At 66.2% G+C, this 57,671-nt stretch carries 54 protein-coding genes, 1 tRNA gene and 1 pseudogene (2 of these 56 cut by a window edge); 32 read left to right on the top strand and 24 right to left on the bottom strand.

What is annotated here, in order from left to right; all coding sequences use genetic code 11:
- Positions 1-540 carry the 3' portion of a 7-cyano-7-deazaguanine synthase gene (locus BW982_RS13965; protein ID WP_175611100.1) on the top strand. The gene continues 93 nt to the left of window position 1, outside the view, so 540 of the gene's 633 nt are visible here — the last part of the coding sequence; its start codon lies off the left edge, out of view; it ends in the stop codon at positions 538-540.
- A 690-nt stretch (positions 541-1,230) separates the two neighbouring features.
- The gene (locus BW982_RS17885; RefSeq protein ID WP_139327467.1) at positions 1,231-1,668 is read left to right on the top strand and encodes a hypothetical protein; all 438 of its coding nucleotides are present in this window, start codon (positions 1,231-1,233) and stop codon (positions 1,666-1,668) included.
- A 509-nt stretch (positions 1,669-2,177) separates the two neighbouring features.
- Here the strand turns inward: BW982_RS17885 and BW982_RS18285 are convergent.
- The 5 genes from BW982_RS18285 to BW982_RS17875 form a co-directional block, all read right to left on the bottom strand.
- A complete protein-coding gene (locus BW982_RS18285) occupies positions 2,178-2,684 on the bottom strand; it encodes a DUF3846 domain-containing protein (protein ID WP_076494232.1) in 507 nt (168 codons plus the stop codon).
- 170 nt (positions 2,685-2,854) lie between these two features.
- Positions 2,855-3,202, bottom strand: a complete 348-nt coding sequence (locus tag BW982_RS18280) for a hypothetical protein (protein ID WP_175611110.1) — start codon at positions 3,200-3,202, stop codon at positions 2,855-2,857.
- Positions 3,203-3,431: 229 nt separating this feature from the next.
- Complete coding sequence (locus BW982_RS17880) at positions 3,432-4,037, bottom strand: hypothetical protein (RefSeq protein WP_139327465.1); 606 nt, start codon at positions 4,035-4,037, stop codon at positions 3,432-3,434.
- A 12-nt stretch (positions 4,038-4,049) separates the two neighbouring features.
- Positions 4,050-10,775, bottom strand: coding sequence for an RHS repeat-associated core domain-containing protein (locus BW982_RS13950; RefSeq protein WP_139327464.1), 6,726 nt, complete (start codon positions 10,773-10,775; stop codon positions 4,050-4,052).
- 182 nt (positions 10,776-10,957) lie between these two features.
- Entirely contained in the window at positions 10,958-11,455 is a 498-nt protein-coding gene (locus tag BW982_RS17875) for a hypothetical protein (protein WP_139327463.1), read from the bottom strand.
- Positions 11,456-12,022: 567 nt separating this feature from the next.
- On the opposite strand from BW982_RS17875, the gene BW982_RS13945 reads away from it, so the two are divergent.
- Together BW982_RS13945 and BW982_RS17870 are read left to right on the top strand one after the other, a co-directional pair.
- Entirely contained in the window at positions 12,023-12,379 is a 357-nt protein-coding gene (locus tag BW982_RS13945; RefSeq protein WP_076494229.1) for a hypothetical protein, read from the top strand.
- Between the two features lie 134 nt (positions 12,380-12,513).
- The gene (locus BW982_RS17870; RefSeq protein ID WP_139327462.1) at positions 12,514-13,098 is read left to right on the top strand and encodes a hypothetical protein; all 585 of its coding nucleotides are present in this window, start codon (positions 12,514-12,516) and stop codon (positions 13,096-13,098) included.
- 956 nt (positions 13,099-14,054) lie between these two features.
- On the opposite strand, the gene BW982_RS13940 is transcribed toward BW982_RS17870, so the two are convergent.
- The 4 genes from BW982_RS13940 to BW982_RS13925 all read right to left on the bottom strand — a co-directional run bounded on the left by BW982_RS13940 (position 14,055) and on the right by BW982_RS13925 (position 16,637).
- The gene (locus BW982_RS13940; RefSeq protein WP_076494227.1) at positions 14,055-14,402 is read right to left on the bottom strand and encodes a histone-like nucleoid-structuring protein Lsr2; all 348 of its coding nucleotides are present in this window, start codon (positions 14,400-14,402) and stop codon (positions 14,055-14,057) included.
- A gap of 86 nt (positions 14,403-14,488) precedes the next feature.
- A complete protein-coding gene (locus tag BW982_RS13935; protein ID WP_139327461.1) occupies positions 14,489-14,890 on the bottom strand; it encodes a DUF4190 domain-containing protein in 402 nt (133 codons plus the stop codon).
- Between the two features lie 182 nt (positions 14,891-15,072).
- Positions 15,073-15,426 carry a hypothetical protein gene (locus tag BW982_RS13930; RefSeq protein WP_076494223.1) on the bottom strand — a complete coding sequence of 118 codons (354 nt, stop codon included), beginning with the start codon at positions 15,424-15,426 and terminating at the stop codon, positions 15,073-15,075.
- Positions 15,423-16,637: an LPXTG cell wall anchor domain-containing protein gene (locus BW982_RS13925; protein WP_139327460.1), complete on the bottom strand. Its 1,215-nt coding sequence runs from the start codon at positions 16,635-16,637 to the stop codon at positions 15,423-15,425. The genes BW982_RS13930 and BW982_RS13925 overlap by 4 nt, the downstream gene beginning before the upstream one ends.
- Positions 16,638-16,767: 130 nt before the next feature.
- Between BW982_RS13925 and BW982_RS18690 the strand changes: the two genes are divergently transcribed.
- From BW982_RS18690 to BW982_RS17850, 7 genes are all read left to right on the top strand, one after another.
- Entirely contained in the window at positions 16,768-16,983 is a 216-nt protein-coding gene (locus BW982_RS18690; RefSeq protein WP_076494219.1) for a helix-turn-helix domain-containing protein, read from the top strand.
- A 49-nt stretch (positions 16,984-17,032) separates the two neighbouring features.
- On the top strand, positions 17,033-17,215 hold the full coding sequence (locus tag BW982_RS13915) for a hypothetical protein (protein WP_076494218.1): 183 nt from the start codon (positions 17,033-17,035) through the stop codon (positions 17,213-17,215).
- 301 nt (positions 17,216-17,516) lie between these two features.
- The gene (locus tag BW982_RS13910) at positions 17,517-18,143 is read left to right on the top strand and encodes a hypothetical protein (protein WP_076494216.1); all 627 of its coding nucleotides are present in this window, start codon (positions 17,517-17,519) and stop codon (positions 18,141-18,143) included.
- A gap of 294 nt (positions 18,144-18,437) precedes the next feature.
- Positions 18,438-19,820, top strand: coding sequence for a P-loop ATPase, Sll1717 family (locus BW982_RS17865; RefSeq protein WP_076494215.1), 1,383 nt, complete (start codon positions 18,438-18,440; stop codon positions 19,818-19,820).
- Positions 19,821-19,855: 35 nt separating this feature from the next.
- A complete protein-coding gene (locus tag BW982_RS17860) occupies positions 19,856-21,007 on the top strand; it encodes a hypothetical protein (protein ID WP_175611109.1) in 1,152 nt (383 codons plus the stop codon).
- An 18-nt stretch (positions 21,008-21,025) separates the two neighbouring features.
- Positions 21,026-21,637, top strand: coding sequence for a hypothetical protein (locus tag BW982_RS17855; protein ID WP_139327458.1), 612 nt, complete (start codon positions 21,026-21,028; stop codon positions 21,635-21,637).
- 56 nt (positions 21,638-21,693) lie between these two features.
- Positions 21,694-22,500, top strand: coding sequence for an endonuclease/exonuclease/phosphatase family protein (locus BW982_RS17850; protein ID WP_139327457.1), 807 nt, complete (start codon positions 21,694-21,696; stop codon positions 22,498-22,500).
- Between the two features lie 35 nt (positions 22,501-22,535).
- On the opposite strand, the gene BW982_RS13900 is transcribed toward BW982_RS17850, so the two are convergent.
- Positions 22,536-23,267, bottom strand: coding sequence for a hypothetical protein (locus tag BW982_RS13900; RefSeq protein WP_076494213.1), 732 nt, complete (start codon positions 23,265-23,267; stop codon positions 22,536-22,538).
- A gap of 99 nt (positions 23,268-23,366) precedes the next feature.
- On the opposite strand from BW982_RS13900, the gene BW982_RS13895 reads away from it, so the two are divergent.
- The 9 genes and pseudogenes from BW982_RS13895 to BW982_RS18685 all read left to right on the top strand — a co-directional run.
- Positions 23,367-23,678 carry a hypothetical protein gene (locus BW982_RS13895; protein ID WP_076494212.1) on the top strand — a complete coding sequence of 104 codons (312 nt, stop codon included), beginning with the start codon at positions 23,367-23,369 and terminating at the stop codon, positions 23,676-23,678.
- The gene (locus tag BW982_RS13890; RefSeq protein WP_139327456.1) at positions 23,678-23,962 is read left to right on the top strand and encodes a hypothetical protein; all 285 of its coding nucleotides are present in this window, start codon (positions 23,678-23,680) and stop codon (positions 23,960-23,962) included. The genes BW982_RS13895 and BW982_RS13890 overlap by 1 nt, the downstream gene beginning before the upstream one ends.
- A 195-nt stretch (positions 23,963-24,157) precedes the next feature.
- On the top strand, positions 24,158-24,811 hold the full coding sequence (locus BW982_RS13885) for an MT-A70 family methyltransferase (protein WP_083696704.1): 654 nt from the start codon (positions 24,158-24,160) through the stop codon (positions 24,809-24,811).
- Positions 24,812-24,849: 38 nt separating this feature from the next.
- Positions 24,850-25,050 carry a hypothetical protein gene (locus BW982_RS13880; RefSeq protein ID WP_076494208.1) on the top strand — a complete coding sequence of 67 codons (201 nt, stop codon included), beginning with the start codon at positions 24,850-24,852 and terminating at the stop codon, positions 25,048-25,050.
- A 414-nt stretch (positions 25,051-25,464) separates the two neighbouring features.
- Positions 25,465-27,450: a type IV secretory system conjugative DNA transfer family protein gene (locus BW982_RS13870; protein WP_175611108.1), complete on the top strand. Its 1,986-nt coding sequence runs from the start codon at positions 25,465-25,467 to the stop codon at positions 27,448-27,450.
- A gap of 172 nt (positions 27,451-27,622) precedes the next feature.
- A complete protein-coding gene (locus tag BW982_RS13865) occupies positions 27,623-28,468 on the top strand; it encodes a replication-relaxation family protein (RefSeq protein ID WP_083696703.1) in 846 nt (281 codons plus the stop codon).
- On the top strand, positions 28,465-28,914 hold the full coding sequence (locus BW982_RS13860; protein WP_076494204.1) for a hypothetical protein: 450 nt from the start codon (positions 28,465-28,467) through the stop codon (positions 28,912-28,914). The genes BW982_RS13865 and BW982_RS13860 overlap by 4 nt, the downstream gene beginning before the upstream one ends.
- A gap of 149 nt (positions 28,915-29,063) precedes the next feature.
- Positions 29,064-29,459 (top strand): recombinase family protein, encoded by a 396-nt coding sequence (locus BW982_RS13855; RefSeq protein WP_076494202.1) that lies wholly within the window; start codon positions 29,064-29,066, stop codon positions 29,457-29,459.
- Positions 29,460-29,658: 199 nt separating this feature from the next.
- Positions 29,659-30,555: pseudogene (locus BW982_RS18685) on the top strand (recombinase family protein); the annotation flags it as partial.
- Here the strand turns inward: BW982_RS18685 and BW982_RS18535 are convergent.
- The 4 genes from BW982_RS18535 to BW982_RS13825 form a co-directional block, all read right to left on the bottom strand.
- Positions 30,490-30,945, bottom strand: a complete 456-nt coding sequence (locus BW982_RS18535; RefSeq protein WP_254845602.1) for a hypothetical protein — start codon at positions 30,943-30,945, stop codon at positions 30,490-30,492. The pseudogene BW982_RS18685 and the gene BW982_RS18535 overlap by 66 nt on opposite strands.
- Before the next feature lie 466 nt (positions 30,946-31,411).
- Positions 31,412-31,487, bottom strand: a tRNA-Lys gene (locus tag BW982_RS13835).
- A gap of 134 nt (positions 31,488-31,621) precedes the next feature.
- Positions 31,622-32,629 (bottom strand): FecCD family ABC transporter permease, encoded by a 1,008-nt coding sequence (locus BW982_RS13830; protein ID WP_076494200.1) that lies wholly within the window; start codon positions 32,627-32,629, stop codon positions 31,622-31,624.
- Entirely contained in the window at positions 32,626-33,675 is a 1,050-nt protein-coding gene (locus BW982_RS13825; RefSeq protein ID WP_076494198.1) for a FecCD family ABC transporter permease, read from the bottom strand. The genes BW982_RS13830 and BW982_RS13825 overlap by 4 nt, the downstream gene beginning before the upstream one ends.
- A 23-nt stretch (positions 33,676-33,698) precedes the next feature.
- Here BW982_RS13825 and BW982_RS13820 point away from each other — a divergent pair, with 23 nt between their 5' ends.
- On the top strand, positions 33,699-34,748 hold the full coding sequence (locus BW982_RS13820; protein ID WP_083696701.1) for an ABC transporter substrate-binding protein: 1,050 nt from the start codon (positions 33,699-33,701) through the stop codon (positions 34,746-34,748).
- 92 nt (positions 34,749-34,840) lie between these two features.
- Here the strand turns inward: BW982_RS13820 and BW982_RS13815 are convergent, their stop codons facing one another.
- On the bottom strand, positions 34,841-35,509 hold the full coding sequence (locus BW982_RS13815; RefSeq protein ID WP_076494197.1) for a fasciclin domain-containing protein: 669 nt from the start codon (positions 35,507-35,509) through the stop codon (positions 34,841-34,843).
- Positions 35,510-35,831: 322 nt separating this feature from the next.
- Here BW982_RS13815 and sigK point away from each other — a divergent pair, with 322 nt between their 5' ends.
- The 4 genes from sigK (at position 35,832) to BW982_RS13795 (ending at position 39,111) form a co-directional block, all read left to right on the top strand.
- Entirely contained in the window at positions 35,832-36,434 is a 603-nt protein-coding gene (gene sigK / locus BW982_RS13810; RefSeq protein WP_076494195.1) for an ECF RNA polymerase sigma factor SigK, read from the top strand.
- Entirely contained in the window at positions 36,431-37,234 is an 804-nt protein-coding gene (locus BW982_RS13805) for an anti-sigma factor (protein WP_076494193.1), read from the top strand. The genes sigK and BW982_RS13805 overlap by 4 nt, the downstream gene beginning before the upstream one ends.
- A gap of 52 nt (positions 37,235-37,286) precedes the next feature.
- Positions 37,287-37,925, top strand: a complete 639-nt coding sequence (locus BW982_RS13800) for a DNA-directed RNA polymerase subunit beta (RefSeq protein WP_076494191.1) — start codon at positions 37,287-37,289, stop codon at positions 37,923-37,925.
- Positions 37,926-38,226: 301 nt separating this feature from the next.
- Positions 38,227-39,111, top strand: coding sequence for an aminodeoxychorismate lyase (locus tag BW982_RS13795; protein WP_076494190.1), 885 nt, complete (start codon positions 38,227-38,229; stop codon positions 39,109-39,111).
- Positions 39,112-39,165: 54 nt separating this feature from the next.
- Here the strand turns inward: BW982_RS13795 and pstB are convergent, their stop codons facing one another.
- The 4 genes from pstB to BW982_RS13775 form a co-directional block, all read right to left on the bottom strand.
- Positions 39,166-39,945 (bottom strand): phosphate ABC transporter ATP-binding protein PstB, encoded by a 780-nt coding sequence (pstB, locus tag BW982_RS13790; protein WP_076494188.1) that lies wholly within the window; start codon positions 39,943-39,945, stop codon positions 39,166-39,168.
- Between the two features lie 16 nt (positions 39,946-39,961).
- Positions 39,962-41,065 (bottom strand): phosphate ABC transporter permease PstA, encoded by a 1,104-nt coding sequence (gene pstA / locus BW982_RS13785; protein ID WP_076494187.1) that lies wholly within the window; start codon positions 41,063-41,065, stop codon positions 39,962-39,964.
- A complete protein-coding gene (gene pstC, locus BW982_RS13780) occupies positions 41,062-42,063 on the bottom strand; it encodes a phosphate ABC transporter permease subunit PstC (protein WP_076494185.1) in 1,002 nt (333 codons plus the stop codon). Before pstC ends, pstA begins: the two co-directional genes overlap by 4 nt.
- A gap of 162 nt (positions 42,064-42,225) precedes the next feature.
- On the bottom strand, positions 42,226-43,347 hold the full coding sequence (locus BW982_RS13775) for a phosphate ABC transporter substrate-binding protein PstS (RefSeq protein ID WP_076494183.1): 1,122 nt from the start codon (positions 43,345-43,347) through the stop codon (positions 42,226-42,228).
- Between the two features lie 188 nt (positions 43,348-43,535).
- On the opposite strand from BW982_RS13775, the gene BW982_RS13770 reads away from it, so the two are divergent.
- Together BW982_RS13770 and BW982_RS13765 are read left to right on the top strand one after the other, a co-directional pair.
- The gene (locus BW982_RS13770) at positions 43,536-47,444 is read left to right on the top strand and encodes a Pls/PosA family non-ribosomal peptide synthetase (RefSeq protein ID WP_083696700.1); all 3,909 of its coding nucleotides are present in this window, start codon (positions 43,536-43,538) and stop codon (positions 47,442-47,444) included.
- Positions 47,441-48,739, top strand: a complete 1,299-nt coding sequence (locus BW982_RS13765) for a M1 family metallopeptidase (RefSeq protein ID WP_076494180.1) — start codon at positions 47,441-47,443, stop codon at positions 48,737-48,739. Before BW982_RS13770 ends, BW982_RS13765 begins: the two co-directional genes overlap by 4 nt.
- Before the next feature lie 72 nt (positions 48,740-48,811).
- Here the strand turns inward: BW982_RS13765 and BW982_RS13760 are convergent, their stop codons facing one another.
- Genes BW982_RS13760 through BW982_RS13745 form a run of 4 tightly spaced genes read right to left on the bottom strand, consistent with a single transcriptional unit; the run spans position 48,812 to position 53,178 of the window.
- Entirely contained in the window at positions 48,812-49,330 is a 519-nt protein-coding gene (locus BW982_RS13760) for a 4'-phosphopantetheinyl transferase family protein (protein WP_076494178.1), read from the bottom strand.
- Positions 49,327-50,265: an NUDIX hydrolase gene (locus BW982_RS13755; RefSeq protein ID WP_076494176.1), complete on the bottom strand. Its 939-nt coding sequence runs from the start codon at positions 50,263-50,265 to the stop codon at positions 49,327-49,329. Before BW982_RS13755 ends, BW982_RS13760 begins: the two co-directional genes overlap by 4 nt.
- Entirely contained in the window at positions 50,262-52,430 is a 2,169-nt protein-coding gene (locus tag BW982_RS13750) for an RNA degradosome polyphosphate kinase (protein WP_076494174.1), read from the bottom strand. The genes BW982_RS13755 and BW982_RS13750 overlap by 4 nt, the downstream gene beginning before the upstream one ends.
- A gap of 55 nt (positions 52,431-52,485) precedes the next feature.
- On the bottom strand, positions 52,486-53,178 hold the full coding sequence (locus tag BW982_RS13745) for a response regulator transcription factor (RefSeq protein ID WP_076494173.1): 693 nt from the start codon (positions 53,176-53,178) through the stop codon (positions 52,486-52,488).
- A 147-nt stretch (positions 53,179-53,325) separates the two neighbouring features.
- Between BW982_RS13745 and BW982_RS13740 the strand changes: the two genes are divergently transcribed.
- The 4 genes from BW982_RS13740 (at position 53,326) to BW982_RS13725 (ending at position 56,559) form a co-directional block, all read left to right on the top strand.
- Positions 53,326-53,616, top strand: a complete 291-nt coding sequence (locus BW982_RS13740; RefSeq protein ID WP_076494171.1) for a hypothetical protein — start codon at positions 53,326-53,328, stop codon at positions 53,614-53,616.
- Between the two features lie 134 nt (positions 53,617-53,750).
- Positions 53,751-54,350, top strand: a complete 600-nt coding sequence (locus BW982_RS13735) for a heme-binding beta-barrel domain-containing protein (protein WP_076494169.1) — start codon at positions 53,751-53,753, stop codon at positions 54,348-54,350.
- Positions 54,350-55,453, top strand: coding sequence for a CAF17-like 4Fe-4S cluster assembly/insertion protein YgfZ (locus BW982_RS13730; protein WP_076494168.1), 1,104 nt, complete (start codon positions 54,350-54,352; stop codon positions 55,451-55,453). Before BW982_RS13735 ends, BW982_RS13730 begins: the two co-directional genes overlap by 1 nt.
- Positions 55,450-56,559: an FUSC family protein gene (locus BW982_RS13725; protein WP_175611107.1), complete on the top strand. Its 1,110-nt coding sequence runs from the start codon at positions 55,450-55,452 to the stop codon at positions 56,557-56,559. The genes BW982_RS13730 and BW982_RS13725 overlap by 4 nt, the downstream gene beginning before the upstream one ends.
- Before the next feature lies 1 nt (position 56,560).
- On the opposite strand, the gene BW982_RS13720 is transcribed toward BW982_RS13725, so the two are convergent.
- Positions 56,561-57,349, bottom strand: coding sequence for a class I SAM-dependent methyltransferase (locus BW982_RS13720; RefSeq protein ID WP_076494166.1), 789 nt, complete (start codon positions 57,347-57,349; stop codon positions 56,561-56,563).
- 59 nt (positions 57,350-57,408) lie between these two features.
- Here BW982_RS13720 and BW982_RS13715 point away from each other — a divergent pair, with 59 nt between their 5' ends.
- Positions 57,409-57,671: the beginning of a phosphoglyceromutase gene (locus BW982_RS13715; protein ID WP_076494164.1), read on the top strand. It continues 484 nt past the right edge of the window; only the first 263 of its 747 coding nucleotides appear in the window; its start codon is at positions 57,409-57,411; the stop codon falls past the right edge of the window.

Here is a 57,671-nt window from a genome sequence, read left to right as displayed (position 1 = left end):
ATCAACTATGGTCAGCGGGCGAGTGTGGCGGAGGAGCGTTCGGCCCGTGCCGTTGCGAACGCTTTGGGTCTTGAGTTCCACTCATTGGTGGTTGATCTGTCGGCAACGTCCGGCGGCCTCATGTCGACCGAATCACTGTCTATAGACAACGCCCCAAGCGTGGAATGGTGGCCATTCAGAAATCAGATGCTCATATCCTTGGCCGCCGCGTGGGCCTGCAGAAATACCGGGGCGCTGTCGGGTGCCGAGTCGGTTAGTCTACTGATCGGTTGCGTGCAAGGTGATGGCGATAGGCATATTGACGGATCCGAGCAGTTCGTCGACCAGATCTCGCGTCTGTTGCAACTGCAGGAGGGCGCGATGACCGTAGTCGCTCCCGCGATTCACCGTTCCTCAGAGCAACTCGTGGTCGACAGCACTATACCTGACGCGTTACTGGCGTACTCGCACTCTTGTCACCGGGCCTCCCTGCCTTGTATGGAGTGCCCGGGTTGCTATAAACGCGAACGCGTTCTTGTGTCTCTCGGTCGTTTGCAGTAAGAGGCGGGTGTCGAAATTGTGGGAACAGGTCTTTGAACGTGCCCTGAGATCCTATCCGGCAGAGCCGGCTGACGGCGACCCGGCGACACTCCACTCCGAACATTGGTTAGTCCGCCAGCTTGAGCCGATCTCGCAGATTTCCCACCAGTCGTTCGAGCACAAATTGGGAGGAATATACCTCCAGTCACGTACGAGTCAGATGCCGGCGGAAATGCCGCCGCTCGAAGCGGCGTTCGACCTGCTTTCATCGATGTCGTCTGTGAGGGAAAGGTCAGTCGATCGTTTCGGTCGGCAATGGGAATCTCGCCTGGCGCCGTCGGCCGGCGGAACGCATTCTATTGAGGCGCTCCTTTGGTATGGGGCTCATTGGTTTGTTGTTCGCGGTGGGTTCATTTGTCGGGTGCGTGTACCATCCCAGCTAGCTGATCAGCTGACGGCTTCGGTGCGCCATGCGGCGCGAAATGAGAGGGCGAGTTCTGCACTGTTTGCGGTCGCCGATGTGAGGCTCATAGCTCAGAGGTATCCCGTCGGAGATAGTCTGCTTTGGCGCGACGCAGGCGCATTTCTGACGATCTGCCATCTAGCCGCGCTATCTTTGCTGCTTCCAAGTACCATCCTTGGACTCAGTGGAGCGGTCAGCTCTAGTGGTGACGCTTTCACGGTCGGTGCAGTCCTCTTGGGAGTCCGGTCATGAATGAGCCACCTGAGGCGTATGAACTCGCTAGCATCGATGGACGAACTTATCCCATCACTGTCGACGCCCTGCGGCGCGCGGCGATGTCACTACCTCCGTCGTCGGGAATGATGTTCGAAGTTCTTCTCGATGGCAAGCGGATCGAACTGCTACCAGTTCTGGAGAAGATCTTGTCAGCCGAGCAAGGAACGATTTCAGCGCGAGTTGGGATCGAGGTTGCCAACGTGCTCGGACTTGAAATTTATCGTGACCAGCCTGCGAAGGAGCCTGCTCGCCCGCAGAACCTCCGTTCGGATCTGGCTCGGCTAGCGGGTCACTGGGTGGCCCTGCAAGGAGGACAAATACTTGGTGCCTCGCTCGACTTGGCGGAACTGATGGTGAAGGTGCATTCATCGGAGGCATCAATATTGTTCATTCCGGAGCGCAAACAGTGAGGCATCCATTCGCGCAGGTGTACCCAGACTTGTCCTATCGTCCGATGCTGAGGTTTCGGATCGAGGGAATGCCGGTCGGGCAAACATTTTGGGGACTGGTTGACAGTGGAGCAATGGCCACAACCATCGATGCGCGAATTGCGGATGCGCTGAAAATTCCATTGGACGAGGATCTCGCGGTTCCGGTTGCGATTGGGGGCACGCGGCTAGTTACATATCCGGCGGATGTGGCAATCATCATAGGTCAACACCGTTGGGTGTCCGAGGTGCGTTTCGCGCGGGGTTGGAACTATAGCTATTACGTATTCGGCCTGAACGATCTATTCTCCTTGTTCCGTGTGCACGTAGATGCTGCGAGCCGAGTGACTGATCTTTCCCCTCATCGCCACGAGGCTCGGATCACCCGAGTCAGACGCTAACGCGGCTGTTCGTGGTGCCCGCGTCGTTCTCCGTCTGGAATCGAAGATGAAAATGAATGGCGGTGGTCATCGTTAGTGACCACCGCCCCGTCAAGGCTCGTTGTTCCCTTCGTCATCGCGGTCGACGAGCTCGATCCGCACCTCCAGAGCCGGCGACATCTCCTGCAACAGCGCCGCCCAGATGACCGTTTCGAGGTAGTCGTCACGATCGATCGGCTCCTCGTGCCATCGGCTACCGCCATGCTCGCGGGTCCGGACGCGGTAGACGCCAGGCTCCAGCAGTCGCCGTCCGAGTTCGCTCGGCGGCTCCGTGTTCTCGCCCTCCTCGTCGGTCAGTCCGACGAGTGTGACGTCTCCGACGAGACGGGCGTCGTGGGCCTGCGGGACGTGGAAGCGCCACAGGAACGTGGCGCGGCGGTTGAATGGCAAGTCGCGGATGAGCCCTTCCTCATTGACGTACATTGTGACGCCGAGGTTCGGAATGTCGACCGCTTCGATCCAGCCGCCGACGGCCCGCTGAAAGTCCTCCAGCGAATCCAGCGTGGCGATCCTGAGGGGTGCGGTGTTGTCCGCCGGGATGATGATGCCCTGCACCATGGTGGTGTTCCTCCTTTGTGCGTGCGACCGGGAACCGGGATGGTTCTCGTGGAATCGCAGAGCACAAACGAGGTCGGGCAATCGGCGCGGGCAAGGGTGAGGCAGGGCGGCCGGCGAGCAAGCGTCCGGGTGGACGTAGCTCGAGCCGACCGCCCGTTGAGGTTGAGCCGTCAGGTCGTCTGCGGCTTCGGCGGCGTGCGCGGTGTCTTCGGCGCCGGGGAGGCGTCGAAGATCGCGGCGATGGCGTCGCGTTTGCCCGCTGCCTCGCGTTCGATCTCGTCGCGGACGTCTTGTGCGCGGCGTTGGATGGCTGGGTCGGCTTTGGTCTTGTCGATCCAGGCTTCGATGGCGAGGCGGACTTCGTCGGTGACGGTCCGGTCGCCCAGCTGGGCGATGATGTCCAGCTGGGTGCGGGTGGACTCGTTGAGTCTGACCGCGAGGGGTTTGATCGGGCCGTAGCCGAGTCCGTTGGCGGACGCAGACGAGGCGGGCGGGGTGTTGACGTTGGACTCGCTCATGAGGGCGGGTCACCTCCTTGACGGGTGCGGCCGAGAACTCGAGTGGTTCTCTACAGACCGCAGATCGGCAACGAGGAAATGGAGCGGGTGCCAGGACTGAACCGCAGCACCCGCTGGCTTTAGTGAACGACGAAGTCGGGAAGCGAACAACTGTCCGATCGGACATCACAGCAAGCGTTCAACGCCGTAACAGGCGGTCGCGATCCGATAGGCCAGGCTCCGCCGACCATTACCTTGAAGGGGGTTGGAGCGCAGACAGTGCCTCCTCGATCGGCATCCTTCGAACTATCAATTCGATCTCGTCGGCGAACGGAGAATTAGCACCGGGCCTCACCTGAATTTTGACTGTTGGTGCGACCTTCGATCCGATCATGGCCTTCACTGTTCCGGATTCGACGGAATCGATCTGTGACCAACTGAGCTTTCCCAGCAGCAACGCGCCACCCTTTGTGTGGCTCCGCCAGATCGAGACTCCATCCTTGTCCGCGGCCAGCTCTACACCAAACCCTCGGTAGCTCGAATGGGTCGAAGTAGCGTTTTGCAAGAATGGTGCAAGAACCCCGCTATTCCATTCTGCGGAAACTACGGTGGCGCCGGGGTTATTCGCAACAACGCTCGCGCGACGAGAGCGCTGCTTCAGTGTAGCCATCGAATATCCAACGGATATCAATATGATGACCGTCGCGGGCAGGACGGTCGCGGCGATTGTGGCAACCACGTTCAGTTCAAGAGATTGCGCCACCAAGAGTGTCGCAGCTAGAAGCGCGAGGAACACGCCGATCTGAACAAAGATATGGATAACGACCGGGTTCTTGAGTCCGCTGTCAGCACGCATTTGCAGTTTCCATTATTCGTCGCCCTCCTGCGCCTTATGGCAGGACTCGACAAATCCCTTCGCATCAAGCCCGAACCCGAAACCGGAGTACGGGACTCCGTTCACGCCGACCCCCACGCCCAGGCTGCGAGCGCCGGTGATGCCGCTCCGCCCGACGCCATAACCGAGCGTGCCCATCCCCGCACCAGCAGCGTTGAAGATCATCGCACCACACGCGCCTTCGTCTCCCTGTCCCCAGCAACCTAGTCCGTCAAGCGCGACCCCCGCCGCCCCACCCGCGATGGAGGTTATCCCGGCGACAGTCCCGATCGTTTCCGCAGCATCAACTCCGACAGCGAGCGCAAGGATGCCAGCGTCCGCGGCGAGGCCTACGCCCGTAGCAGCTAGCGCCACCATACCGATCGCGAGTCCGACGCCCCCGACGACCGCCCAGGTGGTGGCATCCCAGCTGCCGGGGTTCCACCAGTCAGCGAGACCGAGGGGATCTAGATGGTTCAGTGGGTTGTTCGTGGCGTACAGATAGGCGGCGAGCGTCTTGCTCACGAGAGGATCAACGCTCGTGAAGAGCGCGGTGATCGGGTCGTAAAATCGAGCTTTTAGATAGAGGAAGCCGGTTTCAGAGTCGGCGTATGCGCCAGCAAATTGGATTCGGATGGTGGTGCCCGTGTGTGCGGTGACGGAACCCCATGGGGAGTATGCGTATGTTCCCGTGACGGTACCTGCCTGGTTCATTAGCTCTGTTGTGGAGCCGTGTGTGTCTGCGAAGTAGTAGGTCCGGCTGGATCCGCCTGATCCGAACTGTTCGACTGGGGTGCCGGTTGGTCCGTATACGTAGTTGGTGGTTCCGTCGCTGAGGAGCTCGGGTACTTTTCCGCGTGCGTCCCATGTGAATGTTGCCGTGGCCCCTGCGGTCGTCTTCGTTGTCCTGAGACCGTCACCGTTGTAGGTGTACGTGGCGACCGTCGCGCCGGAGATGGCGGTGAGTTCGCCTGCGACGTTGTAGGTGTATGTGGTTGCGGCCGCTCCGGATGGGGTCTTTTGTGTGCGGTCGCCGTTGTCGTCGTACGAGTAGGTGGTCGCGTTGGCGGGGGTCGCCGCGCACGATGGCGCGGAGACCGTGGCGGTGGTCGTCCAGCAGAGTCTGCCGGCCGGGTCGAACGTTTGGGTGGCGGTGCCGATCTTGGTCGGGTCGCCGACGTTGTCGTAGGCGTAGTTGGTGACGGTGGAGCCTACAGTCGCTTTGGCGAGGTACTGGTTGGCGTTGTATCCGTAGGTCGTCGCGGATCCTGGGGCGCCGGCTGTGGGTGTGGTGGAGTTCAGGTCGCCGGTGTTGTCGCGTCCGTAGGTGATCGTGCCGAGTGCGGTGGTGGTTCGGGTGAGGGCGCTAGAGGTGGGCTGGTCGGCGTTGTCGTAGCTGACGGTGGAGGTGTTGCCGTTGCCGTAGCTGATTGTTGTGGGGAGCCCGTCGGCGGAGTATCCGAATGAGGTGACGGTGCCGAGCGGGTCGGTGACGCTGTCGAGCTGCTCGAGGGTGTTGAAGTGGCGGGTGATGGTGGTGCTGGCGACGGGGTAGGCGATGCTGATGGTGTTGCCAGCGGCGTCGTATCCGTATTTGGTGGTGGCCCCGGTCCCGGTCTTCACACTGACGGGTTCTCCGAATGCGTCGTATGTGTAGTGGCTGGTGCCGGTTCCATCGCTCATCGTGGTTCGGCGTCCGTCGGCGTCGTAGGTGTAGGACGTCGCTGGTGTGCTTGTACCGGAGTAGGTGATTGAGGAGAGCTGTCCGGCGTTGTCCCATGCCTGTGTTTCGGTGTCGCCGTTCGGCTCGGTTGTTGTTTTCAGCCGGCCGAGGCCGTCGTAGGTGTAGGCGGTGGTTTTTCCGTCTTTGTCGGTCATCGATGTGACGCGTGCCTGCGCGTCGTAGGTGTAGCTCGTGGTGTGGCTGGCCGCGTCGGCGACCTTATTGACCGTGCCGTCGGCGTTGTAGGTCGTTTGAGTCTTGTCCGTGGAGGGCTGCTGGACTTTCACCGGGCGATCGGCGGCGTCGTAGGTGGTTGTCGTGGTGTGGTTGTTGCCGTCGGTGTTGGTGAGCTGGTTGCCGTCGGCGTCGAAGGTCGCTGTTGATGTGTGCCCGAGCGGGTTGGTCGTGGTCGTGATGTGACCATGGGTGTCGTAGGAGAAGGTCGTGCACCCGTTTGATGGTGGGGTGCAGCCGGGAGCGGTGCCGGCGGCGACACCGACAGCGGATACGGTGCTCGTCTTCCATCCGCGGCTGGTGTCGTAGCCGAATTTGGTGACGTTGCCTTGGGCGTCGGTGACGCTGGTCATGTCACCGAACGCGTCGTAGCCGTAGGTTGAGGTGTGGGAGTTCGCGTTGGTATACCCCGTGACGTTCCCCGGGTGGGCTGCATCGGCGTAGGCGTATGTCGCCGCGCGCGCGTAGGAGGGGTTGAGCACGTTGTTCGCCGAGTCGGCGCTCTGTCCGAGGAGAGTCACCAGCACTTTCGTCGGCTTCGCGGCCGCGTTGTAGGTGGTGATCGTCTGCAGGCCAGCCGGGTCCGTTCTTTGCAGGACGTTTCCGGCCGCGTCGTATTGGGTGGCGGTGGTGCGGCCGAGGCCGTCGCTCGATGAGATCTGGTGGCCGGCGTCGTCGTACGAAAATGTCTGCGTTGAGCCGTCGGGGTTGGTCTGGACGGACACACCCAGGGTGACGGGGTCGTAGGCGTACGACCATGTCGAAGCGCCGGTTTGACCGTATCCCTTGGTCATCGAGGTCAGTAGCCCGCCCTGGTAGCTGTACAGAGTCTTGTGGCCCACCGGGTCGGTCACGAGCGTCTGCCCCGCCGTCAGGCCCGCGGTCGAGTTCGGACCGTACGTGAAGGTCGTTACATCTCCCATGGGGTCGGTTTGGGTGAGCACGCGCTCGGAGCTGTCGTAGGTCATCGAGGTGACTGGGGTGGGCGTCCCGGTCCTGCCGTAGTTTGCAGGCGTGCGCTGCGAGGTCATCAAATTGGCGGCGTTGTACTGGTACTGCGCGTGGTCTTGGTCCCCGTTCGTGCCGCTTGAGCGAGTGGTGCCGACGCCATATACGTCCGTGAGGTCGCCTGCGGTGTTGTAGACGTAGTCGACTTCCTGCGCGGCAGGCGAGAGGACTTTGGTGATGTGGCTTCCTGTCCAGGTGATCGTGTACGCCCGTCCGGCGGGGTCGGTCACGCTCTGGAGATTCCCGGAGGAGTCGTATGCCAGGGTCGTGGCGTATGGAGTTGATGCAGCTCGTCCGGCAGGGTCGCTGATCTTTAGCAGTCGACCGGAAGTCGCATCGAAGGTGAATTGGTCGGTCGAGTGGCGTGTGAACACGAAGGTGGAGCCGGTCTTGACCAGCGTCGCGTCGAAGCGGGGCGCGGAGGGGGCGTAGTTGCCGCTGCCGTCCACGGTGAACGGCACCGTGGACCCGTCCTCTTGATGCACGGTGACGGTACCGCCCGTAGTCACGGTGGTGTTCATGCCGTACGCGAACGACCAGCCACGTCCAAGCGGTCCGTTCAGCGCGGCTGATCCCGAGGGCCCCGCGGGGTCTGCGAGCGATGAACTGTAGGTGCGGGTGAACGCGAGTGCTTCCCCGAGCCCCGGCGTGCTCAGGTCCGTCGCGGTCTCTCCGAAGTAGCCCGTTGCGGTGTCGACGGGGTCGCCTTCGGTGCGGCGGACGCATCCGCAGTTGACCCATGCCGGGTTCGAGCCTTTGGGCGCGTCTTGGATGCCTGGGGGGCCGCCGATGGGTTGGCCGGGGGTGCCTCCTTGGGGGACGAAGGCGATGGCGTCGAAGGCGACGTCGTAGGCGCCGGCATCCATCGAGCTGGTGTTGGTCAGCTGAACGTTGCCGCCGTTTTGCATGGCGAACGTGCCGATGGTGACCCATTGCTCGGACTCCCAGTCCTGGTTCACGCGCATCTTCCACGGAGCGGCGGAGCCGCCCGGGTTGATCGTGTACACGACATCGGTCGCGGTCGCGCCGGACTGTGGGATGTGGATCTTGATCTTGTAGTACTGCAAACTCGGCAGGTTGGGAGTCCAGGTGCCGGTGTTGATCAGACTCGTCGAGCTTGCCGGTTCCGTGTGGGCGAAAAGGATGTGTCCACCGAAACCAGAACCGAGTTGGTGTGTATCGATGTTGCCAACCGGATCCCCGGAGGAGTTAGTGCCGGGGCTGTAGCTGAAGCTGCCGCCGTTGCTCCAGTTCATGCCGGAGCATCCCTGTCGGTTCTGTGTCGGGGTGGCCAGGTCGTCGACGATGATGGACCCGGATGGAACCTTCGAGGTGTCCTGGTTGCAGGTGGGCGGGTAGGGGTCCGTATAGCTCGGCTCCGTCGACCCGGCGCCGTCTTCGTATGCGGCGGTCGCGCACGTGGAGGTGCAGTTGGTCACCCAGGTGACGGGTTGGTGCCACCAGCATTCCGAGTCGCTCAGGCCGCAGTACCCGCCGGCCGCGTTCGACGGATCGCAGTGGTTGTCTGCCGAGCACATGCTGTTGGCCCCGGGGATCTGCAGCCAGCTATTGCCGCCGTGGTAGTCGGGGGTGTCGTAGGCGATGTAGCCATACCGGATGATGGGGGATCCCATCCAGCCCATGATGCGTTCTTGGTACGGCCAGCTGGAGGGGTGGGCGGCGTCCGCGTACGTGTTCTTGAGGTACGGCGCGCGTGACGGGTCGTAGTCGGGGTTTCGCGGGTTGTTCGACCACCCGAGTCCCCATGTCCCATCCGGCCCCGTGCAGGTCGGGCTGGGTGTGCATCCCGAGGTGTTTCCGAACGCCGCGGTGGGTTGCACACCGGTGTTGTAGGCCCAGGCCGCGAAGTACCAGTTCTCCAGGTAGCGCGGGTCGCCCCCGTTGGCGGTGATGCCGGCGTCGTAGAGCTGGTTCCAGGTCGATTGGAGGATGTTCAGTCCGGCGGCGATGTTCTCTTCGTAGTCGACAGCGACTTTCATCTGCCCGTGGTAGGAGATCGAGGTATCGCTCGCGTGCATGCCGGTCGTTACCTGCGCGACACCGTAACCACAGTCAGCGTCGGGGTAATCGATGGTGTCGATCGCATCACCGGCGCCGTAGTAGTCGGCGATCAGCGGGTCTCCGGAAAGGCCGGGCAGGGCGTGCCAGGAAGCCTGGTTGAAGTTCGACTCCTGCGCTTCGATCGCGACCATGACCGATCGCGGCACCGTGCTCCAGTTGTCGGACGACGGGTGCTTCAGCGCGATCGGGGAGAAATCGCTACTCGGGGAGTACGACGCCAGTCCCATGTTCGCGAAGTTCGCGGGACGGGTGGAGGACGCTCCCGTGAGCAGTCCCTGCTCCGCCATCTGCGTCGCCCAATCAACCTGAGCGTTCGACGGCTGCATCGCCTGGAGGGTGGGCTGTAGACGCGCGACCGAGCACGTCGGGGTGCTCGCTCCAGCCGAGACGGCCGGGCGGATCAAGCTCGCTGTCTGCACCGATGATGCGGCAGGTCCGGCGCCAACGAATGCGGACCGGTTGGATTCTCGCGGTGCGGGTTGTGTGGATGGGTCCGAGGGGGTGTCTGCGCCGGGGAGGGCCGGGCCGGTCGAGTTCTCGACCTGGGGGGCGGCGGTGTGGACCGTGGTGTCCTTCACCTCACTCGTTCCGGAAACCTGAACGAGCGGTGGTGCCACCTGTTCGGAGAGGTCAGATTGAGTGGCTTCGTCTCCCGTTTTGCCGGGAGGGGCGTTTTGGCGAGGACCGAACACCGCCGTACCGTCCAGGGTGGCGTTGTCGGCACCGACCGGGAGTTTCGAGGCATCAACGCTGGTGACACCGGTCCCGGCGGACACACCCACGGCGATGTTGTGACCGCCCGCTCCCAGGAAAAGTTTGGCTCCGGCGATGCCATCGTGACCGACTTTTCGCGCGGCACCGTTGATCTCGTGCAGCATCTGAACGTGCCCGTCAGCACTCGTGCTCAGAAGATCGATTCCTCCATCGGAAGCGGGCCGCAGGTCGTATGCGCCACCCCCCGTGTCGGTAAGGGTCGATACCTTTGCAGGGCTGTCGAGAGTGCCCTGTGCCGGCATGCTGACGAGGGATGTCCCTTGAGCGCCGACCATGCCGTCCCCAACAGGAATGACGCTGGTCACCTGCCCGGCAACGATGGACTGAGACATCTGGGTGCCCGCCTCGAGGTCGTAGCGGGTCGCAACCGTCGTACCCTCATTGGCCCCTGGGTTGCTCGTGAACACAGCCGAGTGATCCAGCCCGCACTGCGGCGAGTGGTACTTCAGGCCCACGCCAGACCCGAGCGCAGACACGACACCAGAGCGAAGGTCGACCGCGTACGCGTACGCACCGTGATCCCGAGCCGCGTTCACATTGATCGCCGTCCCAGGAAGCACCGCCACCGCAGCGTAATCACCGTCGGAGGTGACGCACTGATAGCCGTACCACGAACCGGGCGACACATCCGCGGGCCGCAACACCGCCACATCCTGCCACGCGAATCCCGAAGCCGCCGAAGTCACCCGCACGTGGTACCCGTCGGCCGCTCCCCCGCCGTCCACCGCGACACCCGCACCGGAAGGCGACACCGATCCAGCCGCATCATCGCCTGCAGCGATCTGTGATTGGCCAGCAATCGCGGCCTCGGGCGCCGACAGCACTGGCGCGGCGAGGCCAGACACGATCAACGAACCAGCCACCAAAACCGAGAGCGGAAGTTGGATGCGCAAGCTCACTCCTTCATTACAGAAAATGTTCCGGGCGGGGCTATTGCAAGATCGCCCGTAAAGCGTGAGACCGGTTCATTCACTTCAGCAGGAGCACCAAGCGGGCTGGCTAAGCAGAAGGGGAACTCGCCCGCACCACTGACGAACGACCGGCGGCAAGCGCCTGCTATGTAAGCGGTTCTGGGTCCAGTTCAGCCGCCAGTGAAGCTCTGGGCAGCGAGTGGTGTGCCTGCTGCTTGACACGCTGAGCCCACGGCGTCCGCATTCCATTCACGTGTGGCGATGCCGGTCGAGCCGCCCGCCGGATCCGAGACGGGGGGCGCGATCTTCTTGAGGGCGGCAATGCTGGCCGAAACATTCCCGTCGCCTCGGGTGGGAACGCGATCAAGGACGCGCGTGGCCAGCTGCAACCAGCCGTCGTACTCGTGCTGCCCCATACTGCCGCTCTTCAGTCCCATTCCTGCGTTCTGCACGATAGTAAAGACATCCTCAAGGGCAACGCATGAGTCGTGATCGGTGACTTGGATCTGGGTCGAGGGTGATGTACTCGCGGCCGTCGTGTCGCTCTGCACGCTTGTAGGCGTCACACCCGCGGTGGCAGAAGTCGCACACCCAGCGAGGCCCGCGATGAGAGTGATCGTACCGAGAGCAACACACGCGGCCGCGAAACGTGACGATGAACCGTTCATGAGCGGAGTATATGCACGACTGAAGGAATTCGCGTTAATTGTGTTTTGGCTACGAATTGCCTATGCCTGCGAAGCATGAATCACTGTGAACATAGAACTCCTTGTCCGCCAAATGGGGGACATACAGGAGGCGGCGTCATCTGATATCTGTTATCCCGAAGTAACCGTTTCGGGATGCGCGATGGCCAGCCACCATCGAGTGAGACGATCTTTTCCGCTAAGGCCTTGAAGGCTGCCGTACCCTTCTGCCTCAATCTACTCAACCCGCAAAATTGTCAGCCAAAGGGAGAGAGACGACCCGGTGCGGTTTCTGATGTGGCTTGGCGGCGTGGGCTCTGCTGGAGAGTTCGCCACGGCCGCCGCCGGTTTGGAAGTGCAGGTGTTGCGCTTCATGACCCATTGGATCACGCCTCTATGCTTTCTCCGCCGAGCCGGAAATCTAACCCGCGACGATCCGTGCAGTACGGCACACTCAAAAACTCGGAATAGTTAGTCAATGCGTTACGAGGCGAGATAGTGGGCCTCGGGGCAGTTGACCACATTAGTTCAAACGAGGAGCAAATTTAGATGACTTGGATCACCGCATCGAACATGCCAATTAAGGCCTACCAGGCCGGCGGGATCACTGTGCAGTATTGGACATACAGGTACCTCAAGGGCGATGTGCAGATCCGCATGACCGACATCACCCCGGACTATGGCGAAACCTTTAGCGTGGGTCAAGTGCTCTTCACGCTGTACGATTCTTCGGGAAATAGCTACGGCACTCACTGGTGCGACAAGAATTGGGGTGTGATTGGACCCTGGACGCAGGTCGGATTTGTACCGGGAGGGAAGCTAATCCGCTTGGACGTCTACCAGCACTTCGACGTTCCGATCAACTTTACGGCCGAAATGCGTTACGACCAGTCGAACGCGACCTGATTTTGGGAGTCAGCACGATCAAGAAGAGGCTCCTCGAATTTGCCGAGCATCACCGCCTTCAGTTGTGATGTATTATTTGCCGCTCCGACATTTCCTATCCACATGCCCCGAGTGAATCCTTAGGAGAAGATTTCATGGATTATCCAACGCAAGGAGCACTTTCTCGCCGTGCACTCCTGCGGGTTGCCCTGATTGGCGCGGGAGCGCTCACGGGAGCAATCGCGGCCCCCACGGCTGCCTCGGCAGCTACCGAGCGCTCTATTCCCACCAACCGCATAGACACGTCCCCACGTCCCATTTTTGTCGGCCTTGAAGAGGTCCGCGCCGAATACAAGGAAGCGGTGAGAACGTTTCCTCTCGCACTCCCTCAAGGATGGTCGTTCCCTGCTGACTCAAGCGCGGGGCAGACTGATTCTCCCTCATCGCAGGCGGCTCCGTCACTGTGGGAGAAGGGCTTCGGTCATGTAGAAGTTTTCATGTATTGGCTTTCAGCGGTGGCGGCGGCAGCGTGCGACGCACACGCCCGAAGTGACAATCAGAGTGCCGACGAACTGCTCGATCTACTTGAAGCTGGGTTTGCCACTCCTCAACGGCGTATGGCAATTCCGGATCCGGAAAATCTCCTGCTGGGGCTGCTTGTTGATCCTGCACGCGGCGGTGGCAGTCAGGCGCGGCATTCCGCGGACTTCACTAACTTGAGGTCGATCGCGCACTCTTGACTTCCCCCACCTCGTCGTCGACGTGCTGATTCGCCGTCTCGAATCGAGGTGGGACCGGCTAACGTGTGGTCGGGGGAACCATGCCGATCGGATACCTGTACGCCACGACCAACGACGTCAACGGATACACGTACGCGGGACAGTCGCGACGCCTCGACTGATACAGCGTCGAGAAATATCTCGGCAGCGGTGGCTACCTCAGACCCGTGATCGAAAAATTGGGCGTCGAGCATTTCGCCAAGCAGATTCTCGGTTACTAACGACCATCCCTCCGAACTGGACTATGCCGAGGTCCTGTTGATCGCTGAGCTACAAGCGGCAGGCGTCTGGCTTCTCAACGGCGGTCCGGGCGGCCCGCGTGCTCACGCCAAGTTTCTCCGGTCAATGTTCGACGCGTTCGGCGTCTCGCCGCTCATGACTGCCCAGTGGTACGAGGTGGTCAAGGCGAACCCTAACAAGGTGAAGGAACTACTCGCCGAGGGCCACGCCCTCCACACCGACGAGTTCTACCGCGATCTAGGGCGGCAGTTCCAGGTCACCCAAGACTTGCGTCACGAGTGCCCGTCGTGCGGCGCCGAGGTGGACGCGGTCTGCCGAACGAAGACTGGCAACCCGGCGAAGAATCACGCGCGCCGGGGACGGTACCCGAATCGGCGAGCACCTGGACTCCGACGCGGTGGTCTACATCGTCGGCACGGCAGCTTGTTCGGGCGTCGGGTAGCGGTGGCATTGCCGTTCAGTCTCGAGAGTAACTTGACCGTGTTCAGTTGGAGGACGCAAGGGTCGCTGCCGCCCGGATATCCGGTGATGCCGATTCACCGGAGGTGGCGCTACGGCGACGTGCGGCTGCCGCTGTGGCAGCGATTCCTTACATCCAAGAAATGAACGACGCCTCCGGCAAGAAAGCGGAGGCGTCGTGCTCTCGTAGGCGGATCAGCCGATGGTGGCGGGAGGCGCTAGGCGTTCGCAGCCTTATAGGCCTCAACGATCGGGCCGGCGATGCGTCCACGATCGCTGACCGTGTGCCCATTAGCCCGCGCCCACTCCCGGATCGCGTTGAGGTCGAGGTCGCTCTTCGCGCGCGCGGCGCGAGCCGGGGTGGCGCGGCGACTCGGGGATCCGATCGGACGGCCAGCGTCAACGTAGGGAGCAAATGCCGCGTAGAACTTTTCGGCGTTCTTCTCCGACAGGTCGATCTCGTACGAGCGACCTTCGATCGAGAAGGTGATCTGCTGTCCTTCTCCCTCGTCGAGGGTGGTGCCATCGAGGTCGTCGATAACCTGAGCAATCTGTCGCGTAGCCATATCTTCGACCTTATGAGCAGCCCCGACGTTTTCGCGTGATTGAGTCACCGAAAGCCGGTAGCTTCTTGTCCGGGTTCGCGAAAGCGCTAAGCCCGCAGGACGGTGGTCACCAGCCACAGCGCGACTGCGATCTGGAGAAACAGCGCGGCATAGCCGACGACGCACGCGGCCAGGGCGATCTTTTCGCCATCACCCCCGTGGGCGCGGATGATGTGACGGCTGACGTGACCGAGCACGATCCCGAGCAGGCTGCCGACGATGCTCAGGATGAGTGCCGCGACGGGGAGCGCGATGCCGTACTTGCCCGGAATGGGCCGGCTGGTGCTCTTGCTCGGCGCGAAGGCACCGAACAGGAGCACCAGGGCGATTGGGAGGCAGAGCATCACGTAGGCGAAGAGCAGGTTGGACGTGAGGACGCCGACGAGCACGCCGACCACGCTGGCGCCAATCCCAAGAACGGCAATGATCCCAGGGTCGAGCTCGGTCATGGGCGCCCGCCGCGACGACAGGGCTTCCGCTTCGACGGCGTCCGCCGCGAGTGTCACAAGAATCTCCCTCTGGATTTCGGAGAATGTGCGGCGCCCGAGCGCTCGATGCCCGTCTGCTTAAACCTCATGAATCACGGCTCCTTCTGTCTCGACCGACATTCATCTGGGTCTGCTTCGTGTTCTCAGGTGGACACCGGTGCGGGGCGTCTGATCGCGAACACGAGCGACAGGATGCCCCCGACCACCCCAATGATCGCCAGCAGGGTCACGAACGGGGCGAAGAGGATGAAGGCGATCACGTCGAACAGCGTGAGCGGGAACGACACCAGAAGCATCGCGGCGAAGAGGGCGAACGCTATGCCGATCCACCCGAAGACCGCGGCCGTGGTTCGCCCCCTGCGCATACCCAGGACGAGCCCGATCACCCCGAGCGTCGGCGCCGCGAGGCAGAAGAGCCCGCAGACGACGACGAGGAGGAGCCAACCGGGGTTCGAGTGGAAGATCGCCGACGGCTCTTCGGCGCTGTACAGAATCACGAACGCCGAGCCGGACGTCGCCGAGCGAGCAGGACGAAGGCGATGCCGCCGAGCAGAAGCACGCTCGCCCCGACTCCGGTCGCGACGGTCGTGCTGCTATCGAAGCCGGTGACTGCCAGGCCGTCGGTGACGGTCAGGTTCGCGAAGGTAGAGCCGCTGCTCGCACCCCGTACCTCGATCTTGTGCGCGCCGATCGCAGTGCCCTCGGCGATCGTCACGGTCTGACGGACCGTGCCGTTCTCATCGGCGGTGGCCGTCACGAGCTTTGTCGGCGTCGAGTGGAGCCATATCTCCGCCGTCTCGCCGGATGCGAAGCCACTAGCCGTCAGGGTGACCTGGCTGCCGCGAATGACCGTGCTGGTCGAAAGGGACACACTCAGCGGAGAGGACGACTCGCTCGGCGACGGTGGCGGCGTATCCGTCGGTGTGGCGGTGGGTGAGGGCGACGATGTGGGTTCCGTCGTCGGGGTCGGCGTCGGGGTCGGGGTCGCGCACACATCGGGGAAGGTGTAGTCGCGGTCGCCGCCATAGACGGACTGCCCGCTGGCGAGCTTTATGCCTGCGGTGATGTTGGTGGTGCCGTTCTTCGGGATCGGGACGGTCTTCGTGTACGTGCCGTCCGGGCCGGTGAGGCCTTCAACGGGTAGGGGGTAGACGCCGTTGTTGACGGTGACATAGGTCTTCACGTTCCGCACCGGCGGGGTGGTCGAGACCACCACGTCAGCAGCCGCGCCGCCGTCATCGGTGCAGTAGGCGTCACCGAACGAAGCTCCCGACTGGATCATGGAGCTTGTCGAGCCGCTCACGCAGTCGTCAGGGAATGAGACGGACTGCAGATCATCGCCACGGGGCCCGTCACCACGACGAAGACCGAAGGTGTACTTGGCCGAACCGTCGGTGAGATTCCACAAGTCCGTGTACGTCGACGGCAACGAGACCTGCTTCGGACCGAACTCCTGCGTGCCGCTCGGACCCTGCAGCGTGAAGTAGATGTTCGTCGTGCCGGTGGTGTGACCCTCGTTGTCGCCGGTGATTTCCCCAGAGAAGCTCAGCACGGGCACCTCCCCCGAGCAATCCAAGCTGTAGCCGCCGTAGAGCGGACCATCCCCGTCGGCCGTGGCGGACTGTGGTGCGGCGAGCAAGCCCACTCCCGCAAGGAGGGCGGCGGTGAGAAAGGTGAGGGCGCGGCGAAGGCGGCGAGGTCGGGTCATGTGAGGGTCCCCCCAGGGTGTGAGTGCGAGCAGGAAGAGCGGCGACGCTACTCATAAGTAGCACATACTCTCACCCGAAGCGACTTATAAGTCTGTAGACCGATAAGTAGCCAAGTGATGCCGTGGAGGGATGGAAGGAGAGCTTCAGCGCCGACTCGGTCAAAACCTCCGAGCACACCGCCAAGCACTGGGGCTCAGCCAGGAGCAGTTCGCAGAGCGGCTCGGCTACCACCGCACCTACATCGGTGGGATCGAGCAGGGTCTCCGGAATCTCAGCCTTCGCTCGGTTGAGCGCCTCGCCGCAGATCTCGAGCTCGACCCTCTAGCGCTCCTTCGGGAACCGTGAAGGGTTCTGGCGGAACTCACACGCGACGGAGCGGCGACTACTGCAGGCGATGGAGCAGCTCGCCGAGCGCGGCATGCAGACGCTGAGCGCTTTCGCGCGTGATCTCAAGAAACTGGCGTTCGCCTACGACAACGACCCAGATGCTCGTCGCGTCCTCGACTGGCTGCGTCCCCAGAACGCCCAACTCCACCGCTTCGAGGCCCCAAGATCCGCGAGTGCCAGGTTCGCCTGACCGAGGGGAGCGAGCGATAACAGGTACCAGAGTCTCTCGGGAGTGGTGGTGCCGGTCCTCGCGTGCGTCCTGATCGTCGTGTCTGCCAGTGCACCAGGCTGGGCAATCTTGCGTGAGCCAGGTCGGTCGACCGTCGGCCATGCGATGGGCCTTTCATGTGATTCAGGCGGCGCCGTGATGGGCTCACGGTCAGGTTCGTCGCCGGTGTCAACGCGGTGACACCTACTGTGTGCGGAACTCGAATAGTTGTCAAGAATCTGAAAACTACAGTTGTCTACCTACTGACAACTAGTATCGTGACGTGACCGACAGCGACGAGCGACTGGAGTGGCTACTTCGGCTGCGCAAGGGGCTCGGCATCAGCGAGGACGCCCCGCGCGACGACGTGCCGCTTGAACTGTTCTCGGTCTACGACTGGATCGGCTTGTACCGCCTCATAGACAAGGCCGCTCTCTCGATCGACGACGACCTTGAGCGATCGGCGGTCTACGCCGCGCTCGCCTTCCGTGGACGGTACTGGACGGACGATGGGCGCAACTACCGCCGCACGAGCATCATGCCCATGGTGGGCCTCTTGAAGAACCGCCGAGCGGAACTCTCGCGATTCGCGGGAATTAGCCTGAGCACGGTCATGCGGGCGGAAAGGCGCGGATTCGGCAAGCTCCGCGATGCCATCGAGAGCGAAATCGAGCGACGCGACCCATTCAAGATCATCGAGCGCATGCGAGCCGAGCTAACGACGCTATGGGATGTCACGGGCGACGCGCTGCCGAACAGGCTCCATGATCGCATCAGTAATGCGCTGGTCGAGATGGAGTACGCAGTCGTGCTGGATCACCAGAAAAGAGGTGTGCGCTCGCACGAGCCACCCGGGGGATACGGAAGTCCACCCTTGCGATCTGCTGGCGCCAGGTCAGACCCCGCTTGATTGCGCGCCTCATCCCGCCGAAGAGCGCGGAGGTCGAGGGGCGCCAAGTCGATGAGCTTCCTGCTGGCACGACGCTGGTGGCGTGCTAAAGAACGTGCCCGTCAATATGCCAGATGCGGAAGAGCATCGTCGGTCCGATCACCTTGACCGCCGACTGCAATGACCAACTTCGCCGATCAGGAACGAATCTGCCACAAATCCAAATGGCCTCCTGAGCATGCCCGCATGCTGCGCCGAACGGTTGGCACGGGTATCGTACGCGGCACAGCATGCTTCAGACGCGGGGGGACTGGGGTGGAAAACGGACTGACACTCGGCGAGTTGGACCTTGGCGGTAGCGATGCCGAGTCAGATCGGAGACTCGCCGAGTACTTTGTAACCACACCCTACGTCAGTGAGGCCCTCGCCGGGCGGAGGACCTTGTTCCTCGGGCGTAAAGGTTCCGGCAAATCAGCATTGTGTACCAGTTTGCCTGAGCTCGCCCCCGACGGCCACATTGTCAGGATCGTTTCACCAGACAAGTATGCCTGGAGCGCGTTGCCTGAGAACGAAAGAAGAAACCTTCTTTCCGCACAAGCTCACACATCGACATGGCTTCACACACTTACGGCTGAGTTAGCATCAGCCGCGTTCGGCGCAGAACGAGCATGGAGTCCCGCGGTGAGTCACGCACTCTCAGAGGTGAAACGCAAAGAGGTGGCCAATGACGGGGCGACTGAAAATGGTCGAGCCAATGGGAGTCCACTCTCTCAGATTCGCCAGGTCGGCATCAATGTTGCGGGATTTGGATTTAACCTCGCCCGTGACGCGCCTCAATTGGCGCCAATGCGCGGTGTATCGCTCGAAGAGTTGCTTACGCTAGCAAACCTGATCGCAGACGAAGCCCCCATTACTCTTGCCCTCGACCGACTTGACGACTCGTGGGACGCATCGCCGGATTCTCAATCAATGTTAATTGGCCTAGTCAAGGCCGCGAAGACACTAAACGATACTCTCTCGCGAGGTCCGACAGGGACCGGAGTCCGTGTTCTAGTGTTTCTCCGTAGCGAGATATACAACTCACTAGATTTTGATGACAAGGATAAGCTGCACACGCGAGAGCAATCGGTTGAATGGACCTACGATCTACTCGCCGAAATGATCGGCCGACGACTCCCCGCCGGCGTTCATTTAGATGACCTGTTTGAGCGCGGATCGATGGGGGACGCACCGTCTGCGTTTGCCTACGTCATCCGTCGGACTTTTCTGCGACCTCGCGAGGTCATTCAATTCATTGACGAGTGTGTAAGAGTTTCTGATGCGTCGAGCCATACCATCAGCAAGTCCGCGGTTCGTCGAGCGGAGGTGAGGTTTAGTAAATGGAAGCTTGACGATCTCAAACAAGAGTTCCGTCGCGTCTATCCGCAGATGATCGACCAGCTTGAGTCTCTCAGAGATGGGCCTCGAAGGTTTGATTCATGGGATCAGATGTGTTCATCCATAGCTAATTCCGGACGAGCGGATAGTATTCCTGACGACGCTACATTCAGCCCGCTTTTTGATAATTCAATCGTCGGGGTGCGCGCCAACGACCAGGGGAAGGTCAAATACCGTACCGAGTACCCAGATCTCGCCCGTCCGAGAGAAGGTGCAGTGTATATACATCCGAGTCTGCATAAAGCACTCAATCTTCGATGACTCGACTGCCGACGACGACGATGGGGAGCGCTGTCATGAAGTTCGGCCATGAAGATAAAGTCGGCCGAGGTGAGTCCGTGGCTCACCTGATACAGGTGGTTCCCCCCGAACTCCACAGCATGGGAAAGACGCTCGTCAGGTACGTGGAACAGCGTGTCGACGTTCAGGCCCTTGAAATCGCCGTTGCTCGCGATGCTCGAATTCTTGTGCAGTCCGTCTCACCGGAGATGCTGGCAAAGATGGCTATAACCGAGCGTGAGCAGGGAGGAGGGGCACACCCCATCAAGTGGGCGAACCGAATTCGATCCGTGTACGTAAACGCACCGAGCTCCGTGTCGCCGCCTACTCTGCGCGTATTTGTCCCGGCAGGTTTGGACTACACCGTACACATTGCGGAACTAATACAATTTCAATTAGGCACCCGCCGCGAGCTGAGCGATGTAACATACTTCTCAGAATATGAACACAGGATCGCCAGTTGTCTCGATTTTTTGCAGGGCAAGATAGAGGAAATTGTAGTTCTAGGCAACTCCGAACTTATGATTCCATATCTCGTCGAGGGTGGTGCGGTTCTGAATTCATTAGAGGAAGATGGTCTTTATCGGGCGTACAGAATGCGATTCCACGGAATATATTTCACGCTACTCAGTGTCCGCTACAGCTTTTGGGGGTCCGTTGCGGGGATTCTTTCATCCGCAATCATTCGGGCTGGCTGTCGACACTTGGTCTATGTTGGCAAGCTGGGTAGCTTAACAGATGCCCCTCTCTACCAGAAAACATTCGTCCCGAATGCGTTCTATAACCTAGGCCACAATGGAGAAATTGCGACCATAGCCGCGCCAAGGAATCCGCTCCTGGAGTGGAATGGCGATCTGGCCACGGGGAGTCACCTGTCCGTGCCGACCATGATGCGAGAAACGAAGGAATTGATAACGGGTGCATTGCGTGCCGGATTCGCAACAGTAGACAATGAAGTATCGGTCATGGCGCACGCGATTTCTGCCATCTCGACAGATCTCGGATTTACTGCCCTCCACTACGCAACCGACCACCCTCGCAGCGTTGAAGACCGTTCGTCGTTTTCGAGCGATCTCACGACGGGTCGAGAAATTTCGGAACGCAGTCTGCGTGCTACCGCACTGTCGAGAATTTCCCACCTACTAACTTCATATATTGGTGAGCTTTGAGGCCCCGAGGAGCACGTCGTGGATCGAACTGATCGTACGCCAGAGGGCACCGAGGACATCCCGGTCAAAGCGACGGATGAGTTTGCGCGGCAAGAGAGAGTGGCCTATCAGATGGTGTCGATGCATTGTGAGATGCGCGATCTGTACGCGCGACGACACGATGCTCTTCTGACTGGAATCATGGTTCTGTCGGTTGGTGCGGGCGGCTTTGCGTTCGCTCAGACTGACGTGGACGTTCTTGTCGCTGGCGCCAGTTTGCGCGTAAGCATTGTGCTCGGCATAGTTTCGATTTCCGTTCTGTTCCTCACGGTTTTCGACCTTATGACGAATTGGGCGGGACGGTCTAAAGAACACGCAGTCGCCGCCGTTTCGCTCGCGAACCTCAGGTCTAGGCAACGTGAGCTGAAAGACTGCGAGCATCCAACCCTGGCTCAGTTCCAGGACCTTACTCGCGCGTACAACCAGGTCGTGGATACGATCGTCGCCATTCCGCAACGCCACTACGAGCGACTCTATGGCAAGCATCACCGAATGGTTTCGGTGACGGCCTACATTCGAAAGCATCCTGGTGTGCCTCGCTGGCTAGCGCACCTTCGCATATTGAGGTCTTCAATCAAGAGTTCGAGCTAGTCCAAGATGCTTGTAACTGCAATTTTTGATGTTATAATCCGAATAGAATGACGAATGTGTCTATAACCATCGCCACAGTAAATGTCGCATCGCCGTCTTTAGCGAGAGCCCATCAGTTAGTTGCGTGGTTCCCCAGTATCGATGCGGATATGGTAATTCTCACTGAGATATCCTCTGGGTCAGGCACGGCGGCGATTGTTAATTGGTTCCACCAGCAAGGGTGGCGATCGTTGGTTGGTAAGTGTACGCAGCGCGAACGAGCGACTGCAATTTTCTCGCGGTTCGATGCCGTTCCGAGTCCCTTGCGACCGCAAGAGGATTATCTGCCCGGACGGTGCCTGATCGCGGAAGTGAGTGGCGCGGAGGCTTCAATTCTTGTTGTGGGAATGTACCTCCCCACAAGAGGTAATGATCCGATGAAACTTGAGAGGAAGTTCACATACATGAAGATTTGGGGGGAGACATTGCGAGAACTCTCCGTATCCCACCCGGTGCTTCTTCTAGGTGATCTGAACATCGTGCCCCATGGTCAGAACCCGAAGGGATTTCCTCAACTTGCATCCGAATACGATTGGCTTACGAGGCTAGAGCAAGCTCGTTTTCGAGATATGTCAGTTCTAACTGGACAACCACCGCAGTCGACCTGGATATCTCCAAGCGGGGAGGGGTATACATTTGATCATGGATGGGCTAGTGATCGATTAATCTCCATGGTGGAAGATTTCGAGTATCTGCACGAATCTCGCACGAGTGGAATAACAGATCACTCGGCAATTAGAGTGCAAGTCAGACTCGGCGTAAATTTCATCGCGCCGAAGCTTCGACCGATGCCGCTCTTCCCCGAGCAGCAGTCGCTGTTCTGAATGCTGTGATAAGGCGGTCAATGATCGCAAATTCCTCAACGCCAGAGAGTCGCTGTCGCCCCGGATTCGCGTTCTGTGATGAACGCAGACCCCAGCCCAGGTGTTGCGAGGCTGGTACTGATACCCCAGACCGGCCATATGGGCATGATCCAGAACACATGCGCTTCGAACTCATCCTCTCCTGGCTCTACGCTCCGGAGGGGAATGTCGTCAAAGCGCTCCTTGGTGCTGAGGAAATGGTCGCCCTTCTTCGAGTCGTGGAGTTCGAACTCCCGCTCGACCTGCTCGCCGTTTATGTAAACGTGCGGCCTGCGCCACTGTGCGCTCTTTGGGATGTCCAGCAGTAGGCCCATAGTGACACCGCCGTGCATCTCCGTGACGACGAGCTTTGCCCACGGACGGTCGAGTGCCGCCGCATCCCTGAGGATAATGCTGAGCTTGTTCGCGCCACGGTCACTACGACGAAGGCCCGTCCGACGATCGACGAAATGCACCCGTTCGTACGCCTCCAGTCGCTGGTTCAGGCTTTCTCCCTCGAGCCCGATGCCGCAGGTCTCGAAATAGGCGCCGATGTCGCTGGCCGGTTCGCTGCCGTGTTGAGCCAACGCGTCCATCATGACGCTCAGGGCCCGTTCGGTGCTTCCTCGACCGATCGCGTCGGTGAGCGCGTAGGACGTGGCGATGTTCTCTAGGGAAAGCGGTATCGGCTTCGTTCGCAGCGCTCGTAACTCAGCTTCGATCTCGCGACGTAGCGGGTCGTCCTTCACGGCACCATCGTGTCATTTTCGTGTCAGTGACGGCATCCGCGACGTCTCCGAGCCTGGATGTGCGGAGCTTCTCCGCACAACACAGGAAGGAGATACACGATGTTGAACACTTCGAAGGAGCTGTCATCGCTCGGCGGCGGTCTCAGTTCGTCCGGTCAGACACAGCTGAGCCTCGGCCTCCAGCGTCAGACGCGACGCGAAGTCGAGCGGGTGCAGTCCCGAGCGATCATCGCGAAGCTGACCGAGGACGGGCGGGCGTTCATCACCCACACCGCGCTCGAGCACGTTGGCGCTCTGACGGCGCTCGAACAGCACCTCATCACGGTCGCGCCGCTTGGCGAGGCCCGATACCGGGAGATCGTCGACAGCTACACGCTGGCGGCGGGCTCGGCGATCAGACGGTGGTCGTGATGCCCGATGTGTGGAACGTGGTGTCGCAAGTCCTCGGCGGAATCGTCGTGGGCACAGCGCTCGGCTTGCTGTTGAGCTGGGCGCTGGGTGTCCTCGACGACTGGCATGAGAGACGCGAGCAGCGAAACCAGCTAGCCATCGAAGCCGAACTGGACCGGACGCAGGCGGAGCTCCGTCGCACCATCCTCGACCTGTCCGCTGCGCTCGGCGCCGACGCCCACGAAGCCCGCAAAGCCCTCATCCGAGAGTCGTACCTAGCACGCGGCGAGATCCCGAAGAACTAATCCCATCCCAAACTCGGGGCGGCGAGCTCAGAACATTCCTGACACTCACCGCCCCGGGCTTTCTCTACCCCTGTTCATCCCGATCGGACACTTGGCGATTCGAACCTCATGCCTCATACGTGATGGGGCAGCCGCCGGACCAGCGCAACCCGCGCCCCGGTGAACGAAGAAGACCGCTGCAGGAAGGAGGGTTCCATGCACACAACCAATAGCAACACTGATCACCCCGACACCCCGGAGAAGGACCCCGAACCACACTCGCCGGATTGTCTCCGCCGCTACCAGACGATCCTCGCCGATCCGCCCTGGAAGCCAGGGCAGGAGGGCAGGCTCGGCGCCGGGACGAAGTACCCGCTCCTGAGCCTTGAAGCCATCAAAGCGATGCCTGTCGCCGACCTCGCCGCAGCCAATGCTCACCTGTACCTCTGGTGTTACCCCGCGACCCGCTACGTAGCCGAAGACGTGATGCGGGCCTGGGGGTTCGAGTTCAAGGACGAGTTCGTCTGGGGCAAAGACCAGATGGGCCTCGGCCAGTACTTCCGCCACGCCCACGAGACCCTACTGCTCGGCGTCCGCGGGAAGCTCCCCGTCAAGTTCCGCGGGCAGCGCAGCTTCACGATGCTGCCCCGCCAGGACCACTCCCATAAGCCGGAGGAGGTCCACGTCATGATCGAGCGCCTCAGCCCCGGCCCGCATCTGGAACTCTTCGCCCGTCGGCCCGGCCCGCTTGGGTGGCACGTCTGGGGCGATCAGGTGGAGAGCGACATCACCATTCCCGGCTACCCGGTCCCCAGCGACTCGCTACCGCCTCGCGATCTCGACCCCCGTTCGGAGGCCGACCGTGCCTGACCTGATCCAGATGTCCTTCATCCCTTCGGAGGTTCCTGATGTCCTCATCCGAGAAGACCGTCCTCGGCCGGTTCGTGTCCGCTTGCGCGATGGTGGCGTTCGCCGCGTTCCTGCTGTGGCTCGCCGTCTGGCTCATCCAGCAGATCTGGGTCTGGCTCCTCATCGCCGTCGTCCTCGCGGGCGTCATCACCGTCACGGTGGTCGCTCTCCGGTTTCGGCGCGACCGCTGGTTTCGGTAGGAGGCACCCGATGAGCCGGTGTTCGTCGCCGAAGCGGGGTCGGGGACGGCCCCGACGCCAGTACCGCATCCGTGTGGTGGGCGAACGCCGGGAACAGCCCGACTACGAGAAACTCGCCCGTGCTCTCCTCGAGCACGCTGCCATGGAGCAGCGAGAGCGCGGAACCTCCGACGGGTCGTCGATCACGGAACCCGAACCTGACGTGCTCAGCGACGTCGGGTCAGAAGAGGGCGACGCATGACCCAGTGGCGTGAACTTCACTTCCAGCCGCCCATCGACGAGCAGCAGCTCCTCGGGTTCCTCCGTGCCCTCGCTGCCGACCCGGCTCGTGGTGGGCTGGTCTGGGAGGCCCGCACCGAAGCCGGGAAGATCCGTCATCTCATTGGCGGTGACCCTACGGATCTCTCCGCCGCGATGTCGACCCTGCGTCGCCTCATTCCGGGCGTCACCACGGTGGCCCCTGTCGAGCCCCGCGCCGTTGTCGAGCGCGCCGGCCGCATCCGTATCACCGGGCGTCACTTGGCGCTGTCGGTCGATGCGCACGGGCAGAGCCTGCGAGCCGTGCTCGCCGCGCTCTCCGGAGCGACGGGGAAAGACGATGTCCTCGTTCTGCAAGTCGTGCTCGGTCGGGCGCTCGCTCCGGAGGTGCTGCACACGGCTGCACCAGACCCGAGCACCTCGCTGGCGGGGTTGCTGCTACGTGGCGCGTCGCCCGCGCCGACGGCGGTGCGCTCCCGAATGCAGGACAAGCTCGCCCAGTACCGATTCCGCGCCGTCATCCGTATCGGCGTCACCAGTCCCTCCCCGGTGCGCAGGCGTCTGCTCGTCCACAGCCTGCTCGCGGCCATCCGTACCCTGCAGTCCAGCGGCGTGAAAATTTCCCTCACCACGAAGAACCCTGCCAACCTCGACGCCGGCCTCGTGCCGCTGCGTCAGCCCCTCGCGCTCACATCCGAAGAGCTTCTGCCGCTGCTGGCCTGGCCGACCCAGGACGGCGACCTCCCGGGCCTGCCCAGCCGTCACCCCAAGCTCATCCCACCACCAACCGGCTTCACCGGAGCAAAGGAACGCGTCTTCGCCACGGCGACCGCACCCGGATCCACCGCAGCTATCGGGATCCGCATCGAGGACGCGATGCGCCACAGCGTCGTTCAGGGACCTACCGGCGCGGGCAAGAGCACGTTGCTGCTGCACCTCATCAAGGCCGACATCGACGCCGGTCGGTCGGTGGTGGTCATCGACCCGAAGCGCGACCTGGCGATGGACACGCTGTCGCTCATCCCGGAGCACCGCACGGGAGAGGTGGCGATCGTGGATCCGTTTATGGAGCGGCCCTCCGGCATCAATCCGTTCGCGGGCCTTACCGGACCCGAGGGGGATGAGCGTCGTCCGCTAGTAGCGGAGATCATGCTTGACCTGTTCCGCGGTCTGTTCCCGAACGCCTTCGGCCCGCTGACGTCCGACACGCTCCACGCGTCCTTCCTGACCCTGACCTACGCCCCGGACGCGTCCCTGGCCGCGCTGCCGAGACTCCTCACGGATGAGCGGTATCGCCGGTCTGTGCTCGCGCGGGTCAAAGACTCGTCGCTGCTGGATTTCTGGGCGCAGTACGACCAGAAGAGCCCGGGCCAGCAGGCGAACACTGTCGGCCCCGTCATGACCCGACTGCGCCAGTTCCTCCTACGCCCCGGCGTCCGCGCCGTCCTCGAGCAGACGAACCCTGCCTTTCGGTTGGAGGAACTGTTCGACAAGCGCCGCATCCTGGTCGTCAGCCTGAACAAGGGTCTCCTGGGTATCCAGACGGCGTCGCTGCTCGGATCGCTCGTGGTGGCGCAGCTGTGGCAGCTCATCCAAGCCCGCTCTGCTGTCCCGAAGGACGAGCGTGCACCGGTGGGCATCTACATCGACGAGGCCCAGAACTTCCTTCACCTCGGCGACCTCGCCGAAGCCCTCGAACAATCCCGCTCCCTCGGAGCCGCCTGGCACCTCGCTCACCAGCACCGTGGCCAGATGCCTCCGAAGCTTCTCGACGCGATTGACGCGAATGCGAGGAACAAAATTCTCTTCGGACAAGAGGATGCCGAGGCGAAAACCGCCGCCCGTCTTACTGGTCTCGACGCCGAGGACTTCTCCCGGCTCCCGCCCTACGAGATCTACACCAGCCTGCAGCACCACGGCACCCGCACCGGCTGGTTCTCCGCCCGCGTTCTCCCACCCCCGAAAGCGGTCTCGTCCGCCGATGCCGTCATCGCCGAAGCCGCCGCCCGCTACGGAGCCCAGCCCGCTCCATTGTCGCAGCCCGCCCAGAGGGTGACGGCGGAGGGTGACGCGCATGGTGATGGACAGGGTGACGAGGGTGATGACGAGCCAATCGGGCGCACGAAACGGAGCCCGAAATGAGCCCTCTAGAAGAGGCGAGGGGGTGTCGGATCGCCCATCGGATCACTTCCACGGATTCCGCCCGACTTGCCCGTCCTCACGCCGATCTCGGATCCGTACGGGAGCCGACTATCCCGCCCCTGGCGGGATCCCCTAAGTCTCAGGGGTGGCGACCGGAGAGCGAGGCAACCCGATGAACAGCGACCACACCGCCCCGCGCATCAGCCAGGCTCAGCTTGCACTACTCAAGGAAACGCTCTCCGACCGCGACCGCGACATCCTCGGGTTCCTGGCTCAGTTCCGTTACGCCACCACCAGCCAGGCCCGGCGCCGCTACTTCACCGGCCACACCAGCCAAGACGCCGCCACCCGCGCAACCCTCCGCGTCCTCGACCGCCTCCTCGAGCGGCGCCTCATCACCCGGCTCGAACGCCGCGTCGGTGGCCACCCCCACGGCTCCGCTGCCTACATCTGGCACCTCGACGTCGCCGGCGAACGCCTTACAAGGAAGACGAACGGACCCCGGCGCCGCTATGCCGACCCCGCCTGGCCCTTCCTTGAACACACCCTGCAGATCACCGACACCGCCATCACCCTCCACGAACTCGCGACCGAAAGCGACCTCGAGGTCGCCGAACTACAGGTCGAGCCGGACGCCTGGCGCAGCTTCCTCACCCCGCAGGGGCGGACCGCCATCCTGAAGCCCGACCTGTTCGCCACCGTCGCCGCCCAGGACTTCGACGATCACTGGTACCTCGAGATCGACCGCGGCACCGAGAGCCTGCCCGTGCTCGTCCAGAAATGCCACACCTACGCCGCCTACAAGGCCACCGGCCGCGCCCAAGTCGAGCACGGCGTGTTCCCGCGGGTGCTGTGGGTCGTGCCCACCCAGCGGCGCGTCGCCCGGCTCACGGCAGCCATCGCGGAGGACTCGACGCTCCCGAACCGGCTGTTCACGCTCATCACCCCGGGCGAGTTCGTGACCACCGTCACCCCGCTTCAGGGTGACATAACCGAGCCAGGTGAGGAGGCGTCATGAGTCCTGAGACGCCGCCACCCGCAGATCACGGACCCGAGGAACACTCCTGGAAGGACGACCGGTTCGGCCCCGAAGCAGCCGCTGCCATCGATGCCGCCCTCGCCACCCTTGTCGACCCGGACCATGCCCTCCGCGTTCTCGACCTCACCAAGCGAGGAGGCGCTGGGTTCGCTGCGTTCCTGCTGCTCTCCGACACCGACGCGGCGGCCTACGACCTGGACGAGAAGTTCTCGGCCGCGTACGTCGACGCGTGGGAAGACTTCAGTCACTTCCGCCGCGACGTCCTCGAAGGCCTCGGCTGGCTCGACGCGGTCAACGACGTCATGAAGGCCCAGGGCATCCCCGAAGACCACCTCACTTGGAACCATGCCGCCATCGACATCCAGATCTTCGACACCTACGACCTGGTCCGCCTCGACGGATGGTGGCACGTCTTCAACAAGTAGCCAGAACTCAGACTTCGCCCCGTCCGGGACATCGGCGGGGCGGCACCGGCTCCACCGCTCGCGGGTGGGGAACCTACAACCAAACAGACCGGGGACGTTCCTAGACGGCAGGGAACGGCTTCGGTGCTTCAGCCGAAAGGAGGCGCACCATGCACATCACGTCAATCTACAAAGAGCACTACCTCGGAGAGACCTACCGGACAGGGGTCGCCTACCTGAGGGCACGCCGCGAAGGAGACGGCCGGGCACCCCGCCGCGTCGGCACGTACTCGCTCGCCCGGCAACGAGAGTTCATCGCCAAAGCCGCCAGAGCTAAAGGGGTGATCATCATTGCCGAGTACATCGAGTACGGCGACCGCGAGGGGTACCGGCCCGCCTTCACCAGCGCCGTGACCTTCATGTCGGAAACCGGAGTCCCAGACCTCTTCGTCGCCCGCGAAGAGTACCTGGCCCGGCGGCCAAGCGACTTCCGACTGTTCATGAGACTGCTCATCGACAGTCAGATCACGCTCAACCCCGCTACCGACCGGAAGAGGCAACACTAACCGTCACCGTGTGGGGCCAGGCACGCAGCCAGCCGCCTGGCCTCACACCCACCACGCCATCGCCAGGAGTCTCGTCATGACGCGTTTTCCCCAGGTCAGCGATGACAATTCCACAACGCAAAACATCTCGACTTAAGAGGTGAAGTGAGCGTAAATCAAGAAGTTAAGTCCGCCTCATGCGCGGAGAAGGGAGGAGCATATGAACCTCGAAAACGAATCATCCGAGGAGCCGCGTGGCAGCGCGCTCGTGTACGCAAACGCCCCGCAGCTAAAGCGTGGGCGTCACGCTCGCGCAGCGGGCCACCAGGGCTTCCCCGACGGAGCCAAACCTCTTCGCGCGGTCCTGTACCTGCGCGTCAGTAGCAAACGCCAGGTATCTACCGATTTCGATCCCGAAGGGATCTCACTGCCGGCCCAGCGGCTCGCGTGCGAGCAGAAGGCCCAGCAGCAGGGCTTCGAGATTGTCGACGAGTACGTTGAGCCGGGGCGCACGGGCACCGAGATGTCGAAGCGCGTTGCATTCCAGCAGATGCTTGCTCGTATTCGTGAGCAGCGCGATGTGGACGTCGTGCTCGTATACAAGCTGTCGCGGTTGCACCGAAACCGGTACGACGAGGTGAACACCATGATGACGCTGCAACAGCACAACGTGATCCTGGTCTCGGCGACCGAGCAGATCGATGCCACGCCCGTGGGCCAGCTGATGCAAGGCATCCTGTCCTCGTTCAACCAGTACCGGTCAGCGGAGGATGGCGCTGACATCAGCTACAAGCTCGGAGAGAAGGCAAAGAAGGGTGGCACGGTCTTCCGCGCGCCGCTTGGCTACGAGAACGTCGGTGTGCGCGTTGAGGATCGTGAGGTGCGCACGGTCCAGTTTGACAAGGAGCGAGCCCCGCTCGTGGCTATCGCCTTCGAGCTCTACGCATCGGGGAAGTACAGCATCCCCGCACTCGTAGATGAGCTCACGGCGCGTGGGCTGACAACTCGAGCTACGAGCGCGCGCCCAGCAGGTCCGATCTCTGAGAATCAGTTACAGCGCCTGCTCCAGGACCCGTACTACCTCGGTCTGGCGCGCCTGAAGGATCAGGTCTACGAGGGGCGGCACGACGCTCTGGTCAACGGCGAAGTGTTCGCGCGGGTGCAAGAGGTGATCGCGTCGCAGAGCACGGGGGAGCGCAGGCGCACGCACGATCATTACCTGAAAGGCAGCTTGTTCTGTGGGCGATGCTTTGACACGGACGGAACGATCGGCTGGATGATCATGGCCAATGTGCGCGGGCGAGGCGGCGACTACCAGTACTTCTTCTGCAGGCGGCGTCAGGAACACCTGTGCGATGCCCCTTACATTCAGCTTCCCCGGCTGGAAGATGCGGTCGTTCGTTTCTGGCAGCGACAGCAGGTGACGGAAGCCTTCTCGCGGGCGCTTCGAGAGGGCATCCAACGGACAGTGGAAGAGGATCAGCGGGCTACGCGCTCGCTGCACCAACAGGTCAATGCGAACTTGACGAAGTTGGATACGCAGGAGCAGAACCTGCTCGACTTGGCCGCTGATGGCCTGATCCCTCGCGCGACGATCCAGAAGCGGGTCTCGGCGATCACGAAGCAGCGCGCCATCATGACAGCGCAGCTCGACAATGTCGAACGCAAGCTCGCAGATGTTCTGGACTACGTTGACGCTGCCGTGTCGTTCCTGGAGCGCCCCGGCGAGGTCTACGCGAGTGCCACGGATGAGATCCGCCGGCTAATGAACCAGGCTCTGTTTCGGCGACTCTACGTTCAAGCCGACGAAGTGACGGGAGCCGAACTCAACGCACCGTTCGACGCCCTCATGGCAGCAGATGACGCATTCCAAAAGCAACGCACCCCCGCCGATGGCGAGGGTGCTTCGATGTCTCAGGAGTCACGCGAAATCCTAAACATCGCTTTGGACGATATTTCGAGTAAGCGCAACATGGTGGGCCCCGTGGGGCTCGAACCCACGACCCGCGGATTAAAAGTCCGATGCTCTACCGACTGAGCTAGAGGCCCGTGGCATCCACCCTACCGGGGGTCGCGGGGTGCCCGCGTCCGCGCGTGGCCCCGGGTCCACGTCCATCGCCCCGGGGCCACGAACGACCGCTGCCGACGGCCGCGGCACCCGCCGCCTCATCGCGCACCAGCCGTCACCGCCGCCCGCGCGCCACGACCCAGAACAGATACGCCCCGCCCACCACGCCCGTGAGCAGCCCCACCGGGATCTGCAGCGGCGCCAAGGCACGCTGCGCGATCACGTCGGCGACGAGCAGCACGGTCGCGCCGGTCACCGCGGAGGCGACGAGGGGGATGCCACTGGCCCCGGTCACCCGTCGCGCGAGCTGCGGCGCGGCGAGGGCGACGAACCCGATGGGCCCGGCGACGGCGGTCGCGGTGCCGGTGAGGAGGGCGGCGACCACGATGAGGAACAGGCGCACGCGCCCCAGGCGCACGCCCAGCGCCCGCGCGGTGTCATCGCCGAGCTCGATGGCGCGGAAGTCGCCGTGCACCGCGACGATGCCGATCCCGAGAACACCGACCGACGCGGCGAGCGTGAGGACGTCCGCGCCCGACGTGGCGGCGAGGCTCCCGTACAGCCACTGGCTCGCGTTGCGGGCGATCTCCAGCGGCGCGCGGGTGAGCAGGTAGTCGTTCACCGCGGCCAAGAGGATCGCGAGGGCGATGCCCGCGAGGATCGTGCGCTCCTTCGACACTCCCGCCTTCCGCGCGATGAGCATCACGACCGCGACCGTCGACAGTCCACCGATCCACGCGCCGGGCGCGGGCGACGCGGTAGGAGCGATGAGCGTCAGGCCGATGAGCGCGCCCGTGGCCGACCCGGCGCTGAAGCCCACGATGTCGGGACTCGCGAGAGGGTTCCGCGCGAGCGTCTGGAACACCGCGCCCGCCAGTCCCAGCGCCGCGCCGATCAGCAGAGCCGCCGCGATCCGTGGCATCCGCATGCCCACGACGACCAGCGTCGTGCGGGCGTCGCCGTCCCCCTGCAGAGCGGATGCCACTTCCGTCGGTGACGCCTGGAACGAGCCGGTCAGCACACCGACGACCGCCGCGACGAGAGCGACCGCGACCGTGATCGCCACGGCGACGCCGTGGCGCGTGCGGCGGCGGGACCGCACACGGTGCACGGCGGAGCTCATGACGTGGTCCTCCGCAGCACGAGCCACAGCAGGAGGGGTGCGCCGAGGAACGCGGCGACGATGCCCGCCTCGACCTCGGCGGGCACCGCGATGACACGTCCGACGACGTCGCTCGCGAGCGTGAGCGTCGCGCCCGTGAGCGCGGCGAGGGGGAGTTGGGCCCGGAGCCCCGGCGGACCCGCGCGGCGGACGACGTGCGCCACCAGCAGACCGATGAAGGCCAGGGGGCCTGCGGCGGAGGTCGCCACGGCGCACAGCAGCGTGATCGCGACCCCGGATGCCACCAGCACCAGCGCGGGGGAGACCCCCAGCGCCCGCGCGAGGTCGCTCCCGAGGCGCAGCTGGTCGAGGCCGCGCGCCACGACCACCGCCAGCACCAGGCCGACGACGGCGAAGGGGAGGAGCTGGCCGGCGACGTCGGTGTCCCGGCGCTCGAACGACCCCACCGCCCAGAACCGGAACGACTCGAACGTGTCGTCGTCGGCGAGCGTGATGATGCGCACCACAGCGCCGAGGCACGCGCTCAGCGCGACTCCCGCCAGCACCAGTCCCACTGTGCCGCCGCGACCGGCGGGACGGGCCGCGAGGTACACCGCCGCAGCCGCTCCCGCCGCCCCGGCGAAGGCGAACCACACGTATCCGCTGGCGGTGCCGACGCCGAAGAACGCGATCGCGACGACGACGCCCACGGCGGCGCCCGCGTTCACCCCCAGGAGCCCCGGATCGGCGAGCGGATTCCGGGTCGCCGCCTGCATGAGCACCCCCGCGACGCCGAGCGCCGAGCCCACGAGGAGTGCGGTGAGGGTGCGGGGGAGTCGGAGGTCGTGGACGATGACGCCCGTGGCATCCCGTCGATCCGAGAAGAGCGCGGCGACGACATCGGGGAACGCCAACGGGCGCGAACCCACCGCGAGACTCATGACCACGACGACCGCGAGGAGCGCCACGATCGCGAGGGTCGCGACCACCGCGCGCACGTGTCGGCGCTGCCGCCGGGCCGTGACGAGGGTGACCGTCGGCGATGCGCCCGGGTTCATCACCGTCATATAGCTAAGGCTAACCTAACTACATGTCGCATCATCGTTCCCCGTCCCCTCCTCTCCGATCCCGGCGACGCCTCGCCGTGGCCGCCGCGAGTATCGGCGTGCTCCTCGCCCTCGCCGGGTGCGCCTCGACGGCGCCCGCACCGGCCCTTCCCGACGCGGAAGCCGGTTCCACCGGCGAGTGGGTCGTGGCGCGCGAGCTCGAACCCGGCATGGGGTCGAGCGAAGCGGACGGCGTCTTCCCGCGCGAGGTGGCGCACTTCGCCGGCACCACCCGGATCCCCGCCGCCCCCGAGCGGATCGCGGTCGTCTCCACGGGTCAGTTGGATGCCGTCCTCACTCTCGGTGCGGTACCGGTCGCGGCCACGCGTGCGGAGAACAGTGGGCTCGTGCCGCAGTACCTGCGCGACGCGTTCCCCGCCGACGCGGCGCAGCTCGACGGCATGGCCGACATCGGGGAACGGACCGAGCCCGATCTCGAGGCGATCGCGCAGGCGGCGCCCGATCTGATCCTCGTCAACTCGACGCGGGGTACCGAGATCTACGACGCTCTGTCCGCCATCGCGCCGACGGTCGTCACCAAGGGCAATGGCGTGAACTGGAAGAGCGACTTCCTCCTCATCGCGGACGCTCTCGGGCGGAGATCCGCCGCGCAGGCGAACCTCGACGCGCTCCAGGCCGACAGTGCCGCGTTCGCGCAGACGCTTCCGAGCCCGGCGCCGGCCGTGTCGTTCCTGCAGTCCACCGGCGACCGCACGCGCATCATGGGCGTGCCGTCGTTCGCGGGCGGCCTCGCGCAGGATCTCGGGCTCGCACGACCCGAGTCGCAGCGCTTCGACGAGACGTCGCAGGACGTGAGCGCCGAGCAGATCGACCTCGCCGACGCCGACCACGTCTTCTACGCCGGAACCGGTCAGGGCGTGGCGTACATCGAGTCCGCCCCGCTGTGGGCGACGCTCGACGCCGTCGCCGCCGGGCGGACCACCGTGGTCGACTTCGACCCGTGGTTCATGAACGCCGGGCCCACGGCGGCCCGCCTCGTCCAAGACGAGATCGTGCGGGTCGTGGGCGGCTGAACGCACGAAGAGCGAGCGCCGGACCCCCTCGCCTGGGGTCCGGCGCTCGCCGTCAGGTCCGATCAATCAGTGATCGGTCCGGACATGTGAGATCACATGGCCGGGGGCATCAGCACCGAGTCGATGAGGTACACGGTCGCGTTGGCGGTCTGCACGCCACCGCAGATGACGTTGGCGTCGTTGACCTTGATCGAGTCGCCCGAGCCCGAGACGGTGACGTCCTGGCCCTCGACCGTGGTGTGCGTGCCATCGATCGCGTCCGGGGCGATCTGGCCGGGGACCACGTGGTACGTGAGGATCTTGGTCAGGAGGTCGGAGTCGGTCTTCAGGGTGTCGATGGTGGCGGCGTCGATCTTGGCGAACGCGTCGTCGACCGGAGCGAAGACCGTGAACTCGCCACCGTTGAGGGTGTCGACGAGGTTCACGTTGGGGTTGAGCTGGCCGCTGACCGACGCGGTGAGCGTCTTCAGCAGCGGGTTGTTCGACGCGGCGACGGCCACGGGGTCGGCGGCCATGCCCTCGACCGAACCGGCGCCCGACGGGACGGCGGCGGCGTAGTCGGCGCAGCCGGGGCCCACCAGGTTGGCGGCCGGGTCCATCATGCTCGACGACGCCGAGGGCGACGCGGCCATGGAGGGAGCGGTGGACTCCTCGGTGGTTCCGCCGGCGGTGGTGGAGCCACCCGAACATGCGGTGAGAGCGAAGGCCGAACCCAGCACGAGGGCGAGACCGGCGACGACAGGCTTCTTGTTCTTCAGCATGACATTCCTCCGAAATCGTTCGGACCGCGGCTGCGACCCGTTCAAGACACCCCGGTGCGGGGGGCGGTTCGCCGTATTGCGGCGTACACAGGGTCTTCGGGACCCCCTCGCAATCGGATTGCGGATTGTTGCGGAACGCACCCGATTCGGCATCCAAGAATCACGAAAAAGCCAGATCGGGGCCGCATAAATATTCTTCAGAATGTTTTTCGGGATGCCGGGGGTGTGCGGCGGTACCCGTCTCGGATGCGTCCGAGTCACGGTTGCGTACCTCATGCGCGCCACGCGCGCGCGAGTAAGGGAAGTCCCGTGCGCGTGCGGCATGCTGGATGTCATGGTGATCGACGGTTTCTCTCTCCCGGATGACGGGGCGGACCGCGTCGACCACGTCGGAGAATTGCTGCAGAAGGTCGCCATCGGCGACCGCACCGCTTTCGCGGAGCTGTACGACACCCTGTCGGCTCGCGCGTTCGGACTCATCCTGCGAGTGCTCGTCGACCGGTCGCAGAGCGAGGAAGTGCTCCAGGAGGTGTTTCTGGAGATCTGGCAATCCGCCGCGCGCTTCACTCCGAACAAAGGTCAAGGAAGATCGTGGGTGCTCACGATCGCGCACCGACGAGCGGTGGACCGCGTGCGGTCGTCGCAGTCGAGCGTTGATCGCGACGTACGCGTGGGCTTCCGGGATATGGACGTCGCTTTCGATGACGTCTCCGAGAAGGTAGAACTGAAAATCGAAGGGCGGCGCGTCGTCGATGCACTCGCGACGCTTCCCGACGCCCAGAAGGAAGCACTCACGCTCGCCTATTTCGGCGGGTACAGCCAGAGTGAGATCGCGACCCTCGTCGGGGCACCGCTCGGAACGGTCAAGACCAGGATGCGTGACGGCCTGTCGCGCTTGAGAATCGAGATGGGGGTGGACAAGTGAACGAGAGGGATTTCGCCGACCTCGCTGCCGGTCACGCGCTGAACGCGCTTTCCGATGCGGACGAACGCGCGTACCAGGAGGCTTTGGCGGGCAACCCGCACTGGTCTTCCCACGTTCGGGATGCCGCCGACGCCGTCGCCGCGATCAGCGCGACCGTCGAACCGGTCGAGCCCCCGGCATCCATTCGCGCCTCGCTCCTGGCGCGTATCTCCGACCTTCCGCAGGAGTCCGCTGCCCCGGTCGACGACCGCGACCTGCTCGAGGACTTCGCCGCCGCGGGCCCCGCGCCGATCGAGCCCGAGCAGGAGGCCGTGACCGTCGGTCCGTCCGCGTCGAGCGGCTGGGGACTGCGCCGCTGGTTCACGCTGGCCGCGTCGCTGGTCGCCGTCCTCGTCCTGGGCTTCGGCGCGGTCACGATCGGGCAGCAGCTCACACGTCCCGCGTCGCTCGTCGCGCTCGAGCAGGTCACCACGGCGCCCGACGCGCAGTCGGCGACGGCGACCATGCCCGACGGTGCCGTCGTGACGGCGCACTGGTCGGCCTCCACGGGGCAGAGCGTCCTCGTGACCGACAAGATGTCGACGCTGCCCAGCGACAAGACGTACGAGCTGTGGTTCGTCCGCGACGACACCCCCATCGCCGCGGGGATCTTCTCGACGGATGCCGAGGGCAAGGCGACCGCGGTGCTGCAGGGCGAGTTCCACTCCGGCGACGTCATCGCCGTCACCGTGGAGCCCGCCGGCGGATCGCCCGACGGCACGCCGAGTTCGGCTCCCGTCGTCGCGGTGGCCACCGCCTGAACGGTCCCTCCACCCGGCCCGGGCGTCGTCGCGCACGCTCTAGCCTGGAACGATGAGCGATTCTCCTCGCGAGTTCCACAAGCCCGTCCGGCGTCCCGCCGAGCTCTTCGACCGCCTCTTCTCGGCGGAAGACCCGGCTGAGGTCTCACGCGTCGCGCACAGCACCGCGCACGCGCTCCTGTCGCGCGTGCGCGCCGATCCGAGCGTCGACGTCGTCGAGCGGCTCGTCGCCTTCACCGACGACCACGGCATCGACGACATCGCCGAACTGTGGTCGCGTTCGCCCGCCCGGTCGCTGCCCGGGGCGCTGTGGCGGCTCTACCTGCTCCAGCTCATGATCCACGACGACGCCGCCACCGCCGCCCTGCTCTTCGAGCGTGGTCGGGTGGAGATGGCGACGGTCGACCCGGTCGTGGTGGGCGCGCCCGCGCCGGCGGGTCCTGAAGAACTCGTGCAGCTCATCGACACGATCCTGCGCGGGCTGTTCGAGGGCGACTTCGCCGTCGCGCTGGATCGTGCCGCGGCGTTCTGCCGCGTGCAGGCATCGGGTTCGACGCATCTCGCCGACGACTACGAGAACACCGAGTCCGAGCGCGCCACGGCGCTGACCACGCGGGCGCTGCGCCTGTCGACGTACGCCGACGACCTCGCCGCGGCCGCGGCCCTGTGGCGTCGCGACGCGCTGACCTGAACCGGGCGCGGGGCAGCGACCCACGCGAGGCATCGACTGTCCAGGACACGCCGTTGCGTCGGGTGCCCGTGCGGCGTGTCGTGGACACTCGACGGCGCTCGGCTGCACGCACGCGGGAAAAGAAAGTGCCGGGCCGCAGAACGCCTCTCGGCGCAAGGCCGCTCATAGCGGCAGAAGATGGAGCCCGGGGTTACTGCGGCCCGGCTATGAAAGTGTAACAAGCACCCCACGGAGACATTCCCTCGACGGCGGGGGTTGACGAACCCCGGGCGTGTCGGCGCAGCGGGCATAGGGTCGATCCATGGCTTGGCGTTCCGTCCTTCTGATCGACCCCGTGGCATCCGATTCCCCCCGGGAGGACTACGCCGACACCTTCCACTCGGTCGCGCCCGACGCACCCGCGCTGCGCGTGGGCGACCTCAGCGCGCAGCGCGGCGACGGCGTCTTCGAGTCGCTCGGCGTGGTCGACGGGCACCCCCAGGAGGTCGAGCCGCACCTCGCCCGCCTGCGCCACTCGGCGGCGCTGTGCGAGCTGCCGGAACCGCACCTCGACCAGTGGCGCGCCGCGATCGCGCGGGTCGCCGCCGACGCCCCCGCGGGGGAGAGTGTGATCAAGCTGATCCTCAGCCGCGGCGTCGAGCACGGCCCCGGGCCCACCGCGTGGGTCACCCTGGCCGACGCGCCCGACAGCGCCCGCGCGCGCACCGAGGGCGTCCGCATCGCGACGCTCGACCGCGGATACGCCCTCGACGCACCCGCGCGGGCGCCGTGGCTGCTGCTCGGGGCCAAGACGCTGTCGTACGCGGTGAACATGGCCGCGATCCGCGAGGCGAAGCGGCGCGGCGCGGACGACGCCGTCTTCGTCACGAGCGACGGGTTCGTGCTGGAGGCCCCCACGGCATCCGTCGTCCTCCGTTTCGGCGACCGCTTCATCACCCCGGAGCCGCACGCCGGGATCCTGCACGGGACGACGCAGCGGAGCCTGTTCGCCCACCTCGCGCAGCGAGGCTTCGAGACCGCGTACGAGACGGTGCCGGTGGCCGACCTGCAGCGCGCGGATGCAGCCTGGGTGCTCTCGAGCGTCCGGCTGGCCGCCCCGATCTCGGCCGTCGACGGGGAGGGGAAGGTCGTCGACCGCGCGATCACGGCCGAGCTCAACGCCTACCTGCTCTCGCCGCGCGACTGAGCCCGCAGACGACGATGGCCCCGCGCGGTGCGGGGCCATCGTGCGGTGCGGTGCTTATCCGAAGCGTCCGGAGACGTAGTCCTCCGTCGCCTGCACGGTGGGCGCGGTGAAGATCGTCGCGGTGTCGTTGTACTCGATGAGCTTGCCGGGCTTGCCGGTGCCGGCGATGTTGAAGAACGCGGTCTTGTCGCTCACGCGCGAGGCCTGCTGCATGTTGTGCGTGACGATCACGATCGTGTAGTCGTTCTTCAGCTCCGAGATGAGCTCCTCGATCGCGAACGTCGAGATCGGGTCGAGGGCCGAGCACGGCTCGTCCATCAGCAGCACGTCGGGCGAGACCGCGATGGCGCGGGCGATGCACAGACGCTGCTGCTGACCGCCGGAGAGGCCGCCGCCGGGCTTGTCGAGGCGGTCCTTCACCTCGTTCCACAGGTTCGCGCCCTGCAGGGACTTCTCGACGAGCGCGTCGGCGTCGCCCTTGGAGAGGCGCTTGTTGTTGAGGCGAGCGCCCGCCAGGACGTTCTCGCGGATCGACATCGTCGGGAACGGGTTCGGACGCTGGAACACCATGCCGACGTGACGACGCACGAGCACCGGGTCGACGCCGGGGCCGTACAGGTCGTCGCCGTCGACGAGGACACGTCCCTTGACGTGTCCGCCGGGGATGACCTCGTGCATGCGGTTCAGCGTGCGGAGGAACGTGGACTTTCCGCAGCCCGACGGGCCGATGAAGGCCGTCACGGTACGAGGCTGGATGTCGATGGAGACGCCTTCGACCGCGAGGAAGTCGCTGTAGTAGACGTTGAGGTCTTCGACCTCGATGCGCTTGGACACGGGGGCCTTCCTGGGATCAGCGTGCCTTCGGTGCGAACACCGAAGCCACGATGCGGGCGATCAGGTTGAAGATGACGACGAGCACGACCAGCAGGAATGCCGCGCCCCAGGCTTGGGCCTGAGAGGCGTCGATGTCCTGCCCCGGGAAGCTGTACGCGGTGTACGCCATCACGGGGAGGGTCTGCATCGGACCGTCGAACGGGTTGGAGTTGAAGTTGTCGGTGAAGCTGGCCGCGATGAAGATCGGCGCGGTCTCGCCGACCACGCGGGCCACGGCGAGCACGACACCGGTGATGATGCCGCTCGCCGCGGTCCGCAGGACGACCTTGATGATCGTCGCCGAACGCGGCACGCCGAGGGCGAGCGACGCCTCGCGCAGGTCGGCGGGCACCAGGCGCAGCATCTCTTCCGTGGAGCGGATGACGATGGGGATCATCAGCACGCACAGGGCGATGGATGCCGAGAACCCGCTGAACGCCTTCGGGCCGACGATCAGCGCGAAGAACGAGAACGCGAACAGACCGGCCACGATCGAGGGGATACCGGTCATGACGTCGACGAGGAACGTGATCGTGCGGCGCAGAGGGTTGGTCGGCAGCGCGTACTCGACGAGGTAGACGGCGGCGAGCACACCGATGGGAACCGAGATGAGCGCCGCGATGCCCGTGATGATGAGCGTCCCGACGATCGCCTGGAGCGCGCCGGGTGTGGCGACGACCGCGAGGGTGTCGGGGTCGAAGGCGCTGCCGCCCGTCTGGGTGATGAAGTTCCAGTTGACGACCGCGAGGCCCTTCGAGACCACGGTCCACAGCGTCGAGATGAGGGGAGCGACCGCGAGAAGGAACGCGGCGGTGACGAGGCCGCGGACGACGCGATCCACGGCCTTGCGGCGGCTCTCGACGATCGCGGAGCCCACGGCGATCGCGATCAGGTAGAGCAGGGCGGTGAGGATCAGCCAGCTCGGCAGGTGGAAGCCGCCGACGAGGAACTGGACGCCGGCGACCAGCACCGCGACACCGACGAGCATCGCCGGTTCGATGTAGCGGGGGAGCTGACCGCTGGTGAGCGCGAGCGGAGTCGAGGCGGACGCCGCCGCCGACGGGGCCTTGGTGGTGGTCACGAGCGCTTCCCCTTCCTGCGACCCTTCGCCCCCGGGCCGGTCGCGCTGATGATGTAGCGGGCCAGGATGTTCACCGCGAGCGACACGACGAACAGCATCAGACCGGTGCCGATGAGCGCCGAGCGCTGCAGGTCGGTCGCGATCGGGAAGTTCAGCGCGATGTTGGCGGCGATCGTCTGCGAGTTGTAGCCGTCGGTGAGGATCAGCACCGAATAGATGAGGCTGGGCGAGATGATGAGCGCGATGGCCATCGTCTCGCCGAGCGCGCGCCCGAGACCGAGGAGCGTGGCCGACACCATGCCGCTGCGGGCGTAGGGGAACACCGCCAGACGGATCATCTCCCAGCGCGTGGCTCCGAGGGCCAGGGCGGCTTCCTCGTGGAGGCGCGGGGTCTGGAGGAAGATCTCGCGCGTGATCGAGGTGACGATCGGGAGGATCATCACCGCGAGCACCACGGAGCCGGTGAGCAGCGTCGACCCGGTGCTCGACGGGGAGCCGGCGAACAGCGGGATCCACCCGAAGTAGGTGTTCAGGAACTCACCCAGCGGGATGAGGAGCGGGCGCATCACGATGATGCCCCACAGGCCGAACACGATCGACGGGACGGCCGCGAGCAGGTCGACGATGTAGCCGAGCGCTCCGGCGATCCGACGCGGGGCGTAGTGCGAGATGAACAGCGCGATGCCGATCGCCACGGGGGTGCCGAGCACCATCGCGATGAGCGCCGCCCAGATGCTTCCCCACAGGAGCGGACCGACGTACTCCCAGAAGTTCGTCCACGAGCCGTTCTGGTAGCCGGCGAGGTCGCCCTGCGTCCAGTCGCCGGTGATCGCGGGGAGGCCCTTGATGATCAGGAAGATCGCGACACCCGCCAGGATGATCATGATCGAGATCGAGGCCGTCATCGACAGGCCGAGGAAGACGGTGTCTCCCGCGCGGCGCTTGCCGACGATCGTGGAACGGTCCCCGGCCGGGGGAGCAGAGACGGTGTCAGCCACGGCTGACCTCGTTCTCGGCAATGGTCATGGTGTGCTCCTCGGGTCGGGATTCTCTCTGAGGATGGTCGGGCTCAGCGGAAGCGTCGATGCGGACATCGACGCTTCCGATCAGCCCGAACCGGCCCGCACCGAGGTGCGGACCGGTTCGGATCCGAGAGATGTTTACTTGATCGCTTCGAGCGTCTTCGCGGCGTCCGCGAGGACCGACTCGGGGAGCGGCGCGGAACCGGCGTTCTTCGCGGCGACCTGCTGGCCGAGCGAGCTGGTGATGAAGCCGAGGTACGACTTCACGAGCTCCGCCTGCTTGGTGTCCTTGAACTCGGTGCAGGTGATGGCGTACGAGACCAGCGGGATCGGGTAGGTCTCGGCGGTCAGCTTGGTGTAGTCGAACTTCTTCGACAGGTCACCGGGGACGCCGTTGTCGGCGTCCACCGCCGCGGCCGCGAAGGTCGCCGTGACGGCCTCGGGGCTGAAGGGGATCGCGGTGCCGTCCTGGATGATCGCGACGGACTTCAGGTCGCCGATGGCCGAGTGGTCGGCGTAGCCGATGGTGCCGGAGCCGGCCTTGACGGCCTCGACGACGCCCGAGCCGCCCTTCTGCTTCGACACGTTGCCCTCGATCGGCCAGTCCTTGCCCGCGGGCGAGGTCCAGACCGACGACTGCGTCGCGGCGAGGTAGTTGGTGAAGTTCGTCGTGGTGCCGGAGCCGTCCGAACGCGCGACGGTCGTGATCGGACCCGCGGCCAGTGCCGTGCCGTTGTCCTTGGTGATGGCCGGGTCGGACCAGTCGGTGATCTGCAGCGCGAAGATCTTCGCGATGGTCTCGCCGCTGAGCTTCAGCTCGCTCACGCCGGGGATGTTGAAGATGATCGCGACACCGTCGAGGTAGATCGGGATGTTCACGCCGCCGTCGGTGCAGAGCGCCTTCGACTGGGTGGTCTGGTCGGCGTTCAGGGGCGAGTCGGAGCCGGCGAAGTCGTACGCGCCGCTGAGGAAGTTGGTGACACCGCCACCGGAGCCCTGCGACTTGTCGTAGTTGATCGTCACGCCCTTGGCGGTGGCGTTGTATGCGGCGGTCCACGCGGCCTGCGCGTTGGCCTGGGCGCTGGAGCCACCGGCGGTGATGGTGCCGGCGAGGCTGGGGTCGATCGTGAACGCCACGTCGGCCGAGGAGGCGGACGGGGACGACTCCGAGGTGCCGCCGCTGGAGGAGGCGCAGCCGGCGAGGGCGAGAGAGGCCACGGCGGCCACGGCGCCCAGCTGGGCGAATCGGGAGAGCTTCACTATGTGAATCCTTCGCATGTCGGGGACACGAACCCGGTGCAGGGTTCTCCCGCACGGTAAACACCGTCCCTTACCAGAGTGCGTTGCACGGGTGAACGGAAGGTGAACCAGTGCGGCCGTTCCGGGGTGTTTTCCCGGCCTGTGTACGCTTCACCCCCGTGACGACCCCTGCGTTCTCCCCCCAGGCGATGCTCGACCGTACGAGTGCCGCCGCAGCGCCGCGGACGCTGATCGACATCCTCGCAGACGTGGCCGCACGGCATCCCGAGGCCTCCGCCATCGACGACGGCTCGGGCGCCCTCAGTTATCGCGAGCTGCTCGCGCGCGTCTGGCGCACGGCGGCGTCGCTGCACGAGGCCGGAGTGCGCCGGGGCGACCGCGTCGGTGTCCGGATGCCGTCGGGCTCCAAGGAGTTGTACGTCTCGATCCTCGCCGTGATGGCCGCCGGCGCCGCGTACGTGCCGGTGGATGCCGACGATCCCGACGAGCGTGCGCGGCTGGTGTTCGGCGAGGCCGGGGTCAGGGGCATCATCGCGGGCGACGGCGAGTTCGTCGCGGCGGGCGACGACCTCGTACGCCTGTACGACGGGGAGGCTCCGCACCCCCGCACCAACGCCGTCCCGATCGTCGCGCCGCCGACCGTCGACGACGACGCCTGGATCATCTTCACGTCGGGTTCGACCGGGGTGCCCAAGGGGGTGGCCGTCACCCACCGGTCGGCGGCGGCCTTCGTCGAGGCCGAGGCGCGGCTGTTCCTGCAGGGCGACCCGCTCGGACCGGGCGACCGTGTCCTGGCGGGGCTCTCGGTCGCCTTCGACGCGTCGTGCGAGGAGATGTGGCTCGCGTGGGGGCACGGTGCGTGCCTCGTCCCCGCCCCGCGCTCGCTCGTCCGCTCAGGCGAGGACCTCGCGCCGTGGCTGCTGCGCCAGGGCATCTCCGTGGTCTCCACGGTCCCCACCCTCGCCGCGATGTGGCCGGCGGATTCGATCGAGAACGTGCGGCTGCTGATCTTCGGCGGCGAGGCGTGTCCCCCCGAACTCGCCGCCCGGCTCGTGGCCGAGGGGCGCGAGGTGTGGAACACCTACGGCCCCACCGAGGCGACGGTGGTCGCGTGCGCCGCACCGCTGGACGGCTCGCCGCCCGTGCGCATCGGGCTCCCGCTCGACGGTTGGGCGCTCGCGGTCGTCGACGGCGACGGGCAGCCCGTCGCCGAGGGCGAGGTCGGCGAGCTGATCATCGGGGGAGTGGGCCTCGCCCGGTATCTCGACCCCGCCAAGGATGCCGAGAAGTACGCGCCGATGCCGACGCTGGGGTGGGAGCGGGCTTACCGCTCGGGCGACCTCGTCCGCTTCGAGCGCGAGGGTCTCGTCTTCCAGGGCCGCGCCGACGACCAGGTGAAGGTCGGCGGCCGCCGGATCGAGCTCGGCGAGGTCGAGTCGGCGCTCCAGGATCTGCCGCGCGTGCACGCCGCGACCGTCGCCGTGCGCACGACCGAGGCCGGAGTGCCGATCCTCGTCGGCTACCTCGTCATGGAGGACGGCGCCGTGCTCGACCGCGCCGCCGCGCGCGCGGCGCTCGCCGAAAGCCTGCCGGCCGCGACGATCCCGCTGCTCGGGGTCGTCGACGAGCTTCCCGTCCGCACCTCCGGGAAGGTCGATCGTGCCGCGCTGCCGTGGCCGCTGCCGGGCGTCGATGCCCCGGCCGCGACCGATTTCTCCGCCGACGAGACCTGGCTGGCCGAGCAGTGGCAGGCCGTTCTCGGACTGCCGGTCAGCGATCGCAAAACCGATTTCTTCGATCTCGGCGGAGGTTCGCTGTCGGCGGCGCAACTGGTGTCGCGCATCCGCGCGCGTGTGCCCGAGTTCTCGGTCGCCGACATCTACGACGTCCCGCGTCTCGGGGCGATGGCCAAGGCCCTCGGCCCCCAGCTCACGGACGACGCGCCCGCGGTGTTCCATCGGCCGGCTCCGACGCCGCGGGCGACGCAGTGGGTCCAGACCCTCCTCGGTGCCCCGCTGTTCATCCTGTCGGGGGTGAGGTGGCTGCTGTACCTCCTCACGGCGTCGGCGATCCTGCAGCTCGTCCCCGGCTTCGAGGTGCTGCCGTCCGTCCCCTGGCCCGCTCTGCTGACCGGGCTGGTGGTGTTCGCCACCCCGTTCGGGCGCATGGCGATCGCCGTGGTGTCCGCGCGGCTGCTGCTGGCCGGGGTCCGTCCCGGGGACTACCCCCGCGGGGGCGGGGTGCACGTGCGGCTGTGGCTGGCCGAGCAGATCGCCGCGCAGGTGGACGCCGTGGGGCTGGCCGGAGCGCCGTGGGTCTCGTACTACGCCCGCGCGCTGGGCGCCCGCATCGGCCGGAACGTCGATCTCCACGCCCTGCCTCCGGTGACCGGCATGCTCGTCGTCGGCGACGGCGCGTCGGTCGAACCCGAGGTCGATCTCACCGGCTACTGGATCGATGGAGACCTCGTGCGCATCGGTGAGGTCCGCATCGGAAGCGAGGCCACGGTGGGCGCGCGCTCCACCCTCGCCCCGGGGACGCGCATCGGGCGCCGCGCCGAGATCGCGCCGGGATCGGCGGTCTTCGGACGCGTGAAGGCCGACCAGTCCTGGGCCGGGTCTCCGGCGGTCCGTGTCGGGGGGACGGCGAAGGGCTGGCCGACGGAGCGGCCGTCCGCCCCCACGCGCTGGTTGTGGGCCTACGCCTGCTCCGCCGTGCTCCTCGCCCTCCTCCCGCTGCTGTCGTTCGCCGTCGGGGGACTCGTCGTCGCACAGGGCATGCGGGATGCCGGCTCCCTCGCCGCCGCGGCCGGAGCCGCCTTCGCCTGGCTTGTGCCCGGTGTCGCCGTCACCGGCCTGGTGTTCGCGGCATCCGTGGTGCTGCTCGTCCGGGTCTTCTCGATCCGACTGGTCGAGGGGACGTTCCCCGTGCGCAGCCGCGTCGCCTGGCAGGCGTGGACGATCGAGCGGCTGCTGGATTCGGCGCGCACGATCCTCTTCCCGCTGTACTCGAGCCTGTTCACCCCCGTCTGGCTGCGGATGCTCGGTGCGCGCGTGGGCCGCGACGTCGAGGCATCCACCGTCCTTCTCCTCCCGACGATGACGCGCATCGAGGACGGGGCGTTCCTCGCCGACGACACGATGGTGGCGTCGTACGAACTGCGCGCCGGCTGGATGCGCGTGGGATCGGTGCGGATCGGCAAGCGGGCGTTCCTCGGCAACTCCGGCATGGCGGCCCCCGGCCACCGCGTGCCGCGCGACGGCCTCGTCGCGGTGCTGTCGGCGGCACCGCTGAAAGCCAAGCCCGGATCCTCGTGGCTCGGGTCGCCCGCGGTGCGACTGCGACGTCTGTCGGCCGAGGGCGACGATTCGCGCACGTACAACCCCGGCCCGGGGCTCCGTCTCGCGCGAACCCTGTGGGAACTCGGCCGCTTCGTCCCCGTGGTCGTCACCTGCGCGATCGGCTTGGCCGTGCTGTTCGCGCTCGCGGGGCTCTGGGATGCCATCGGTCCGGTCGGGACGCTCCTGCTCTCGGGCGTGGTGCTGCTGGCCGCCGGTGCCGTCGCCGCCGGGATCTCGACCCTGGCGAAGTGGGCGATCGTCGGTGTCATCCGCGCGGGGGAACAGCCGCTGTGGTCGAGCTTCGTGTGGCGCACCGAGGTGTCGGACACCTTCACCGAGATGGTCGCGGCGCCCTGGTTCGCGCGCGCCGCCACGGGCACGCCCGCGCTCGCGGTCTGGCTGCGCACCCTCGGCGCCCGCATCGGCCGCGGCGTGTGGTGCGAGAGCTACTGGCTGCCCGAGCCGGACCTGGTCACTCTCGGGGACGCGTCGACCGTCAACCGCGGGTGCGTCGTCCAGACCCACCTTTTCCATGATCGAATCATGAGTATGGACACCGTCGAGCTCGAACCCGGTGCGACCCTCGGGCCGCACAGCGTGGTGCTCCCCGCCTCCACGCTCGGCGCGCACGCCACGGTCGGCCCCGCGTCGCTCGTGATGCGGGGGGAGACCGTCCCGGTCGGCTCGCGCTGGAGCGGCAACCCCATCGGCCCCTGGCGCGCCGTGAAGGTGCGCGCCTACCAGTCGACCACGTGAGCGGCGTCGATCCGTACGCTCCGCAGAGCGGCGACGCCGGGTACGACGTGGTGTCGTACGACCTCACCCTCGACTACCGCGTCCGCACGAACCGCCTCCAGGGCACGGCGGTCATCGCCGCCGTCGCCGCCGAGGATCTGACCTCCGTCGTCCTCGACCTCGTCGGGCTCCGCGCCACGCGAGTCCGTGTCGGCGGCGCTCCCGCCCGTTTCTCGGCGGCGGCGGGGAAGCTGCGCGTCGCGGGGCCCCGGCCCCTCGCGCCGGGGGAGCCGTTCGAGGTCGAGGTGGCCTACGCCGGAGCACCCGGCCCGCGGCGATCGCGCTGGGGTGCGGTCGGCTGGGAGGAGCTCACGGACGGGGCTCTCGTGGCGGGCCAGCCGATCGGCGCCCCCACCTGGTTCCCGTGCAACGACCGCCCCGACGACCGTGCGCGCATGACCCTGCGGATCACCGTGGACGACGGCTACACGGTCGCCGCGACCGGGGTGGCGGGTGCGGTGAGCCGCAGAGGCGGACGGGTGACCTCGACGTTCACGTCCGACGTCCCGACGGCCACCTACCTCGCGGCCGTCCACGTGGGCCGCTACCGCACCGGTGCCCTCTCGGGTTCCGGGGCCGCGGGCGTCCCCGCGGTGACCGTCACCGCGCCCCCTGTCCTCGCCGCCGCGGCGGACCGGGCGTTCGCCCCCGTGCCCGAGATGCTGCGCGTGTTCGACCGTCTCTTCGGCCCCTACCCGCAGGAGGCCTGCGCGCTCGTCGTCACGGCCGACGAGTTGGAGATCCCGCTCGAGGCGCAGGGGCTGGCCGTGTTCGGCATGAACCACCTCGTCCCCGCGGCGCAGCGTCTCATCGCCCACGAGATCGCCCACCAGTGGTTCGGCAACAGCGTCGGGATCGCCCGCTGGAGCGACATCTGGCTCAACGAGGGATTCGCCTGCTACGCCGAGTGGCTGTGGTCCGAGGCATCCGGCGGTCGTTCAGCCGATGACTGCGCGCGCGGCCATCACGAGCGTCTGACCGCGAAGCCGCAGGATCTGCTCCTGACCGATCCCGGCCCCGACGACATGTTCGACGACCGCGTCTACAAGCGCGGGGCGCTCACCCTCCACGCGCTGCGGCGGAGCATCGGCGACGACCGGTTCTTCGACCTCGTCCGCGGGTGGACGGCCGCCCACCGCCACGCCCTCGTCGGCACCGACGATTTCCGTGCCGCGGTCCGTGCGGCCGGGGGAGCGGATGCCGTGGAGCTGCTGTCGCTGTGGATCGATCGCGCCGAGGTTCCCTCGCTGCCCTGACCGCGCGGCGCAAGGTCGGCGATTCGCGTTCGGTGAGTCGGGAGGGATGCCGGGGCGCTGAGGTTGCGTGGATCACTGAGGATGCGCGACGCCGAGGTCGGCCGCCACGGCCAGCACGACGCCGGATGGACCGGCGACGTCCCAGCCGGAGATGGCGGCGCCGTCGTCGACCGACGCGGTCCACTCCTCGCCGGGCGCTGCCGAGTCGGCGAACCGTACGCGGAGCGGGTCGACGGCCAGCCCGCGGCCGTCGACCTTGAGAACCGCCTCCACCCGCGCCCACGACCGGGCGTCTCCGCCCGGCAGGACGCGATCCAATCCCGACGCGGACGCGGGGACGGCATCCAGCCCGACGCGCCCCCATCCGGCCGCCGCGACCACGAACGCCCACCCCTCCGCGTACGACACGGAGACCGCGGCATCCGTCCCCAAGACCCGGACGCGACCATGGTCGCCGCCACAGGACGGGCACCGCGACACGAACGTCGCCCCAGGAAGCAGCTCGGCGAGCAGCGCCCGCGCGACCGTGCGGCGCTCGACACCCTCGGGGATGCGCCGCCACGTGAGGCGCACGTCGGCGGGGAGCGTCACACCTGCGGCTCGTGCGTCTCGATCGCGACGATCCCCGACCCGGGGTGGGCGACGGGGATATGGGCCACAGAGAACGCGGCCGGTTCGAGGGCCGAAGAACTTCCCAGGTACGACCCCCGCATCGTGCCGGTGGCCAGCGCCAGCTCGTGCATGATCTCGGGCAGCACCGGGCCGTGGCTGGCGAGGACCACGGGTTTGCGGGCACGGACGCGTTCACCGACGACGCTGCGGGCGTCGCTGCGACCTTCCTCCCACGCGTCCTGGCTGATCGCCGCCGACATCTGCACGCGCTGCGCGAGCGCGGCGGACAACGGCACGACCGTGCGGACGCACCGCTCGGCCGGGCTCGACACGATCCGCCGGACACCGAACGCGAGGAGCGGACCCACGATCGCGTTCGCCTGGCGTCGACCTCGCGGACTCAGCGGGCGCGCGGCATCCTCTTGGTTCCACTCCTCCCGGGCGCGGGCCTTGGCGTGACGCAACGCGATGATCGGGAACGTCGGGAGGGCCTGCTCGTCCACCAGACGCACGAACTCGTCGAGGATCTCGATGTCGACCGGATAGCTGAGGTGCTTGCGCGCCTTCTTCAGCCCCACCCACTCGATCGCCGCGATCTCCTTGTTCGGCACGAACGTCGATGTGCGCACCGCCGCGTCGGTCGCCTCGGCGGCCCAGTAGTGCACGATCTTCGTGCGCGAACTCGGCATCCGGTACCGCGAGACGCCCACGGGCACCCCGAGGGCGACCCGGATGCCGGTCTCCTCCCGGATCTCGCGGACCGCGGTCTCGGCCAGCGTCTCACCGGGGTCGACCTTGCCCTTGGGGAGCGTCACGTCGCGGTACTTGGTGCGATGGATCAGGAGCACGCGGTACTTGCCCTCGACCATGCGCCAGACCACGCCGCCCGCGGCGTAGACGGCGGTTTCGGTCACCGGACCGCCCGCGACCGGCGCTTGCGCTGGATCCGCGCCATCGTGTGCTCCTGGATATCGATGAGCGGTGCGCCCTCGGCATCCACGCTGTGACGGATCCACTCGCCCTCGCTTCCGAGGTGCCACGAGCTCGTGCCCTCGTCCATCGCGAGATCGAAGAGGTCGGAGAGCTCCTGCAGCTCCTTCGGGTCGACCACGCGCACGAGCGCCTCGACGCGGCGGTCGAGGTTGCGGTGCATCATGTCGGCACTGCCGATGAACACCTGCGGGTCGCCGTCGTTCACGAACGCGAAGATGCGGGAGTGCTCGAGGTAGCGGCCCAGGATCGAGCGCACGCGGATGTTCTCGCTCATTCCCGGGACACCGGGCTTGATCGAACAGATGCCGCGCACCCAGACCTCGACCGGGACGCCGGCCTGGCTGGCGCGGTAGAGGGCGTCGATGATCTGCTCGTCGACCATCGAGTTGACCTTGATGCGGACGCCCGACGGCTTCCCCGCGAGCGCGTTGACGCGCTCGCGCTCGATGTGGCGCAGCAGCCCCTTGCGCAGGTGCAGCGGCGCCACGAGAAGGCGCTTGAACTTCTTCTCGATCGCGTACCCGCTGAGCTCGTTGAAGAGACGGGTGAGGTCGCGACCGACCTGATCGTCGACCGTGAAGAGGCCGAAGTCCTCGTAGATGCGGCTGGTCTTGGGGTTGTAGTTGCCGGTTCCGACGTGGCTGTAGTGGCGCAGACGCCCTTCTTCCTCGCGGATGACGAGGGCGAGCTTGCAGTGGGTCTTGAGGCCCACGAGACCGTAGACGACGTGCACGCCGGCCTTCTCGAGCTTGCGTGCCCACACGATGTTGTTGGCCTCGTCGAACCGGGCCTTCACCTCGACCAGGGCGAGCACCTGCTTGCCCGCTTCGGCAGCATCGATCAGCGCTTGCACGATCGGACTGTCGCCCGAGGTGCGGTACAGGGTCTGTTTGATGGCCAGGACGTGCGGGTCCCGCGCGGCCTGCTCGAGGAAGGCCTGCACGCTCGTCGCGAACGACTCGTACGGGTGGTGCACGAGCACGTCGCCCTTGCGGATGGCGCCGAACAGATCGGCCCGCCCGTTCTGCTCCGCCGGCTGGAAGGCCAGGGCCGTCTTGGGCACGTGCGGCGGGTAGTGCAAGTCGGGACGGTCGATGCGCGACAGGTCGAACAGCCCGCGCAGATCGAGGGCGCCCGGCAGGCGGTAGACCTCCTGCTCGGTGATGTCGAGCTCGCTGAGCAGCAGGTCGCGGGTCAGGTCGTCCATGTCCTCGGTGATCTCGAGGCGGATCGGCGGGCCGAACCGGCGACGCAGGAGCTCGGCCTCGAGTGCCTGGATGAGGTTCTCGGTCTCGTCCTCCTCGATCGTCATGTCCTCGTTGCGGGTGAGGCGGAACGCGTGGTGATCGAGCACCTCCATCCCCGGGAACAGGTCGCCGAGGTGGTTGGAGATGAGTTCTTCGAGGGGGAGGTAGCGCACGCCGGGTCCGTCGCCCGGCACCTCGACGAAGCGGGGGAGCATCGGCGGCACCTTGAGGCGGGCGAACTCCTGGCGACCCGTGCGTGCGTTGCGGATGCGGATCGCGAGGTTCAGCGAGAGCCCGGAGATGTAGGGGAAGGGGTGCGCCGGGTCGACGGCCAGAGGCATGAGCACCGGGAAGACATTGCGCTGGAAGTACTCGGTGAGCCGCACCGCGGACTCCTCGTCGAGGGAGTTCCACGACACGACCTCGATGCCCGCCTCGGCCAGGGCCGGGCGCACGTGATCGGTCCAGGCTGCAGCGTGCCGGAGCTGCAGGCGGTGGGCCTCGGCCGAGATGTCGGCGAGGACGTCGAGCGGAGCGCGGCCGACATTGGTCGGGACGGCGAGACCCGTGACGATGCGACGCTTCAGGCCCGCGACGCGCACCATGAAGAACTCGTCGAGGTTGCTGGCGAAGATCGCGAGGAAGTTGGCCCGTTCGAGGACGGGGACCGTCGGGTCCTCGGCGAGCTCGAGCACGCGCTGGTTGAACGACAGCCAGCTGATCTCGCGGTCGAGGTACCGTCCGTCGGGCAGCTGCTCGTCGGCAGCCTCGACCGCCTCGTCGAAGTCGTCGTCGTCCGCGTCGCCCAGTCCCGTATCGAGTACGTCGTGTTCGATCATTCCCACATCATTGCAGGGGTCGATGACGTACGCGTGAACGGTTGCGCGGGTGGCCTCAGGCGGAGGGGGCCGGGACGGGCGGCTGGTCGTCCTCGTACACGTTGAAGCGGTAGCCGACGTTGCGCACCGTGCCGATGAGCTGTTCGAGGTCGCCCAGCTTGGCGCGGAGACGCCGCACGTGCACGTCGACCGTGCGTGTGCCGCCGAAGTAGTCGTAGCCCCACACCTCGCTGAGCAGCTGTTCGCGCGTGAACACCCGGGACGGGTGCGTGGCGAAGAAGTGCAGGAGCTGGAACTCCTTGTACGTCAGGTCGAGGGGCTTCCCGTGGACCTTCGCCGAGTACGAGGACTCGTCGATCGTGATCCCGGAGGTCGAGATGCGCGACGAGACCTGCTCGGCGCTGCGGCGGCCCATCGCGAGGCGGATGCGCGCGTCGATCTCGGCCGGGCCCGCGCCGACGAGCACCACATCGTCGACGCCCCAGTCGGTGCTGACGGCCGTGAGCCCGCCCTCGGTGACCACGAGCACGAGGGGAGCCTCCATGCCCGTCGTCGTCAGGATCTTGCAGAGCGACTTCGCGCCCACGAGGTCGATGCGGGCGTCGACGAACACGACGTCGGCGCTGGGCGCGTTGACCAGCTGAGCGGGTTCGGCGGGAATCTGCCGGACGCGGTGGCTCAAGAGTTCGAGCGCAGGCAGAACCGCGCCACCGCCGGGGGCGGAGCTGAGAACGAGCAGCTGAGCCAAACGGACCTCCCCGTGCGGGCCTGCCGCACCCGCCCATCTTAGGGTGAGGCACGCGGTCGTGCCGTCACACCCCTCGTCGGCGCCGCGCGTGGCGCTCCGCGGCCCCCGTTCGCGCACGAACGGGCCGGTGTGCGCGATGATGGAGACATGTCGACTCCCGACCTCGCGCCGCGCAAGACGTTCGGCGGCGTCATCGCGGTCTGGGTGCTCGCCCTCGTCGCCGGTCTGGCCGTCGGTGTGTTCGTCCCCGCCGAGTGGCGCGCCCAGTGGATCACCGTCGCCCTCGGCGGCTGCGTCATCGCCGCGTTCGCGGTGCAGCTGTGGTACGGCCGTTCGCAGGCGTTCATCCAGCGCGTCGCCGCGAGCGTTCTGGGAGCGCTCATCGTGCTCGGTGTCGTCACGGCCGGGTTCGGGCTGGCATCCATCGTTCCCCGGTAGAGTTGGGCCATGGACCTCCTCGCGCTCGAACTCTTCTTCGTGGGACTTCTCGGTCTCGCCTCGCTGGCGATCGCCTTCGTCTCCGGCGCCGTCATCTGGAACCTTTACCGCGGCCAGCGCTGACGAGCGCCGTCGTGATCGAGATCCCGACCGACCTCCCCGCCGACCTCGTCCCGCTCTCGTGGCTGATCGGCGTGTGGGAGGGCACCGGCGTCATCGACTACGAGGCCGACGGCCGCACGTTCTCCGGCGAGTTCGCGCACCGCGTGAGCTTCAGCCATGACGGCGGAGATTTCCTGAACTACAGCGCGCACGCCTGGCTGCTCGACGGCGAGGAGCGGCGTCCCCTCGTGGCCGAGACCGGGTACTGGCGCGTCGCGCGGCCCGCCACCGATGCCGATCCCGGGCCGGCGCTGCTTCCGCCGACCGACACCGCGCCGCGCCGCACGGCCGACGACGTCGAGGCGTTGCGCACCGCCGAGGGCGGGTTCCCGCTCGAGGTGAGCCTCGCGCATTCCGACGGCATCCTCGAGCTCTACCTCGGTCAGGTGCGCGGTCCGCGCATCGATCTGGCCAGCGACGCCGTCGTGCGCACCGCGGGGGCGAAGCCGTACGCCTCCGCCACCCGCCTCTACGGTCTCGTCGACGACCACCTGCTCTGGGCGTGGGACGTGTCGGCCTTCGGCCGCGAGCTCGCCTCGCACGCGTCGGCCCGTCTGGCGCGGGCCGAGTGATGGCCGAGCTGTCCGAGGTCCCCGGCGCCGTCGTCGACGACGCCGGTCTGCGTCACGTCGGCTCGCCCCTCGCCGAGCAGCGCCGCCTGGTCTCCGGCGGGGCGCTCGCGCCGCTCGGTGACCGACGCGTGCTGTCGGTGACGGGTCCCGATCGGCTCAGCTGGCTCGACTCGCTCTCGTCGCAGGCGCTCACCCACCTGCCGGCCGGCATCTCCACCGAGATGCTCATTCTCGATCCGAACGGACGCGTCGAACACGCCGCCGCCGTGATCGACGACGGCGAGACCGCGTGGCTCCTCGTGGACGCCGTCGACGCCGCGCCCCTCGCGACCTGGCTCTCCCGTATGCGCTTCCGTCTGCGCGTCGAGGTGGCGGACCGCTCCGACGAGGTGTCGGTCATCGGCGGCACCCGTGCCGCCGTCGCCTCGCTCGCCGCGGTCGCCCCCACCGGCGTCCCCGTGGTGTGGGTCGACCCGTGGCCCGACGTCGCACCCGGCGGCTGGGCGTACGCCCGGGTCGAGGGTCACCCCGGTGCCGAGCGCGACTGGGCCGAGGCGGTGGTGGATGCCGCGGAGTTCGACCGCATCGTCGCGGCGGCCGTGACCGGTGAGGTGGCGCTCGCGGGGCGCGAGGCCGCCGAAGCGCTGCGCGTCGCCGCGTGGCGTCCGCGCGTCGCGGTGGATGCCGACGAGCGCCTCCTGCCGCACGAGATGGACTGGCTGCGCACCGCCGTGCACCTGTCGAAGGGCTGCTACCGCGGACAGGAGACGGTCGCGAAGGTCCACAACCTCGGCCACCCACCGCGTCGCGTGGTCGCGCTGCAGCTCGACGGCAGCGACAGCGTCCTGCCCGCCCGCGGCGACGTCGTGCGTGTCGGCGACGACGCGATCGGCGCCGTGACCTCGGTCGCGGTGCACTTCGAGGAGGGGCCCATCGCTCTCGCCCTCGTCAAGCGCACGGCGCCGGCGGACGTGCCGTACGTGGTGGACACGGCGGATGGTCCGATCGCCGCGTCGGTGGAGACGGTCGTCCCCTCCGACGCGGGCGCCACGGCCGGTGTGCCCCGGTTGCCTCGCCTCGGGCGTCGACGCGCCGCGGAATGAGCGGCGAGGAGTCCTCGACGACGGTCGGCGTCGTCGTCCCGCGCTCGCGCCTGCGCACGACGCTGCGGCGCCGGTGGGGACGCGTGCGCGAGTCGCTGCCGGCCATCGTGCAGATCGTGGTCGCCGCGACGGCGGCGTTCGCGTTCGCGCACTTCGTGCTGGGACACCCCGTTCCCCTGCTCGCCGCGACCGTGACGGTGTCGAGTCTGGGGCTGGTGCGCGACGCACGCCCGTGGCGGGTCGCCGAGACGGTCGCGGGCATGCTCGTCGGCATCCTCCTGGCCGAAGTCGTCCTCCTCGTCGCCGGGGCCGGGTGGTGGCAGATCGCGCTGGCGATGTTCGTGACCCTTCTCGTGGCCCGCTTCCTCTCTCCGCAGCCGGGGTTCGCGCTGGCCGCCGTCGTGCAGTCGCTCATCGCCCTGGTGCTGGTCTCCGGCGCCCCGTTCGTCCGGCTCCTCGACGGTGCGATCGGGGGAGCGGCGGCCCTGCTGGTCACCGCGCTCATCCCGCGGACGCTCCGGCGGACGGAGCTGCGGGATGCCGACGAGCTCTTCGACGCGTTCGACGTGGCGACCGCCACGATCGTGCGGGCGCTGCGCCGCGGCGACCGCGCCCGCGCCGAGCGGGGTCTCGAACGCGCGCGAGCGCTGCAGACGTACGTCGACGCGTGGAGCGGGTCGCTGGAGTCGGGGCAGGAGGTCGCGCGCATCTCCCCATTCCTGCGCCGGCAGCGCACCGAGCTGGAGCGCCACGCGCGCGTCCGCGCGGCGATGGACCTCGCCACCCGTAACCTCCGCGTGGTCGCCCGCCGTGCCGCCTACCTCTGTGCCGACGGGCAGCCGCGCGCGGTGCCCGCCGATCTCCTCGGTGAGATCGAACGCGGTGCCGGACTCGTCCGGGACGCCCTCGACGACGTCTCGATCGAACCGGCCGCCCGCGCCACGCTCGCCGCCCTCGCGGTGCGGCTCGATCCGGCGCAGATCCTGCCCGACGGCAACATCGGCGAACTGAACCTCGTGGCGGCCCTCCGTCCCCTGACGGTGGATCTGCTCGTCGCGACCGGGATGCCGTTCGCCGAGGCCCAGGCGCTGCTGCCCCGGGTGTGAGTCACGCCGGCGCGACGGCATTCCAGTCGACTCCGACTTCACCGAGTCGCCACCGGGAGCGACCGCGCACCGGCCATCCGTCCGCGGCCAGCGCCTCGACGGCCGTCCGCCACCGGTGAACGGGACCGAACGGTGCGACCGCCGCGGCGCGGTGCCACTCGCGCTGCAGCGCGGCGACGTAGTCGTGGACGCGTTCGCCGGGGACGTTCCGGTGGATGAGCGCTTTCGGGAGGCGTTCGGCGAGGATCGCGGGGTCGTCGAGCTCGGCGAGCCGCAGCGAGACGGTCAGCGACCGGGGCATGGCATCCGGTCCGACCTCCACCCACGTCACGACGCGTCCGATCTCGTCGCACGTGCCCTCGACCAGGATGCCGTCGGGCGCCAGCCGTCCGCACATCCGCGCCCACGCGTCGGCGACGTCCGCCTCGTCGTACTGCCGCAGCACGTTCATCGCCCGGATGACGGCGGGTCGCCGGCCGCGCGGGGTCGGTACCTCGAACCCCCCGAGCGCGAACGACACGCCCTCGATGCCCTCCGCCTGCACGCGGGCCCGCGCGACGCGTTCCGGGTCGATCTCGAGGCCCAGCACCGTGGCATCCGGTCGGACCCTCCGCACCCGCGCGAGCAACTCGAGGGGCGTCGCGGCGCTCGCCCCGAATCCGAGGTCGACCACGAACGGATCCTCCGCGCGCCGGAGCACCGGATGCCGCGCGATCCACCGGTCCACGCGGCGCAGGCGATTCACTCCCGTCGTCCCGCGCGTGGGGCGGCCGACGGGGGAGGGAGTCACTCGGACATGATGCCAGGCTCGGCCCGGAACAGGCCCGTCGCTCTCGCTAGCATGGAGACATGCCTCACACGCTGATCCTCCTCCGCCACGGGCAGAGCGAGTGGAACAAGACCAACCAGTTCACCGGCTGGGTCGACGTCCGGCTCACCGACCAGGGGAAGGCCGAGGCCCAGCGCGGCGGCGAGCTCCTGAAGGAGTCGGGTGTGCTCCCCGACGTGCTGCACACCTCGGTGCTCAGCCGCGCGATCCAGACGGCCAACATCGCGCTCGACGCGGCCGACCGTCTGTGGATCCCCGTGAAGCGCACGTGGCGGCTCAACGA

Source organism: Microbacterium sp. RURRCA19A, from assembly GCF_900156455.1.
GTDB lineage: Bacteria > Actinomycetota > Actinomycetes > Actinomycetales > Microbacteriaceae > Microbacterium.
Note: the sequence above shows the minus strand (reverse complement) of the source record. Positions and strands in the feature narration are given on the sequence as shown.

Coding starts and splice junctions, on each gene's coding strand:
- BW982_RS17885 (WP_139327467.1), top strand. CDS start 1,231: ATGAATGAGCCACCTGAGGCGTATGAACTCGCTAGCATCGATGGACGA.
- BW982_RS18285 (WP_076494232.1), bottom strand. CDS start 2,684: ATGGTGCAGGGCATCATCATCCCGGCGGACAACACCGCACCCCTCAGG.
- BW982_RS18280 (WP_175611110.1), bottom strand. CDS start 3,202: ATGAGCGAGTCCAACGTCAACACCCCGCCCGCCTCGTCTGCGTCCGCC.
- BW982_RS17880 (WP_139327465.1), bottom strand. CDS start 4,037: ATGCGTGCTGACAGCGGACTCAAGAACCCGGTCGTTATCCATATCTTT.
- BW982_RS17875 (WP_139327463.1), bottom strand. CDS start 11,455: ATGAACGGTTCATCGTCACGTTTCGCGGCCGCGTGTGTTGCTCTCGGT.
- BW982_RS13945 (WP_076494229.1), top strand. CDS start 12,023: ATGACTTGGATCACCGCATCGAACATGCCAATTAAGGCCTACCAGGCC.
- BW982_RS17870 (WP_139327462.1), top strand. CDS start 12,514: ATGGATTATCCAACGCAAGGAGCACTTTCTCGCCGTGCACTCCTGCGG.
- BW982_RS13940 (WP_076494227.1), bottom strand. CDS start 14,402: ATGGCTACGCGACAGATTGCTCAGGTTATCGACGACCTCGATGGCACC.
- BW982_RS13935 (WP_139327461.1), bottom strand. CDS start 14,890: ATGACCGAGCTCGACCCTGGGATCATTGCCGTTCTTGGGATTGGCGCC.
- BW982_RS13925 (WP_139327460.1), bottom strand. CDS start 16,637: ATGACCCGACCTCGCCGCCTTCGCCGCGCCCTCACCTTTCTCACCGCC.
- BW982_RS18690 (WP_076494219.1), top strand. CDS start 16,768: ATGGAAGGAGAGCTTCAGCGCCGACTCGGTCAAAACCTCCGAGCACAC.
- BW982_RS13915 (WP_076494218.1), top strand. CDS start 17,033: ATGGAGCAGCTCGCCGAGCGCGGCATGCAGACGCTGAGCGCTTTCGCG.
- BW982_RS17860 (WP_175611109.1), top strand. CDS start 19,856: ATGAAGTTCGGCCATGAAGATAAAGTCGGCCGAGGTGAGTCCGTGGCT.
- BW982_RS13895 (WP_076494212.1), top strand. CDS start 23,367: ATGTTGAACACTTCGAAGGAGCTGTCATCGCTCGGCGGCGGTCTCAGT.
- BW982_RS13890 (WP_139327456.1), top strand. CDS start 23,678: ATGCCCGATGTGTGGAACGTGGTGTCGCAAGTCCTCGGCGGAATCGTC.
- BW982_RS13885 (WP_083696704.1), top strand. CDS start 24,158: ATGCACACAACCAATAGCAACACTGATCACCCCGACACCCCGGAGAAG.
- BW982_RS13880 (WP_076494208.1), top strand. CDS start 24,850: ATGTCCTCATCCGAGAAGACCGTCCTCGGCCGGTTCGTGTCCGCTTGC.
- BW982_RS13870 (WP_175611108.1), top strand. CDS start 25,465: ATGTCGACCCTGCGTCGCCTCATTCCGGGCGTCACCACGGTGGCCCCT.
- BW982_RS13865 (WP_083696703.1), top strand. CDS start 27,623: ATGAACAGCGACCACACCGCCCCGCGCATCAGCCAGGCTCAGCTTGCA.
- BW982_RS13860 (WP_076494204.1), top strand. CDS start 28,465: ATGAGTCCTGAGACGCCGCCACCCGCAGATCACGGACCCGAGGAACAC.
- BW982_RS13855 (WP_076494202.1), top strand. CDS start 29,064: ATGCACATCACGTCAATCTACAAAGAGCACTACCTCGGAGAGACCTAC.
- BW982_RS13830 (WP_076494200.1), bottom strand. CDS start 32,629: ATGAGCTCCGCCGTGCACCGTGTGCGGTCCCGCCGCCGCACGCGCCAC.
- BW982_RS13825 (WP_076494198.1), bottom strand. CDS start 33,675: ATGACGGTGATGAACCCGGGCGCATCGCCGACGGTCACCCTCGTCACG.
- BW982_RS13820 (WP_083696701.1), top strand. CDS start 33,699: ATGTCGCATCATCGTTCCCCGTCCCCTCCTCTCCGATCCCGGCGACGC.
- BW982_RS13815 (WP_076494197.1), bottom strand. CDS start 35,509: ATGCTGAAGAACAAGAAGCCTGTCGTCGCCGGTCTCGCCCTCGTGCTG.
- sigK (WP_076494195.1), top strand. CDS start 35,832: ATGCTGGATGTCATGGTGATCGACGGTTTCTCTCTCCCGGATGACGGG.
- BW982_RS13800 (WP_076494191.1), top strand. CDS start 37,287: ATGAGCGATTCTCCTCGCGAGTTCCACAAGCCCGTCCGGCGTCCCGCC.
- BW982_RS13795 (WP_076494190.1), top strand. CDS start 38,227: ATGGCTTGGCGTTCCGTCCTTCTGATCGACCCCGTGGCATCCGATTCC.
- BW982_RS13770 (WP_083696700.1), top strand. CDS start 43,536: ATGCTCGACCGTACGAGTGCCGCCGCAGCGCCGCGGACGCTGATCGAC.
- BW982_RS13750 (WP_076494174.1), bottom strand. CDS start 52,430: ATGATCGAACACGACGTACTCGATACGGGACTGGGCGACGCGGACGAC.
- BW982_RS13740 (WP_076494171.1), top strand. CDS start 53,326: ATGTCGACTCCCGACCTCGCGCCGCGCAAGACGTTCGGCGGCGTCATC.
- BW982_RS13730 (WP_076494168.1), top strand. CDS start 54,350: ATGGCCGAGCTGTCCGAGGTCCCCGGCGCCGTCGTCGACGACGCCGGT.
- BW982_RS13725 (WP_175611107.1), top strand. CDS start 55,450: ATGAGCGGCGAGGAGTCCTCGACGACGGTCGGCGTCGTCGTCCCGCGC.